Origin of the sequence: Sphingobacterium alkalisoli (assembly GCF_005049105.1) — a bacterium.
GTDB lineage: Bacteria > Bacteroidota > Bacteroidia > Sphingobacteriales > Sphingobacteriaceae > Sphingobacterium > Sphingobacterium alkalisoli.
In genome coordinates this window covers 859,065-915,984 of record NZ_SUKA01000002.1, presented here as the reverse complement: position 1 = coordinate 915,984, position 56,920 = coordinate 859,065, and the positions used below count along the sequence as shown (strand labels likewise).

Below are 56,920 nucleotides of genomic sequence, written 5' to 3'. Positions count from 1 at the left end.
GACATGTAGCTCAATATCTACATCTGATCCCCACATCAAGATTACACCGGCGTGTACAAATAGCCCGTGTACGAAAATTACCGGTACACTTGCCAGCAAAACATATAACATGGTGCGTATGTATATTCTAGAAAGCCACTCATTTTTCCACGCAGATTCAAGGGTGACATTATACATCCAGTTCACCCACAACGCGTAACCAAAAATTAAAATTATCGTGACGTGGTAAACAGGCCAAAATGAGCTTGCCCCCATCCGCTCGGCCGGTTCAAATATCAAATGAGTTAGATTGATGACATATGCCACCATCAAAAGCGAAAAAATAATTATAAAGCACTTTGCAATATATTTAATAATCATAGGCTGTCTTGTCTTACAGATAAAGATCTATTTAGTAGATCGGGAATACAGTTTATGACGAAAATACAAATTATAATTACAATCTCCAATTAAATTTCAAACACAATTGAAAATCAACACTTAAGCCAGGAGAAGGATCAAAAAAAATCTTCGCTTTAGTCGCTTTTGCGATGTACAAAAAATGTACATCAGCAAAAAAAGCCCTAAAAATGATGTACAAAAAATGTACATCGCCCTTTATACCCCTTTAAACCGTTGTTTTTGCAGTCGTTACTTTTTTATTTGCTGGTTCACAAAAAAAATAAAAATATGAAATCAAATTTCGACAACGTGGGATTTTCCCAAGAACAGACAAGAATCTTAAGCCTTCCATTCGCAGAACGGGTAAAAGAAACGGATTTTATCCGACGTGATCCTGTTGACTGGATGGATGATACGTTCGATTTGACAGCGACCCAGTACGACCAATTGGTGGGCATGGATTCAAATCTTCTCAACGAGATCGCTACAGCTGTGGCGGATACCTGGGACAAGGGCAATCTTGTTAGCTTTAATAAAGCAGCGCGTCCAGATTCAGACCAAAGTGCAAAAGATCTGCTTTTCTCCAGGCAAAGTCAACAGCAGTTTACGTTCAGTGAGGAACCCCAGCAAGCACTGGAACAAGTGTCCATCTGGATACGATATCGCTAAGCATATCGTGATCGCATAACCCATTTACCGTCATGAGCCGAAACCCATGACGGTAATCGTTCAAAAAATCCTTACTCTTTTAAGGCGTAGCGTGCTACGCCTTTATTACCCGATATCTATGAATCAATTTATAAGCTATATCAAACCCTTTTTTAATGACAACCCACAATCTTTAGACATACTGTTGGAACATACCGTTGTCCATACCTACCGCCGGGATATCGTTTACTGTCGTGAAGATGAGGAGCGCCCATACTGGTGTTACGTCATCGATGGATTAGTAGGGGCTTACCAGCTCGATGCAAAAAAGCCTTATCTGCATTGGGTAGCCGGCGATGGCCATTATTTTACAGGTACCAAACACGAGTACAGTTTCAACAGCCAATCGCTCCGCATCAGCTTTCTTAAAAAAAGTAAGCTAGCCAGTATTCCATTGCCCATTATACAAATGCTGCAAGATCAAGACCCGACCATTCGACGGTTTGTGAGTATACTGCGGCAGCGTAAATCAACATTTTTTGATCTTAAGGCGCTTGTTGCCTATGATCCGACCATGCGCTATGCCAAACTTTGCGAACACCTGCCCCGTATTACCGATCAACTAAACAACATACAACTAAGTGCATTTCTAGCGATTGATCGAAAAACACTTTACGAAAGCAAAAGGGAAGCCTTGTTTGGACGACCGTAAATAAATGAAAATAGTCCCGTGAGACCCCATTTTAGAAAAAACAGACTATAGATATTTGTGATGTACAAGATCATTAAGAAAGAAAAAGATATGGCAGCGTACCGGAGGTGGAAACCATCATCTCTATGGTTTACGTCCCCGACAAGGTAGACGACGGCAGTGAGGCCAGCTACTGATATCCGCCGGTACGCCTAGGGTTGGATCCGGATGCTGGGGACATGGAGACGCGGGTACAGCGATAAAGTGCAAAACAAACCAGTGGGCAGGTCGTGCCAAGGCAGCGCCGCTGAATGAGGAAAAGGGCAGTAAAAAAGAAACAACATGAAAGCGAATAGGACAGCAACATACACGATAACAGACTTCTTCCAGCAGGTGAAGAAGCTGTCCCTGTCTATACAGACCAAGCTGCATGCGTTATTCATTGCTTGTTTTGGGTCTAAAGGCTGTGTGGCAGTTATCTACTGCGCGACCAGCTGCCCGATTACCTCCGCCCAAAAGAGAATTGGCAACCGAATGAGGTATCCGCGCAAATTTGCCCTGTTCCGGCGTAGTCAGCCGAGATATATGACACTGGTCAACCGCATTCCGGGGAGAAATGCCTGACCGATACGGATCCCTCGATCGCATTCCTGTGAGGTAAAACCGAAATGCAAAAACGAATTACATTTTTTTTAACTAAAGTTCGCACTCATCTTCAAGTGCATAATATTGCCTATGGCAACTTCAATAAATAAAGGGCTACGCGCCCTAACATTCGGCCTATTTATGTTAGGTCTGGTATTTACTTCGCAGGCAGGTGAAATTGATCCGCCGAAGAAGGAGAAGAAAGCTGCAACAGTAGTAAAAAGCGTTGCGGAATTAGATTATGTTCATTGGGATTTCACGGGAACAGATCCGCTTAATCCTGAACATTATGAAAGAGCAGATCAACCCGCAAATTGTCAATTGGGAAGTCAAATCTGTCAGGTACAAGCACCAGAAGATACAGATGATCCGACAGGCAATACGCCGGATTTCTCTGCAGATGCTCCGGGGATGTCAGGTACCTCGGTACTTTCCCGAATAAACGCAGCAGTAAGTGGCAGTCCGAATGAAACTGCCACTAAAAAAGACTAATTTGAGACCTCTTTAAGTCGTAAAGTTTCAATTTGTCGATCTTGAACCGCTAGCTTAATACCTAGCGGTTCAAGTTTTTTATTGAGCACCGAAACTTCTCCTCCTGAAGAAATCAGATTCAATATCTCCTGTGTGATCATACGCATACTCCTAATCTGGACATATTTTTCAATTTCATTAACAACTGGCATGCATGTATGCAGTCTTTCCAGTAGAAGTACCATTTCAGAAAGTTTCAAGTTTGTTGTATCTGTTCCAATAGAAACAAAAGTACCTTCGTTATTTTTTGACGTTCTTGATAAGACCAGACACGGTCGAATCATAGTATCAAAGTTAGATTCCAGAGAAAAAGCCTGATCTAGAAAGGCAAGGAACTGTTCATTTGCTTCTTCGCCAATACCAGGAGAAACAAATTCAACGCAAAATCTGTTCTCCTTGTTCCACTTCTCCAAATCTACTGCTGGGTTGATCGGGTAAAATTTCAAACTATCATTAGATATGATAATTTCTTTGGGATTCGGACCAGAACTGTCCCACCATTTCCCTAAAGCTAGCTTGTATAGTTCCAAAATCGGCTGATTTACAGCAATAAATCGAGTCTGCTGTCTCACCGTATCTACATCCTTATAAAATCCCGGGAAAAAGCGAGGCACATAAGCTGTCAATAGAGAAAATGGAGAAGAATCTCTGACAGCAAGCACGTTAACATCCTGGACAACATCAGACAGCGGCGTTGCAAAGTCAAAGTACTCATCTGTCTTCTTATCGAAATTCAATACCACGCCTTCCAAGAAGGCATCCATGTTATCTGCAGTAATTTTGTGTCCATTTGTTACATATCGCTGTTCACGGTTGCGATCAAACCAAATAAGATGCGGCTCGGCCTGATGAGGAAAAACGCGTCTAAAATATCCTTCATCGAGTAGGATAGTTATGCCGCTAACGTTCTTCCATTTCTTTTGTTGCTTCCATTTAAGCAGTGATTCTTCCTTCTGGTTCGTAATAAAAAAAACGTGCAGTTTATCTGCATAATGCTCCTGCAATTCAATGAATTTATTTAAAGATTCCAGACATGGCGGACAATAGGTTGTACCGAAATCAAGCAAGATAGCCTTACCCTCCAGCGATTGCCATAGTACATCATCCGCAATATGCTTTTGAAATTGTTTCCAGAAATCAGCGGGTAAGCTGGCTTTTTCCATGTGCTGGGCATCTACCCGAGTTGCCACCAAAAAATGCAAAGCGACAAGTATAAACGTTATTTGCTGTTTCATTATCTTGGATTTTGTTGCATACCTGTTCGATCGATTACTTCTTGTGGAATTGGATAAACGTATTTAGAACTTTCGGGCGCCAATATAAATTCTTCTATCACGTCTATATCCTTGATTCGGTGTACGACTTCTGTCCTAAACTGTGGATCCCTGTTGAGCCTTCGGAGATCGGACCAACGCAGTCCCCTAAAAACAAGTTCTTTCCTCCGCTCATTCAACACGTCTGACAGTGTCAGATTCTCGAGAGACTGTCCATAAGGTTTGTAGTTCTCGGCATATCTATTTTCCAATAAGGGCTTTAACGCTTCCCGGGCTTGTACGGATTTTCCTAATCTTTGCGCGCATTCACTTTTCAGCAACATTACCTCCGATACAGTGATCCCTGTGAAAACTGCGCTATTGACGGTCCCAAGGTAATTTCCCTTGAAGGAATAAGCATCCCCTGCTTTTTGCCGAAAGAATATGTCCTTTCGCAGATCTTCTGCTTGGTAAAGAGCCAATAGATCATCTGCAATATCTGCATTAGCGGAATTCAATATATTCCCACCTAAAGCTGATGCACAAAAAATGGTTTCTTTATTCAATATCTCAAAAGGAGCATCATTTGTGCTATCGATATCTTTATAATCTATAAGCTGACTGTTGTGCTGTAATACAGAATCTGCATATAGAAATGCTTGATCATAATTACTTTGGAGCAACGATACCCTCGCCAACATCGCCCATGCCGCCAATCTGGTCGGTCGAACAGCAAATTCTTCATTCAATGGGAGAAGCATCGCGGCTTTTTTCAGATCCATCGTTATCTGTTGATACGTGCCGTGGACAGATGATCGTACGGATTTTTCGTTAAAGTCTGAAGATAACCGTAATGGGATTCCCAGGCCGTCTCCCGAATTATTACTTTCGTACGGTGGTGCGAATATCTGCGTGGTCTGATAAAAAGCAAAAGCTCTAAAAAACAATGCCGTTCCCATAATTTTATCCCTTTCCCCGGGATCGGGATTTTTAATCTCATCGATATAATCCAGTACTGTATTAGCAACGAATACTGGGCGGTAGCCTGCACTCCAATACTCATACAATTCAACTTTACTGTAATCGGAATTTGGAGAAAACATATATGCCTGCCGTTCAAATTCGTTTATACTATTGAATGCCGATCTGCTCATTTGGTAGTCATCCGTACCAAACTCCAAAAAACCGGAATATACTGCAAAATTTGTGTGGCTCGTGTTGTCCAGCATAGCACGAAGATGTTGGAGCGAATTCGGGATCACGACCTTCATTTCCTGCTTTTCATCCAAGAAATCGGAACAGGACGTATTAAACAGTATAAATAAGGTTACACCCACAATGCGGAAAATCCTATCTAAAATTAATTTTTTCGTTTTCATAAATATTACTCCTTTCCTATAATTGAAATCTAACTACTGCGGTATACTGACGGCGGGCAGGCATCCCAAGATAATCCGGATCCAGACCGGAGCCCGAACGGCTCCATATGATCCCCAGATTGCGGCAAGCTATCCCGATCTTAAGCTGCGACAGCTTGGATGACTTTGATAGAGGCAGACTAAAATCTATCCCCAAATCCTGTATCCGGATATGATCCCCCCGTTCGATATTGTGTTCAGAATTCGCATAAAATATATCTCTGTTTTCTGATGCGGGGTAAGGTGTAGATGGAATCGTGGTATGCAGTTCATCACCTGGATTTTGCCATCGATCTGCAAAATCAGCATGTCCTACCCAGTTGTTGAATAATTCGTTATAACGAATAGTTTCCTTTCGAAAATAATATCCCATCTTGAAAAGAAATGATCCATAAAGCGAAAAGGATTGCCATTCTACGGTATGGCGGTAGAAACCGTAAAACCTTGGTAATGCTGAACCATGAAAATTAAAGTTATCCAATGAGTCATTTAACATTTTGGTATAGTTAGTGGAAATCTCGTCTTCGAAATAGCCCCGTGGCGATCCGTCCTGTGGATCCAATCCCGCACTCTTATAGCTGAATACAGGGTACACCATTTTTTCTTTAATTGGATTGATGGTCTGTCCTCCGCTGCTCACATAGACATTGGATGTAAGCATATTTCCGGTAAACTGTTTAACCTTCGTATCCACACCACTTATAGCCAATGTCTGCCTCCATTTTACCTTTTTATCCAGTGTCAGCACATTGAGCTGCACATCAAATCCATTGGTCGATATTTTACCGACATTACGGAAAGTCTGATTAAAACCAACCGTTGGATCAACGGGGTCTTCAACGATAAGATCTGTGGCATTTTTCCGGTAATATTCCAATGTACCTGAGAGCCTATTTCTAAATAAAGCGAAATCGACACCGATGTTGGTGGTAGCTACATCCTCCCATTTCAGATTCGGATTTGGCGGATAATTAATATAAGAAAACGGATAATTTGTTAAGGCGGCATTACTGCTGCTATACAACAGCAACGGGTACGGTGCCGCCCGAATAGTACTGTTGCCGCCGTGTCCATAGGTGAGCCGGATTTTCAATGAATTGATGAATTCCGCCTGCTGAAGCCACTCCTCTCCGGAAAGTGTCCAAAACGTACCTACGGACCAAAGCGGATTCCACCGGTCGTTGGATTTAACACCAAACACATTGGATGCATCTTTTCGGGCCGAAAAAGACAGCCCGTACCGGCCGAGGTAAGTATACCCCATGTTGGCAAAGGTAGATACGGTCCGATTGGTGTTACCGTTTAACGACTGTCCAGACGGGATTCTGGCGTTTGATGCCAATCGGTCATAGATCGGATAGGGATTTACATAATCCAAATCTGCACTGGACAGGATCTCACTATCAAAACCATAGACACGTATTCCACGACTGGTATAGCCCCTATGGTTTACCTCTCCCCCTGCCAATACATCCAACATATGATAGCCTGCATCATCGGTCCAATTGAACGCGCCGAGCAGACGCCCTCTATGCCCGGTCAATGCACTACTGCCCACATCTTTTATATCCGCGTTGGGTATGATGAGTTTTAAATCGTTCCCCTGTATCTGCGTAAAGCGGTTAACCAGATTACGTGTAAAAAAGGACTCTTTTTCATACAGTGATCCGCTTTCCGATAGCTGCCTTTCGAAATTGTAGCTTACCTCCAGTCGAAAACCTTTCCAAGGTTTATAATTGGTTAGCACACCGAAAAGCAGGTGATCGCTATTATTCTTTTCCTGTTGATAGCGCCAATCCGACAACGGCCTAAATTTCCAGTCCTGCAATTTTGTGCCCGAAAGACCATCAATATAGTCTAAATTGTATACCATCGGAATGGCTTCCGGATTGCCGTTTTCATCCAACAGGCTAGCGTAGGGATAAAGGTTACGCCTTCCGCCACCCGGATTTATGGGATAGGTGCTCGCCTTAGAATTGACATCCTTCGCTCCGGTATAGAGCAGGGAGGCCTGCATGGAAACTGTCTTCAGCGGTCGAAAGTCGACGACAGATCGGGTTGTAAAACGGCTGTTTCCCATGCCTTCTAGCCAACTACTGTTTCTATCGTATCCGGCGGATAGGTAATAGGAGATATTCTCTTCTCCGCCTTCAATTGCAACAGAATTTTGTAAATATATGGCCGGACGATAATGGTATTGAACGAGATCATCGCGATAATCCTGTTTAGACCACGATTCAACCTGTTGTGCTACGTCATCTAGATCGACACCTCCAGCCTTATGCTTTTCCAGTAATTCAATATACGGACTGTGTACATAGAATTTCTTTGTTGTTGGGAGTAGCTGCCTGTCATAATGCCCTTTGTCGTACAGGAACTTTTCCACGCTGAGGAAATCGGAACTTGATATCGGCCGCTGATAGCCAAGATCGGGTTTGCTCTGAATTGACGAATTACTGGTAAAGGACAATCTAGTCCCTTTTCCCCTACCTTTTTTCAGGTTAATGACGATCACGCCGTTACCCGCCTTTGCGCCCCATATAGAAGCTGCTGCTGCATCTTTCAATAAAGTAACGGATTCCACATCGTTGGGGTTAATGCTTTCCAGTGATCCTTCGAACGGGAAGTTGTCGACAACAATCAGCGGAGATACCCCTGATTCCGAAAATGTGCTAATGCCCCTTATATTGGAGATGGGCCTACCTCTACGGTTATCAAACTGCAGTCCAGGCGCCACACCATCCAATTGTTGCATAATATCGGTGCCTACCCGCCTATTCAACAGTTCCTTATCGATCTGCACAAACGAACCGGTGGCGCGTTCTTTCGGAATAGTTTGATACCCCGTACTTACGACCTCTACCTCTTCAATCTGTTGTTCAGTAGGATGGAGCTGTAAATCCAATAATGTAGTTGTTTCATCATAAGCAACGCTTTGCTCTTTAAATCCAATATGATTAATCTTTAATGTTCCTTTGGGATCATCGATGGTGATACTGAACCTCCCCTCTTTGTCGGTTAAGGTATATTTATTACCCGCCTGTACGGATACCCCTTCGATAGTCTGCCCGTCAACAGCCGAGCGTACCACCCCTCCGAGTGTACGACCCGACTGCGCCTGGGCATCACTAAACAACACACATATAATACTTAATACAAAGCTGAACAGCGCCCGGCTTCGGTTATTTTTTGATCTGAAAAGATGGGATAGCCGCTTTAAATAGCACAGTCCTCTCCCACCCTTGTAAAAATTCTTCATTTTCAAGGTTAATGGTGTGACCTGTACTTTGTGCGTTAGTTAGATTTTAACAGCGCTATTCATCTCTACCCAAGCCTACAACTCAGGCCACATATAAATAAATTGATTGATGATCCATCGGAATGCCTTTCTACTTATCATAATTGGTAAAACGGTTTTCATTTAAGCATTCACCGATTTTAGGAATGTCCGTAAACTCAGACAAGCCCAGCCGAGATTATTCGGGGGCGGTTTTTAGATTTTTGTAAAGTTGTTTTTTAGAACTTTTCATAACTCACAATGTTTAGTTTATCATTTGTGAGTCTCGCGGTATAAGAAACTATAGCTGGGCTCCTATCAACCGTACCGCAAGGTTCCGACGCCTATCAGAAACGGTTCACGATAGGGCCCTTAGTGCTATAGCGGTACAAAAGTACACAAAATATCACCGTGGGCATCTCCTATCGTCTCGCTCTGATTACAAACTGTCGGAATTTGCGGTCGAGACTCTTCTAGTCAATGCCAGGATTAATTACTTAATCTTTCATAAATCAAAGATAAGTAAATATATACGTAAATACAAATTTATTTCCATCCATACAGATAGACCGCAAATTCCGAGATTTCGAATCTATGAGACTACCGATAAAAATATCATCTATTGACCTTTATATAATAAATACTGTTCGAGCAATTCGAAAAGAATTAAAACTAACTCAGAGAGATGTCTCAAAAGTTTTAAATCCCTTAACGGATAATAACATTCTGGGACCTATTGAAAGTAGATATAATAAGGAAACTTATAATGATGAGCAACTTAATAAGGTTGCCCATCTTTTTACCAAAAAGGGGAACAAAGAATATACCCTAAAGGATTTTTATCCTAATAAATCATTAACCGAAGAATTCGTTGAGAAGATAATTATATAGCATCTTTCCATTATCTTTGCTTTGATAAATGAAAAAGCAAAAATTACATCAATTATCACTTCCTGCATATTCTGTTGAAAAAAGTCATGATTTTCTGCGATATCGAAAAGAGGTAGGATACTCTGCGTACGAATGCTCTTTTTTATTAGGAAAACATGATTTCTTTATCCGAAATATAGAAAACCTGTTGCACAAGTCTAGTTTCTCAACAATCGACACTAATTATATATCCTTAATTTTCCGAGAAATATTCGGGGATATTTTTCCGGCGATAGCCTTTAATGGTAATTACGCAATAAGGATAGAACACACAACAGGACTTAAAAGAAAACCACTTTACGAAATTAAAATTGAAGAAGTCCCAGGTGTGAAAACGAGCACTAGTTACAGTGTTCAAGAGGAAGACAAGCATATAGAATTGCAAACTAAACTAGAACTTAAGGATGAACAGACTTTAAAAGATTTCATCTTCTCCCTCTGCAACAACGGTTTCTTTAATCATGCGCGAACAGCATTGGAAATCTTTGATGAGTGCCGTAAGGAAGAAAATTTCGGAGCCAATTTTCATCCCCGAAATATGATTAAAGCGCTAAACCATTACACCAACAGTAAATCTGGCGAGCCTATTCTGGACAACAGCAGGACCAATCTATTTTCAAGGCGCTTATTCTTCAGACCAATTGATTTTGCCTTTGATCATGCCAGCGGCACAATTTCCAAAGAATTTGGAAATATTGGTCTGAGCTCATTTCGAAAAGCAGCTGAATGGGTCAGCAATCAACCTTACCGACGCAATTCTGATAAAGATAGTCCGTTATGCTTATTTGAAGAAAATGCTGGAACCTGTAGCACGAAACATGCTGTATTGAAAAGATTGGCCGACGAAAATGGAAATACGGAACTAAAACTTATATTGGGAATATTCTCCATGAACGGTAAGAACACACCAGCAATAAAAGGTATCCTCAAAAAGTACAACCTAAAATACATTCCAGAAGCACATAACTACTTTAGAGCACATAAGTATATTCTCGATTTCACAGGTATCGGTATCAATGAAACCAAACTTGAATTAGATCTACTCGAAGAAATCGAGATCCAAGCCAACCAAACTACGGGTTTTAAAATATCGTACCATAGGGATTACCTCGCCAAATGGATGGAAGAAAACAAGATCTCCCACTCCCCAGAGGAACTATGGAAGGTACGAGAAGAATGTATACGTGCCATTACCCTTGCCCGACTTGAGCAAAAAACAGAGAGGCTGTTGCTTCGCCCTTTTAAAAAAGAAGATGGTGCTATAATGTACGCGCTGAACGATGACAAGGACGTGTTGCAATACACTGGCGATGTACAGTTTGCCGACGTATCCACTGCGGAAGAATTTTTCGACAAATACGATCAGTATGAAAAATATAGTGTTGGTCGTATGGTGGTTATCCTGAAAGAAACCGGTGAGGTGTTGGGCTGGTGCGGATTAAAGTATGATTCCGCATCGGAAGAATATGACATAGGCTATCGATTCTTCAAGAAGTACTGGAACAACGGCTATGCCACTGAAAGTGCCAAAGCTATTCTAGAAGAAGGTTTTGGACGGTTAGCGATAAAACGCGTCGTCGGCAGAGCCCGCATCGAAAACACCGCCTCCATTCGTGTTTTTGAGAAATTAGAAATGACGTTCGTAAAGAAGTTTTTGGAAGATGGAGAAAATTGGGTGTTGTATGAGGTTACGCCCAACACACCGGAAGAACCGTCATCTCTATAAAGAGGATGTGTAAAAACGTTATATGCTATTTTTGGACAACCCGACAATGAAAGTAAATTTTGACATAATAGACAATCACGCATTAAGTATTGAAGGAAGACTCATCGACCTGCATAACAATTTTGATTTTGTAAATTTTGACTACAACGTAGCGGAAAGAGAAATTAAACTACATTGGAAAAAATCAAATGGCGACTGGGTTGACGAAAATGAACTTTCAAGTCTCATTCTGACACATAGCGCTGTGACTTTTTTGAAAGTAATAGAGCAGGACGAAAAAAGCACCTATGCCGATGACAGCTGTGTAGGAGAAATTACATTTTTCCCGTCAACAGCAAGAGAAATAAATGACAGCATTGTGCCGCAATCAAAGCCAAATCATGGAGACGACATTCTATATCTTTTTGAAAACGGACTAGTAATACGGATCCACTGTGAGGAAATTGAACTAGTTGCTAGGTCTGATTAATGTGATGCGAATGTACCTCCGAGGCTGGACACAAAAAGGATGGAAATGCGCGGTTTGATTATGGTATGGAGTAAAAAAATAACAGATGAATATAAAGAGAATCATACTTACAAACTTATGTTGCACCTTATCTGGACTCCTGTTCATCTACTTGATCAAATGGGATTGGTCATTTTTCATCCCTCCTGTATCTATGGCATTAAGTGTATCCCTCACAAACTATGATCTTGTATCAATACGCAAGAAATGGCTAGGATTCCTTTTGCATTTGTCACTATCTATCGTGTTATTCTTCATCTCAATCGGCGTGACTTTTGGGATGTCCACAACAATCGACAACTACTTTGCCGTTTTTTGTTTAGGTTGTGCCTTTACTGCCCTAATATTTGCATTAATTACAAATATTATCCTGCCTTTATCGGCATCCATTACAAAAAGTTATAAAGCTTTTTGAACTATATCATATTACAACATTTTACTATATTTACAATACTTTTTTACGTAATGCGGATATAGAGATTGTTTGGCGAAGGGCGTTACAGTAAAAAAGTAGTTAGCGGCAATGTTAGACGACTCTACACGACCAATAGACCTAACAATTATAATAACATTTTGAATGAATAAAATCATAAACAATCTAATAAATCATTTATCAGAAAAACCAAAGACGCTTTTCCTTACAGACAGTTTAGGAGCAATTTTGACAGCATTTTTCCTGTTTGTAATAATGCGACTGTTTAACGAATATTTTGGAATGCCTAAAACAGTATTGACTTACCTTTCTGTAATAGCAATTTGGTTTTGTATTTATTCCTCCGCTTGTTTTTTATTTTTAAAAGGGCGTTGGACACCATTCATTAGACTCATTGGTATTGCAAACTTGGTTTATTGCGTGCTGACAGTCGGACTACTAATTAAGCACTACCCGTTACTGACAATAATTGGGACAACATATTTTTTGATTGAAATAGTAATTATTTGCGGACTTAGCTATGTTGAACTTAATGTGGCAACCAAAATAAAAAGAAGGGCTGTCTCTCCCGTTCTACTTTCGTCTACACTTCCTAAGACAATTTCGTGATTATGAGACAAATTGAAATTAGCAGATCTTTTGACGCTGTCCGCTTAGTTTTCAGTCTTACCTGCCCAATACATCACTGAGCTTTTTTAAAAGAGTTGTATGTTTTTCAGGTTTTTCCCCCTTCAGATCTAACAATAGCCGAACCTTTCTTTTATATATTTTCTCCATTGTCCATTAGTTCTTTTGGTACGGTGATATCATATTTTTGTACATAGGACCCTTTTTTTACCAAACTTCTGGTTCCCGAGCCAAGGTCGATTACCTCCAAGTTTAGATATTTTAGCCATGCATGCCCAGCTTTTTCGTCCATAAAAAGGAACAGGCGCTTCACCTTTACCGAACTGCAGTTCTCCAGTAGCGACTGTACAAGTTTTGGTCTAAGTCCGCCCATGCCTTCCAGCAGTTCATAACATTCGACAAGGTCGTGGCCATCTGAAACATATAGACATTCCAGTAGTGCCCAGGCAAGTCCCGATATTTTTATCGTGAAATTTCCTTTGGAAAAATCTCCATTCCCATATCCCTCGGCAAAAAGCCCGATGCACGGTAATCGATCTTTACTCCCCAATCAAACTCGCTGAACCACTTTGGAAGCTTCTCATCCTGCATCCCGAATAATATCAACTCGCTGATACCCATCTGTAGATAGTGCGACCTTCCCAAAAGTGCGATTGCTGACTTTCCCCCGATGTGTACCGATAGTCCTAGCTGGTTTTGCAGCGTATAGACTGGACCTTCTACCGACACTTGATCGCCAATACGTTTGACGGCTCCATTACCTACCGACTCCAGCCACCCGTTTTCCCGATAGCGTTGCTGTAGCGCATAGCTATATCCGTGACGTATGAGCCATACGCTGGTGAAGATAGTCCCATAAGGCTGTGAATGCAGAAGTAAATTTATTTTTGACGAATTTTTAATACTCACAGTATCAAAAACACGAAAAATATAAAGAAAAACAATATGATATTTAAAAAACATTAAATAACTATACTGTAAGTATATGAAAGTACAAAATTTTAAAATTACAAATTCGTAAGGGAAATCATTTTGGTAGGGTTATAACAACTTTCGGTAATTGCATTTACATCGTTCTTTTTCCCCGTGCTGTCGCCGGTATATCCAAATCGCTGGCGCGTGGACTTTGTCCCGTGCCTATTTAATATAGAAGGCGTCGCGATTGAGTGATGGGAATTAACAAAAACAGCCATCTGAAAATATCCAGATGGCTGCAATAGACTTATAAATAATGTCTAACCAATTATTTAACTTTTCGATTTTACTTCGCAGAGTCCTTCGGAGTTCCTCTATAGATACTCCAGTGCCTTCGGCTATATCCGCTATAGGAGTACCCATTTTTTTAAAACTCAATGCTATTTCAATAGCTTTTTTACGTCCACCTTTGGCAATGCCAAAGGCAAAAGCGTCCTCACGAGCCTCCTTCTTTGCATAGGCTATCGTGTTGACTGCTGACACCCAGCTTATCCTTGAAATACTGGATCTCATAGTTTTCAGAACCGCTTACTTTGTTTCGGTCGCTTTTTCCGTTTTTTTCTTTGTTATCAGCCATAGCGTTGTATTTTAACGTTTAATTCCACATAGGCCAGTGCCTATTAAGTATACAGCAAGTGGTAAATGAAAAAGTTTTCAATTAGGGAATAAAATGGGATAGGATTCCATTATTTCTCCCAATCTATATTTGTGAGGTTTTTTGCTTCAAGATAGGAATTCATTGTATTTTTTTATTTATAATTCAAGTAACCAATTAAACACATTCAGGTGCTTTACACCGTTACGATCTTGTGTAAATGAATCGGTGGTTAGTAAATATTTCGGATAGTTGTCATTGATTTTCTCCAATGAACCAAATTCACGTTCTACAGTCTTTTCACTGGATATTTCCCAAGCTACCTGATAATATTCTATATCGCCTGTTCGGGTTTTGCAAACAAAATCTACTTCGGCATTACGGGCTGTGCCTGTCCAGATTTTATTTCCTCTACGTAACAGCTCTAGATAAACGATGTTTTCTAAAATATGTCCTCTGTCGGTCGTACGTTCTTTGCCTGTCAAAACATTGAGCAAACCTGCATCAACTAAATAGTATTTTTCTTGTGTGGCTAATTGTTTCTTTCCTTTCAGGTCGAAACGGTTTACTTTATAAAACACAAAACTTGCTGTTAGGTATTCCAGATACTTTTCCACAGTGCTGTGGTGTGTGCTTTGTCCGTCCTGTTTCAAAGTCTTTGCGATATTACCAGGCGAAAGCGGATTTCCGATATTGGAAGCCACGAATTTAACAATGTTCCCGAAAGCTCGTTTGTCGTTAATCTGATGACGTTGGGTAATATCTTTTTCAACAATGGTGGTGTAAATGGCTTCTAAATATTCGTAAATTTTGTCAAAGCCTTCTTCACGTAATTCAACCCCTTTAGGTAAAGATGTTTCATTGATATAATCAAAACAAAAGGCTTCGTAATTGAGGTATTTATTGGATATATCAATATCTCTTGCCGTTAAGTATTCTTTGAACGAAAAGGGTAAAATAGAAATTTCTATATAGCGACCACTCAACAAAGTAGCTAATTCGCTCGAAAGCAAAAATGCATTTGATCCTGTGATGTAAACATCAACATTTTCGGTTACAAAAAGTCCGTCCACCAATTTTTCAAAAAGCGGAATGTTTTGCACTTCGTCTAAAAATACATAGTTGGGTTTGTCGGCTTGCAGTTTGTTTTTGATTCCGAAATAAATGTCGTCCCAATTTTTGTTCAAATAATTTTCGGGCAATTCAAAATTGTAGAATTGAACTTGACGTTTACCAACACCAAGTTTGAATAACTGCTCACGGTATAATTCCAAAAGAGTAGATTTTCCCGACCTACGCAAACCGCTCACTACTTTTATGAGATCTTTGTCTTTGTACGACAGCAATTTGTCTATATATTGCTTTCTGTTGGTGTATCTTGCCATAAGGCAAAGATATAAAGTAAATTATCAAAACCTGCATAAGTTACAGGTTTTGATAATTTTTAAAGAAGTTATAAAAACAGAAACCAACGGAAATAATTATCACAATTTACATAAAATACAAGTTTTGATGATTAATTGATATACTGATCAACTATGGAACAACTCCTGGAGGATTATATAGGTCTATTTCTACATTAAAAACTGGTGGTCGTCAGGGTGCTTCTCTGGTAAGTGGTGCTGGGGTTTAGCAGTAACATCTTCCCGTTACATTCCTGTTGAAATAGAGATAAGATAATGCCCCGCTCTCTTTACGCGTAAAATCCATCAAGCAAAACGGTGTAATCCGCCTCAGAGAATATAGATGAATTTCACCCTAATACAAGGAAAAACAGGAATTAATTTCAATGGCAGTGATATAATTGTTGTATCGTTATTCTCTTTACCTTCGTTATATTGATATTAAGAGCTTTGCATTTTAGCTGAACAACTTGTCATCCTCACCTTTGATAAACCTTGGTTGACAATTAAAAACAATATATTATGACATACAAAATAAATAAGTTCCTTCCGATTTTGGTGCTATTTGGATTGCTGTCCTGTGAAAAGGAAAAAATTCCCTCCGACATCAAATTCACGCAAAAATGTGACTTGTACGACCGAACAAAAATCTTAAAAAACATGCATGGAACGCTCCATTTTACGGACTCACTACCGACAGGACCGTTACCTGAGCCTATTTTTATCATATTCACAACATCAGAAGGACTTTTTCCAATCACGGTATTGTAACATGCCACGTGAACTCCAGATGTCAGAGGAAGAGTCAAAAGATATTACGTTCGGCGGTCGCATGGTGGTTTACCCTGACAACGTTGACGCCACTTCTGCGCCAATGGAATTGGATTATTTGAAATTTGAATAACGCCTTAAATTAAATAATTCCGACTAACATGTTAAATCACGGACTAATACGCAGATCTGGAAGGATCTACTTACAAAAGAAAAGGAAGCCTTGGCAATTCGATAAGCCAAGGCTTTTTTATGCTTCGGCTTCGAGGTCCTGGTCGAGATCAGCAATAGTATTGCACTTTACACTACCCGTAACTGCTGTTTTTTACCAATGTTTTCGTTTTTCTGTAATCAGTACAAAATGCTCTTTGTCGCTATTTTTTTTAATATAAGAAACGGCACTCATAATCATTCCATACCGATTCATAGTATTTACTCTCTTGCTTTCTTGAATCCATTGTTCATATTCCAGGTCAAGTTCCTCAACAGTAATGCAGGATTTTCTAAACTTGGTTAAGTCATAAACGTATCTGTCACCATTTGAAACTAATTCAGTTAAACTGATTGATTGTTTAAAAACTAGCGTCAACATTTGAATGAGGTCTTCTTGATTTTCTGCATATCCCGATTCAAAACCTTGTCCGCTAATATCAGTAACAAACGCTGCAATAAACTTTTCTTCATCTAACAAGATGTTTGCATCAATTGAGTTAGTTGCTACAAAATAAACATCCATAAACATATCAGCCAAGTTATCAAGAAGTGTTACGGAAACGGTCTCTACTTCTTGACTATTTGGTATTTCTGCACCTTCAATATTGTTGTCAGTTGCCCATTGTCGACCTAAAAAACGGCCTAACTCTTGGATAACTTCATCTAATTTTTCACCATTGTCCAGCCTTTTTGTTAAATCTTGTATTAATGGCGTAGTCCGTTTATTGAAGTCCAGAAGATATGTTGGCTGTCCGTTTTCATAAATAATCCATTCGTCACTAGAAAGTTCATAAAAAGGATTTGCTCTAAATTCGCCGTTAGAGTTTTGAAATAAGTATGATTCGGTCTTTAAGATAACGGTCTCCATAACATTGTGCCTAACTACCTTTTTATCGCATTAGTGTATCCGCCAATCATTCTGTATATCCGAATGGCGTAAAAGGTTCATGTAAAAATAGCATAATTCTGTTTTATAACATGATATATCTTCTAGTAGTCGATAGAACCCCAAATCAAACCGTGATATCCAGCTACCAAACGACTAAAAAAACTTAGTTATTAGCGGGTCATTGTTGTTACCATCCCTGCGGTTGATTTTTGTCTGCCCACCAGGAAAATCCCGTTATCCCTTTTGCTTTTAAGCGCTCAATGATTTGCGCTGTGTGATGTTGGATATGCCTTATGTTATTTATATGAAGCTCCAATCGGGTATATGGATACCATTCAAAGCCTGATTTATCGTTAAGAGGAAGTGCTTCAATAGTAGTCTGCAAATTGTTTGTCACCTTGTCGACAAAAGATAATACTTCTCCTTTTGTATGAAATCCCTCAACTTTTATACCTTCATTAACATTTTCCCAGTCCTGCAAACCGCCAAGGCTTTCTGCTCCTTCAATAGCATTCTCGAAGGGAACATAACTTTCGTTGTTTGCTCCCAAATAGTATTTTGTTGCCCACAAAACGTGATAGGTAATTTGCCAGTTTGGATTGTTGTATTCATCATTATTCCATTTTTCGTCAGGAACTTTTCCCACCGCTTGTCGAAGCATACCAAGACTTGCCTTATACTGTGAAGCCAGAATTTCTGTAATTGTTTTGTTGTCCATTTTTTCGCATTTTTATATAATCCAACAAAAATAAAATGGTGTTGTGACAACTGTGTGTCATAAGTATAGTATACCCGGAATTACGCCAAAGGCCATGGCCAAGGAATTGAAGGATTTGGAGCAACATAAGCTCATTCAGCGGATTGTGACCAATGATTATCCGGTAAAAATCACTTACAGATGGACACCTTATGCAAATACGTTGATACCTATCATTGATGCACTAAAAGAGTGGGAAATAAAACATCGGCAGGAGGTGTTAAAAAAGTAAACATTTCAACAGATGTGAAAGACTACCTAATGTAAATCTGATCACCGCTTGCGATTTTAATATCGCTAATGTAACTTGCTTGCTCGAAATATGTATAATAAACATTGCAATGACAAAAAACTCATCCAGACGTTCCTTTCTGCGTTCGGCGGCTATAGCTGCAGTCGCTGGCGGCCTACCACTTCAAATAGCTAAATCATCGGACGTTAAAGATGCGACCTGTTTAGAGAAACAGGCAAAGGGCATGACCATTTTATTTCAAGGAGACTCGATCACCGACGGGAAGCGCGGAAGAAATGCCGATCCTAATCATATCATGGGTCACGGATATGCATTTTCGATTTCAAGTCGCTGGGGCGCAGATTTTCCGTCAAGTGATTTGCTATTTTACAACAGAGGAATCAGCGGCAACACGATTACTCAATTGCAAAGCCGCTGGCAAACAGATTGCCTTGACCTGCATCCTGACGTACTAAGTATTTTAATTGGTATAAATGATGCAGCCAAGTTCGTAGAGAACCCTCCTGCAGAAGCAAAAGAAATTTACGTTCAGGCATTTGAGGATTGCTACCGTAATTTGTTAGAGCAAGTGCGTAAACACGATCCCAATACCCTAATTGTACTAGGCTTACCATTTTTAGCGCCAGTTGGAAAGATCAAGGAACATTGGAATTCTTATCAGCCCATGGTCGCCAAACTAAGTGACAGGGTGCGAAATCTCGCCGTAGAATTTGATGCTGTAGTTATCGATTTTCAGCGGGTGTTTGAAGAGGCAAGAAAAAAAGCACCAGATGCGTACTGGATATGGGACGGTATCCATCCTACAGTGCCCGGGCATGAATTAATGGCCAGAGAGTGGATTACACAAGTAAGTAAACGCCTGAAATTTCTAAAAATATACAGCTAGTCGGACAAGACCCTTCGTGCGGGCAGACTGCTCACTTCATTATCAATCCTGTCAAGCAGTCCCAATTGAACCCACTTCAGTTCGAGCGACACATTAGGGTCGGACGACAATCTCCGCTGTTGTCGCCGGTATAATGCTAATCGCTGGCGCGTGGACTTTGTCCCGTGCGAATTAATATATAAGGCTAGACCTATACATATCTATTTTGGTAAAAAAAAAGCGTCCTGAAAATCAGAACGCTTGCTATATCTATCTAAATTGGAAAGCTCTACACCAAGCTATCAATTTCCTCAATGGATAGGCCTGTTCCTTTAGCTATATCAGCTATAGACACCCCCATTTTTTTGAATTCTAAAGCTATCGTACGTTTCTCGGCTTCAGCCTTGGCTCGTTCTTGCTCTAACAGCTTCTCAGCTTTTGCACGCTCTTGATTTTTAGCCTTTTCCAATAAGTATTCTCGTGTTCCCATTGTAGTATTCCTTCCGGTTTTTACTTCTACCTCTTTCTCAAAGATAGTAAACATTGTTTGATTTTTAAAACTCACATAACGTGCCAAGAAGTCGTATATCCCCTGCCGCGTGTCCTTATCCATCTCACGCTTGATCATCTCTGCATAGAGATCATGCTTGATCTCTTTCAGCTGTTCATCGGTAACATTACGGTGCAGTATAGCGAGCAGCGCCGTGAGTACAACTACCGCAAAGGGATTGTCATTTGCCCGAAGTACGGCTTCGTCCTGATCCAATATCTTGTAACTATTGAATCTATAGGTAAGGCTTGTACCCATAAACTCCTGAACGTAAATAGCCGGACGGTAATTTCTATTTCCATCGGCCAGGATCGCGATGGCGGTAACAGGTACTTTGTATTTATCGGATATTCGGTAAAACCCTTCATGATGCCATCATGAAGGCTCTTGATGGCCTTTGAAAACAAACAATTCCAGAAAAACTATTCAAACATCCGCTGGGCGAGGTCGCCTTTTCCCTTGCTCGACTGTACCTCTACATGGCAGAGCACAAACTGCTCGCTCCCATCCCGGAGATAAACTTTTACGAGCTTATCCACATAACGCACCCCCTTGTTATTGGGTTCGGGTGGAAATAGACTCTCAAACTCCTTGTCCAGGTATTCAAACTCCCGGCCAAAGTCAAAGATTTCCCTCGCATCGGAAAAAAAGAAATTTAGAAAATGTCCAAATGTTTGCTCTATGATGGATTTCCATATCGGGTCGTCTATACGTCTTGATGATCGGCTCATACTTTTAGTTTATCGGTTTAATAGGTTAAAAATAACAATTAAAAATGATAAAAACTAACATTTTTAGCAAAAAAAACAACACAGACTCAAAACAGATCACTAATTTAAAAGAACAATAGATCAGATGGTTTCCACTTTTTTACTATTTTTACTATGTTTGGAACGGAGTTGTGATCAGACAAGGTTCTCGGCCTGCCGAAAGTAATATGCAAAGCGACAACAACGAATACCAGTAAAAACATAAATCTGACCAACGTAAAAATCAGACAGGAAAAAGAAAGAGATGATAATCCTGAAACTTGGTTTGAGAATTGGCACTTACATTTTGACTGGAATGGTTATGGTAATAACTGTTTTAAAAGACGAAAACCACATCTCGACAAGTTGTTTAGACACTTTGATATACTTGTTGACAAGACAAAAAGGCTGAAAACAGACTTTCAGCTATATTCAATTTTACTCGACTTTGCCAGTTGTAATGATGCATTATTCCTAAATACACCAAATCCGAATAACAGTCAATTTCCATTTACAATTGCAGACTTACAATCAACCACAACATTAACAAATAGACGGCTGGATGATTATATCAATAAGTTAGACGGCTATGGAAAGCTTTACGGACAAGCCGACGAAGCCTTCTGCCTAATATACAAGAAAAATGTAGAACAACCTTTTTGACAGAAGAAGAACTATTTTGGATTTCGTATATTAACAACGATTAATGTTTAATAGCATGTATATGCCGAAACTAAAAACTTGGATTATTCTTTTGTTCTTCCTTTGCATCACATGGTGGGTGTGCCGCAGTTGTTCCGCAGATACTCGAAATTTCAGAAAAGTATCATTTAGTGAAATTAAGCAACTTGAACGTGGCAAAATAACATCTTGGTCGAATGCAGACAGTTCAGTGATTTTGAAATATCTCTTTGAAGACTTGAATTTTTTAGCAGACTATATCATGTATGCGATGATAGAGGTGCGCAGCGGTGCAGATACACATTATTATCTCCGTCAAGTATCTACTCATACTAATGATGTAGTTTATTCTGATTCCCTTTTTGTATTTCCCAAACATAATGACGGCATTACTGGCTGGTACCATATCCATGCGAACGGCAGTTATAGCATGGATTACGATAGTACAAAGTGGCAAACAGTTTTGCTTGAAAGAGAAGATATTGCAGAACAGAACAAATCGGTAAATGGATTGCCCTATGGTACGTATAAACTTGAAGATAATAGTTTAGTGAGATTGAAAGATGGTGAAAATCCGTTTGTCAATAGAGATTCGGAAATTTACGGAATATTCTATGTTACTCCACCGGGAACAGGGCCAGTAGATATCTTCAATTTGGATTCTTTGAGTAAAATATTACTAAGTGATAATCATCCTGAAGTAATTAAACCACTCCGTGTCGCTGATTAACATCAAATTATGAATGCTATACGATGTCAGTAAAATCTTAAGGCTCCAAAAAACCAACATAACAATATGTTTTAAAATTCCTATTTTTACTATAGCCCATTTCGCCATTCGAACATAATAGATATTTGACGAACTGAACGAAATTAGCTCTTATAAAGAAAACGGAATTGTGGCACATAGTTACCCAGCACTCTTATCAAACACGTTACCAATGACAATTAAAAAATATAATATATTTCTTGACGACAAATTAATAGGAACGACCGAACTACTGCGTCCAACCACTAAAGGTAGTAAGCATAATATCCGGTATATGACTATCTTAGAATCAAAAAACCAGGATGATACGTATGTACTAGAAACCGATAGCACAGGTCAGGCTATAGATATCTTTGAAATCTCCTCCAAAATTATGGTGGACATTGTATGTTTTCGTATTTACTTTCCGATACAATTTTTTGTGAACACTGAGATTGCTGATTGACACTCCCCACAACCACGCACTCAACCGAATAAAAAAAAGCCATCTGAAAAAATCCAGATGGCTGCACTAACTTATAAATGTCTAACCTATTCTTTTAACTTCTCGATGTCTTCAATGGAAAGCTTTGTAAACTTCGCAATCTGCTCGATAGGGAGACCATCTTTTTTCATTTCAAGTGCTGATTCTAATTTTTCAGCATAGGCTTTTGACTCGGCTTCAACAAGCGCCTCCTCTAATGCTTGCTGCTTCTCCAATAACGCCCGGCGATCTTCTTCGTGTGCTCTTCGCTCTTCTTCGTGTGCTTTTCGCTCTTCTTCCTGAGCCTGTCGAACGGCTTCCGCGTCCCATTTGCGCTTTAAACTGATATCATACATATATCGCTCCTCCTTTGTCAATTTTGCGTAGCTCGCCAGCTGGAAAAATCGCTGGAAAACGCCCGAATTCAGTATCCGGGGCAACTTTTTTAACGTGGACATATTCTTGAGCATAAAGAATACCTTGTCCAGCTCGCTCTCCAACTCTGCTTCGCCTTTTACAAAGTTAATGAGTTCCATGTAAATAAATCCTAATCCTTCGTAAAATATTTCCCCCGAGTCTCTATCGCACAGGCAGATATCATGTAAATGATCCCTACTGCTGCTATCGGGCATATGGAAGCCATCCATCAGTACAATGGTGTACACTTCGGGAAGGGAGTATGCCCAGCCTCTACGGTTACCATGGGGAGCTTTGTCCGAAATAACCTTGCTCGCATAATATAGCATCCGCTTCTTGAGATTCGAATGCCGGCTGGTCTGCATTTCGATAATGATCTCCTGCCCCGTACTGGTCTCGACCATCAGATCGAAGATAACCGTACCGATATCCTCTGCTGCCCCGACCCGCTCGGTATCACGGTAGGTAAGGTCGACAATGACCTTGCGGCCCCGGAAGATGATGTTGAGAAAATTGATAAGATTAATCTTATCGCCAAATAACCGTTTGAACCCCTCATCAGTAGTAGGATCAATGAATACGGGATTTTCTAATTCTTTCATAATTAAATAGTGTTTACGTTAACATAAATAAATTGATTAAGCAAACATCTAAAAAACTAAAAATATTAGCCGTACTATAAACGCTTATAGTCGTTTATAAGCGTTTGAAAACGGCTATAACATCTGCGGATTTAAAGCGTGTAATGCTAAGTATAAGTTAAGATCAGCGTGCAATACCCTGTTTACCGCGCAGGTCTACCTGCTACTGGGCACTGTGGAGTTGGGCTACCACTTCCCTACCCTTACCATCCATAAGATGGCCAAGCTGCCCTTTATCCCCGCCCCGCGCTATGCACACGATAAGAAGCATGCCTTTGATGTACACCGGCAGATCCGAGAGGATGTAAGCATGACGCAGCGGGCGCCCTACCCCCAGGAGCATGAGCTATCTACTAAGATGGATTATAATTTACAACGCTTTCTTGAATGCGCAAAACCAGATGTACATGAAGGCTTTGTCTATAGCGTTGGGTTTCATAAACATATTCATTGCACCTGAGCTTCCGCAACTAAGCTCAGCAACATTTTCCCTCGTTTTTACTTTCGGTTTCCTATTTCTGATTGGAGTCTTGATAAGAAAAGGATTTGATTGGATGAAATATGTATTGTTGGCGATGATGGTTTTTGGCATGTTAGCGTCCTGAATCAGAACGCTTGCTATATCTATTTAAATTGGAAGTTTTAGACCAAGCTATCGAGTTCTTCTGCAGAGAGTCCTGTAAAACGGATTATCTGCTCTAGTGGAAGCCCTTCATTCTTCATTTTTCGTGCAGATTCTATAGCCTTTTTACGCTCACCTTCGGCCAAGACCTTCAGAAAGCGCTTCCTTTTGAGCTTGGACTAAATTAGACGCATGCGCCTCTTCTAATTCCTGCTGCTTTTGCTCTAACGCCTCCTGCTTCGCCAATAATGGTTCTTTTTAATACCAATTATACATGCTTACTTCTTTTGGAGTCGTCAAATACATTGATGGAAGGTAAAATATATGAAGACTTGGAGTTTACTGAAGAATTCTCAGTGGAGGATTGGAATGCCCTAATTGACTTAAAGTTTGGTAAATACTTTACCCACAAATCCATTTTTGAAAAAAACAAAGAACTTCTCAGGACAGAGATTATTTATTATATAAGATTTTGCACTAAGCCTGAATGCTGACGGGTAGTCTTTTTTATTGTCACAATTTGCCGATGTAAAAATGACTTTAAATGAAGCAATTTTAAAACACCAGGACAGACTTAATTCCATTACCATTAATGCGCTAATGTGATTGGAAGACCGGTGGGAACTGTGAAGATGACATACCCCTCACTCAATAAATGTCCTTAAGTCTGAAAAGTAACCGTCTAATACCAGAAAGTATAGCGGACACTTTGTTGCACATTCTGGCGTCTTCAAATATAGAATAGACCATTTGACCTTTAAAACTATATGGCCATGCCAATCAATTGAATATCTTTGTGCTATGTCAAATCAGCTTCCCATAAACGGTATAATACGATTGAACATAGTGGTCAGTTTCTTGTTTTCAGCATTACTCACTATATTTTTATTGGTGCTTAAATTTGATAATGTAATCTATCGATTTATTCAAGCCTTCGTTTTTACAAATTTGGTAAGCTTCGGTAACATGTGGCTATTATCTAGTTGGAATTCAAAAATTAGAGCTAAGAAAAAGAAATCGCCAAAGTTCAGCTTTTACGTCTATAGTTATATTGGGGCAATATTGGCCTGGTTTCTTGTTATAAGTCTTTATTCAGTTATTTTAGGAAGTGAGTGGGAAGGAAAAGGTGGGGCTTTAGAAGCAGCATATTTACTGGCAATATTAGCGATCTCGTTTTTTAATACGATAATATTACTTATTCAGTACCTTTTTATTTTTCAATATCGAAATGCAAAAAATGAAATTGAAAAGTTACAGTTGAAAGCCAATGTTAGTGATACGACCAATTTGCTATTAAGGCAGCAGATACAGCCCCATTTTCTTTTCAATGCTTTAACTACTGTAAAATCACTGTACAAACAGGACAGCAAACTTGGGGAACAGTATCTTGTACACCTTGCCAATTTTCTGCGAGTATCTGTCTCAGACCCCAAAGAACACAAAGCATTGGTTAAAGATGAGATCTCTTTTTGTCTGAATTACCTAAAGATGCAAAAGATTCGCTTTGGTAGTGCCATTGAATACGATATACAGCTAAATGATACAATATCAAGTAAAGGGTATCTTCCCTATTTCTCCCTACAGCCTTTGATAGAAAATGCCCTAAAACATAATGAACTGACCGAAGAAAAACCTATAAAAATAAACATTTATGAAGAGAATGGTTTTGTTGTTATATGTAACAACCTGCAGGAAAATACGCATAAGGAAGAATCAGCAGGAAACGGACTGTTCAACCTCAGGGAAAGGTACCAGTTGCTCGGCGAAGATGAAATAAGGATTACCTCAGATGAAAGCTTTTTTAAGGTTTATCTAAAAATATTGAAAATATGAAAATAATAATCATAGAAGATGAGAGAATAACTGCTGCTGATTTGCAGCAGACATTGAAACAGATAGATCCTTCGATTGAAGTTACTTCTATTATACATTCTGTAAGAGAAGGATTAGCATATTTCAGCGAAAACAAAAAACCAGATCTTATCTTTAGTGATATCCGTCTTGGTGACGGCTTAAGTTTTGAGATCATTAATGTGTTACAGGTGCCGGTCATCTTTTGTACAGCTTATGACGAATATGCTCTAAATGCCTTTAATGCTAACGGCATTGCTTACATATTAAAACCATTTACTGAAGATTCGGTCAGGGAAGCAATAGTAAAGTATAGAAATCTTGTCGGAACCGGGCAGCAAGAAATAATAGCCAAACAGTATGAAGCATTAACAAATATGTTTCCGCTCTTTTCTAAGCCCAAGATCTCTTCCTTATTGGTACATCATAAGGATATAGTGCTTCCGATACGGATGATAGATGTCGCTATGGTATACCTGAAAAACAACTTGGTATACCTATGTACATTCGATGAAAGGACCTATTATCCAAATAAAGGCCTGGACGAGCTGGAGCAATTGATGGGAGAACAATTCTTCCGTGTAAACCGTCAGTATCTTGTGAATAGAAAAGCAGTTACCCACGCATCCAGTTTACTCTCACGCAAGATGTCGCTTGCTGTTTCTGTTCCTCATGATGAGATTATTACCATCAGCAGGGAAAAATCGCCTCAATTTCTTAAGTGGTTGCAGGAAAGTGAATGATCTCTTAAATGCTGCTTTATTTTTATGGAGGCGGTTTCAATTATGTTTTTGAACGCCTCACGAACAAACCATAACAGATTACTTTTTCAGGATTATAAATTTGCTTCATCAATTCATTATTTATGTTAAGGATTTAAGAGTGGAATATATCTAAGTAAAATTTATAAAGATAAAAAATATGCAAAAATTAGGTTTGATTATTCTTTTGGTTATGGTATCTATCAGCTCAAATGCACAAGATATTTCTCTAACAGACCAACAAAGCACAGCAGATTCCATAAGAGCTGCTAATGTAGAGCAAGCAGCGCTTATATATCCCCGCATCCGACAATTTTCGATTACCTATGAAGAAAACAGTTTTGGAAAGATAACTTCCAAGTCACATGGAAATGGTATGTTCGAAGGAAATTTCCGTAGCTCCAGAGCCAAAATTAATTTCAATATGCCTGTTTTGCAACGTGAAAGTAATACGTTGGTTGGAAGTTTAGGCGTAATCCATCAGTTTTTCGAGTTGAGCGATTTAAAAAGTACGGAATCACAAAATCAGGTATATGACGATAATATTTACATTCCTATGGTATCAACTGGACTTACCTACATCAGAACACAGACTCTTTTCGAAAAATCGGTGACTTTGGTTGCTTCAGGTTCAGGTATCTTTAACCCCTCTATGGACAGAAGCCAGTTTACTTTTACTGGAATGGCTACTGTTCCTCTTATCAAGCGACAAAACACTCGTTTGACTGCAGGTGCAGTGGTATTAATAGATCCAGCCTCTCCTGTACCTGTGTTCCTCGTCGTTAATTATTTTCACAAGTTTAAAGAATGGAGCATGGACTTAATGATAGACTTGCCATATAGACTTGCCTTACGTAAAGAAATGACCCCGAAAACATCCCTTACATTTTTTAATGAATTGGAGGGCAGCAACTCCTTTTTCGATTTTGATACCGCTATCCCCCCTCTTCCTACTCAGAAACTTACATTGTCCTCACTTGAAATAAAGTCAGGTCTGATGGCGGAATACAGACTTACAAAAAAGGCCGTAATCAGTTTAAGTGCCGGAGCAAACTATATGGTGAATTCCAAAATTCGGCAGGGAAATTCTAAACCAAATGATTACTTCTTAGAGAACAAACATACACCGGTACCTTTTCTACAAGTAGGTTTCTCCTTGCTTCCTTTTTGGAAAGGACTCAATTTATAAGAGAGACATTTCGGCTAATCTTTTTAAAAGTGAACATTATCTTTCTCCGGCTGTATTCAGTGTTTTTCTTTGTTATTAATTATTGTAACATGCTATAAACTTATACTGATAAGTGACAATCTTGTTATCAATTGTTTAATAAATTTCTTATTTTAGGACGATGATTTTTTCCCCTCTATTTTAAATTGGGCATGACCTGCATCTTCTATGGCTTGTAGCACTCCTGATAATTTGTTGTTTCTAGACATCCAACCTCCCGATTCCATTTCCTCTGGCACAGAGGTATCGTAAACTACTTCCACATTATACCAGCGAGCGATTTTTCGCATCGCCGTTCTGAAGTCAACACGGTTCCCTTCAACCAACGTTTTAGCAGTCGTAGGTTCATCCCGATAACTATTCACGTTAAATTGGGTGCCCAATACTTCAATCTGCTGACCGTTACTCTTTACGATAAAAGGATGATCTTTATCTTTCGAAACTTCAAAATAGGCTTCACCATCTAAAATTATTTCACGAGTCTTCTTGATGAATTGTAGCGCAAAAGAGATCTTTGAATCCGCATTTAGCCAAACTTTAGTACCATCGGGCAAAGTGAACATATAGGTCTATCCTTTGGTTGTACTCGCAGTAAGTGTTTCATTTTGAATAGCGCTTTTAGCTTGATCATTAACTATACTTCCATCAACATAGGAAATCTGGTCACTTCCGATCACTAATCTAATGTGCAGACCGCTCAATTTTATAATAATACCGTTAGCTAGTGATATGGTGGCACCGTTTTTACCTGGTGTTAGGCTGTTCTTTACGATGGCTTCATGATGAGGAATCGAGGCAGTGCTTATAATAGTAGTTTACATATCGGGATATCGTTGTCGGCAACGATTTTGTAATGGTGCTTACTGCAAACCATTTATGTCGATGGCCACGACCGCTTTTTGATTATTGACGATATGGAACTTTTCCATATAGGAGTATCACTGAAAGATTTGGGCAAAAAGTTGCTATCAATTTTATTTTCCTTTTACTATTCTTGGTTATATTCGCCCCCCACCATTTACAATTATTTGTTGACCGTTTACCCAAGCACCTTCAGGACTTGCTAGGAATGCCACCACACCAGCAACATCCTCAGGTTCCCCCATTCTTCCTAAAAACATAGCTTGACCTATTCGTTCCAATTCTTCATTTGAAACTTCTTTTTGCATTAAGGGTGTTCTTGTAGGACCAGGGAAAACACTGTTCACTGAGATTTGACGAGAACCTAATTCTTGTGCCAATATTTCTGTAATTACTTTACCTGCGGCTTTACTTGGAGCATAAATACCAAGTCCCGCAGCAGGGTATAATGAACTTGTTGATGATATTTGAATGATTCGTCCTCCATTTCTAACATGTTTGGCGGCTTGCTGTAAAATGAAAAACGTTCCTTTATAATTTACGGAATTAATGCGGTCGAAATCGGATTCTACTACATCAATGATTGGGATTCCCATCATTCCTATACCAGCATTGGCCACCACAATATCAATACCGCCAAATTCGTCTATTACATCGTTAAATAGCTTGATGATATCAGGTACTACACTTACATCTGCCGGAAATCCTTTTGCTGTTCCTCCGGCTTCTTTAATTTCATTTACTACCGCATCGGCTTGATTTGAATCTCCCACATAATTTACGGCTATTGCGATTCCATCTTTAGCTAAACGGATGGCAAATGCACGTCCCATTCCTGTTGCTGCTCCTGTGATTAGTGCTACTCTTTTTGCTGCTGTTGTCATACTTATATTTTTTTAAATTTATTTTTTAAATGCTAAATAGATTGGATTACACGGATGTAATCAGCCATCGCTTTCTTAGATATTTTGGCATCCGGTGCGATGAATTCAAAGCCATGTGGTGCTCTTGGATGTAAATGAAACTCAGTTGGAACACCTGCTTTTGCAAGTCTTGTTGCATATTCTATATTTTCGCTGCGAAAGATATCCAAGTCTCCAACTGAAATAAAAGCTGGTGCCAAATCTTCAAACTGAAGAAGACGACTAGGTGCAGCTACGGCAGTAACATTATTTTTATCATATTCTTTACCGAGTGCCGCATTCCATCCCGTGTAATTGTTGTCATACGTCCAAACAGCAAAAGGCAATAATTGCTCATCGGAAACAAGATTACGATCATCCAACATAGGATAAATCAGAATTTGATGCGACAGTTGAACCTCACGGTCACGTGCAAGAATTGCGACAGACGCCGCAATACCACCACCAGCACTGTCTCCCATAACGGCAATTCGGCTTTTATCAATTTCCAAATCATCAGCTTGTTCTTTTAACCAATTTAAGGCACTGAATACTTCTTCTACTTGCTGTTCAGCATTCAACTCTGGGGAGAGATGATAATCTACAGAAAGAAAAGGAACACCTGAGAGGTAGGCAAAGCGAGAAACAATTTGGTCATATAGTTCTAATGAACCTGAAACCCTTCCACCTCCATGAACGTAAAGTATGGCTGAACCAGATTCAACTTTTGTTGGTGGAATATACCAACGTAATTTAATTTCTGTTCCTATACTGGCTTTGATAAAAAAATCTTTGGTAACAACCTCTGGATTAACAGGGAACTGCTTACCGAGATTGCTATAGAATTGATTCAGATTTTCTCGTAGCACTTGCCAATCGCCTCTTTCCGGAAATTGACCAGAAGGATGCTGTGCCATAAAATTAGCCATTGCTTGTCCAATTTCAGGATCCAAACTATATCGTTCCTTTATTGGTGTTGCAGTTTCTTTGTTTAATTGATTATTTTCCATCTTAGTTTAGTATTTTGTGGGCTATTTTTTCTGCAACAGCAATCACAGTTATATTTGTGGCTGCCGAAATAATATCTGGAAAAATAGAAGCATCGACTACACGAAGTCCTTCTACGTGATGCACTTTGCCTTCCAAATCAACCACTGCTTCTTTAGAATTTAGGCTTCCCATTGGAGCACTGCTTGTGGGGTGGGCATAACTCGCTATGCTTTGTTTGATGGCTACTTCCAGTTCTTCATCCGTTTGCACTGAAATACCCGGAGCAATTTCGGAATGAATAAAGTCAGAAAACGGAGCAGTTGCGGCAATCTGCCTTGCTATTTTAGCTCCTTCAATCATTCGTTCCGTATCTCCTTTATCATTAAGAAAGTTGAGATCAACCTTTGGGTTACTATTTGGGTCTTTAGTTTCTATCCACACTTTTCCTTTTGAAGTTGGCGTGGTTACCGCTACTCCTAAAACAAATCCCATTTGTGTAGGGCTGTATTCATCAGGAAAAAGATGCGTAGCCGTGATGTGAAGGTCTAATTCTCCTTCTTTGGCCTTGGAGGTTGAAGTCCATAACTTGGCAGCGATTGGTGGCGACTTGCTTTCGACCATTTCCTTGTGTAAAGCAAAAGCCGCATAATGGAAAGGATGGTCTTTTATATTTTTACCAACTGGAAGATCGGCAATGACTGGTATAGAAAGTTGTTCCAAGTCTTTTTTGTCTCCAATTCCAGATCTTAGTAATATGGCAGCACTTCCGTAAGTACCACCAGAAAGGATAATTTCGTTAGCAAAAAACTCTTCGCCATTTGCCAATACAATACCAATCGCTTTTTTATCTTCAAATAGAACTCGGTCAACAATGGCTTGTGATACAATTGTCAAATTTTCACGTTCCCGCTCTTCATTTGAAAGGTATGCCATTCCGGTATTGACCCGTACACCATTTACCACGTTCATTCTGTAAGGGCCAACTCCATTGGCTTCGGCACTATCAAAATCTTCGACAAGTTTGTAGCCAACATTTACCGTTGCATCAACAAATGCCCTTTGAACCGATGTCAAATCGTTGCGTAATAGTTGGCGAACAGGTAGTGGTCCATCAAATCCGTGGAGCTCTTTATCTCCGGAATCGCTTTTTTCCAACTTTTTAAAATAAGGAAGCATTTCTTCGAAAGACCATCCGGGAAGATTCCAGTTTTCAAAATCTTCAGGACGAGCTCGTAGTGCAACAGCACCATTGATAGCAGAGCTACCGCCCAACACTTTTCCTCTTGGCAAATCGATTTTGTTACCATAAGTAGTTGGTTCCGATTGAAACCCCCAGTTGTGTTCTGCATCACCTCCAGGGTTGTTGGCACTTGAAATGGCACTTGGATACCCCCAAGAAGGGTAGGCGTTGCCACCTTCAATTAATAAAACATGTTGATTATTTTTTTCGCTCAAACGTGACGCCATTACAGCTCCTGCTGAACCGCCACCTACTATGATAAAATCATATTGTTTTCTGTCTGAATTTTGTGTTGCTGACATTTTTTTGATTTTTAATGATTTGTTAGTTCAAAATTACATTCAACAGGGTGTTGATAAAGATGACAAACAATAAAAAAAACTGTTGACATTTATCAATAATTTTGCAACTACCGTTTTTTTATTTAATGGACTTTAATCTAAAACACTTAATTTTTCTAAAGCCACTTGCATTGCATTGTCTTTAAGTGCGGAAACCGAAACTCCTTCGATACGGAATGCGGTAATATCGGTCATTCCGAAAAAACCTAAAGAGGTTCTTAAGTAAGGTTCGATAAAATCAAATGCCTTATAATCACCTTCACTGTAAACACCACCTGATCCAATGGCAAGGAATACTTTTTTACCCTGAATTAAGCCCACAGGGCCATCAGCCGTATAAGTAAAGGCTACTCCAGCTCTTGCCAAATAGTCTATCCAGCTTTTTAGTACCGCAGGAATTCCGAAATTATACATAGGAGCTCCAATGACGATGATATCAGCATCCAGCACTTCTGCAATTAATATGTCTGAAAGTTTAATTAATTCTAACTGCTCTGCTGAACGGTTTTCCGGTGGGGTATTAAAAGATTGAATATGAGTGCCAATAAGATAAGGTACTATTTCTGTGGTAATATCTCGTGTGATGATAGAGGCTTTTTCATTTTTTGCTACTAGTTTTTTAACGATGGAGTTACCCAATTGTATGGTTTGAGAAGCTTCTCCTCTTGGACTTGATATGATATGTAAAATTTTCATTTTTCCGTTTATAAAGTTGGATAATCTGTGTAACCTTTTTCATTTCCGCCATAAAACGTAGCACGATCCGGCTCGTTTAATGTTGCGTTTTGCTCAAAACGTTTCGGTAAATCAGGGTTGGCGATAAAAGGCACACCGAATGAAATGATTTGGGCAATTCCTTTTTCTAATTCTTGTTCGCCTGTTTCGCGAGTGTATCCTGCATTGGCAATTATTAGATGTTTGGTTAGTGTTCCTAATGTTCCCATCACATCTCTAGGATATTGTTCCAGACCCTCCTCTGGAAGAAACAACGCATTCATCAGGTGGATATATGCTAGAGGCAAGTGGTTTAATTCTTTAATCAAATAAGAGTAAGTCGCAATTGGGTCGCTATCGAGAATACTATTAAACGGTATGCTTGGAGACAGTTTGATGCCTACTTTGTCTTCTCCGATAGCTGCTGCCATTTCCTGCATTACCTCTAGAATGAATCGACTTCGATTTTCTATGTTTCCACCATATTCATCGGTTCTTTGATTTGCACTTTCCGCTAAGAATTGATTAGGGAGATAGCCTGTAGCAGCATGCAATTCTACTCCATCAAAACCTGCCTTAATAGCATTTATAGCAGCATGCTTATAGTCTTGAACTATATGTTTGACTTCATTTGTTTCCAAAGCTCTTGGTACTTCGTATGCTTTCATACCTTGTGAAGTAAAATGTTGTTGTCCCTCAATAGCAAGTGCTGATGGTGCAACAGCTAATACACCATTTCTATCAATGGAATGTCCCACACGACCTGTATGCCAAAGTTGGGCGAAAATTTTGCCTCCATTTTGGTGTACGGCATCGGTTACTTTTTGCCAGCTTTCAATCTGGGCTTCCATAAATATTCCTGGCGTAAACGGACTCCCTTTTGCTTGTTCTGAAATGTTGATTCCTTCTGTAATTATCAAACCAGCACTTGCTCGTTGTGTATAGTACAATACGTTTAAATCGTTTACCGTTCCATTATTTTCTGACCTGGCTCTTGTCATTGGAGCCATTGCCATACTGTTGGACAAGATTAAATTTCCTATTTTTTTTGGTTCTAATAATTTCATTTTAAGCACTTTTTTTAATTGATTTAATTTGACCATATTTACCTGCATAAAAATCTCTGTAAGCATCCGCTATTTCTCCTAATGAATTCATTACAAAAGGCCCTTCGGCAACCATTGGTTCTGTGTATTCTTCTCCACCAAATAAGATAATGTCAATGGCTTTTTCGGTCGTGTTTTTTATTTCAATTTCTCCTGCTTTTCTGCCAAACTCTACAAATTCACCTGCTTGAAATTCAGTATCGTTAAGAAGTGCATTTTTTGTTGGTAAGAAAGCTGCAACTTCTATTTTATCTTTTATGCTAATTGAAAACTGTTTATCAGCTTCCAAATGAATATGGTATAAAAACTGCTCGGAATAATTAGGTATTTTTGAATTTAATTCTTCATAATTCCCTATTATAACTTTTATCCAACCCTTTTGATTTTGCAGTACTTTTTGTGGTACTTCATTGGCTTGAATGGCCATGTGTTCAGGGTTTTCGGCTTTGTTTTTTGCAGGCAGATTGATCCAAAATTGAAAGCCTTCGATAAATTTGCTATCTGTTTGGGAATCATAATTAAAGTTTTCATCATGTATAATCCCATTTCCGGCTTTCATCCATTGTGCACCGCCTGAATAAATCTTACCTCCGTTACCAGCACTGTCAAAATGTTCTACCTCGCCTTGAAGTATGTATGTTAAGGTGGCAATACCTCGATGTGGATGAGCACCCATACCATTTTTAGTGATTGTTTCTTTAATTGCCGGTGCTACATAATCAAGAAACACAAACGGGCCTACTTTATTGGCGTACCGATTGGGTAACATTCGATTGATACTTAGAGGACCTAAATTAGCTCTGTTTCCTTTTGTTGAAAAACTCGTTTCCTTTTTCATATCTTCACGTATTATTTTTTCGCGGTAACAAATGCTATTACCTTTTTGATTTTAAGTATTTTCACTTTGTAAACTCTGTTTTTATGGCGATTTTATAGTTTTATTTGGTTACTTTTAATTTGTTCTGAAAGTAAAAGGATACACCTAAAATCACTAAAAATGTGATTGGTGTGGCTGATACAGATGCCGGATCTCCACTAGCAAAATGAGCTATAAAAGCAGAAACAAATGTTAATGCAAACCCGAAATAAGCAAATGATTTAATTTTATTTGGAACCTGTGGAATGATTAATGTTAGTGCTCCAAAAACTTTCAGAACCCCAAGTTCAATTCTGAAATAATCTGGAAATCCTAAATGTACGAATGCTGCTTTCATGTCTGGATTTGAAAAATAGCCATAAGCACTAAATATCATCATAGCACTAATAATTCCCGTTGTTGCCCAATAAATAATTTTGTTTGTCTTCATTTTTTCTAATTTTTAGATGATTAATTTTGTTGATTTTTTGTAATGTAAAATTCAGGCAGAAACACTCCTTAAAACGATGCGATATGATAAAAAAAAACGTTGACAAATGTCAACGCTTTTTAATTTACCAGGTTCGGTTTTCTCCCCATTTGAACCTTGCTTTATCCTCTCCAGTATAGTCGGGATCAAGATAAATGTGGACACTAGCAATCAGATTATCCCGAAATTTGAAAACGTTGCAAAAACGTCCGCCAGGTGTTTTGCCTCCTTGCCAATCTTTACCCGAAAGTTTTCCTTTTGAGGTTCCTTCAACAATTACAAAATCGCCTGATGGCATAAACTTCAGTTGATCATAATCGTGTTGGATAAATTCAAGACTTCCATCGAATCCTTTTATCATTTCAAAAAAGGATTCTTTTCCAAATCCAAATCCAAATTTTGGAAAATATAGTTCAACATCTTCATGAAATAAGTCAAGGACTTCCGGACTACCATTATCTACTCTGACGAAATATTCACCAGCAACTCTAATTTTTTCTTGGTCTGTCATAATTTTAGTTTATTATTAATTATTTAAATCTTGGAAATAATTCTAGTGCATTGCCACTAAAAATTTTTTGTTTCTCCACTTTTGAAAGGTTGAAGCTATTTTCTAATGCTACTTTCCCTTTCAAGGCTATATCATTGCGTACATAAGGAAAATCTGTTCCGAATAGTACCTTATCTAAGTCCGCTACATGCTTAAGGTTATTAATGACAGGATCAGACCATGCTAATGCTGTATCCCAGTACAGTCGGCGAAAAGTTTCCGCGAAAGTCCCTGTAATCGAACTGTCTCCCATGATCTGCATTTCATCCACTATGGCAAATCGTCCAGCCAAGTAGGGTGCAGTGCCACCGGCATGTGAAAAGATATATTTTACATCCGGCGTTTCCGCAAAAGTTCCGCCATAGTGCATCTGTGCAATTGCTCTTGTGGTATCACTAGGGAAATCAATGAGATTATCTGTAATACCAAGCGTATGTGCTATGGGATCTGGAGATGCATTTGGATGAATAAAGACGGTTGCTTTACGACGGTGTAATTCTTTAAACAACGGTTTCATCCTTTTGTCTCCAAGGTAAATGCCTTGTGAGTTAGTGAAAAGCACCACTCCGTCAAGTTTAAGCACATCAAGGGCATAGCAGATTTCTTCAATAGCATCATCTAAGTTAGGCATCGGAACACTTGCCAATGCTCCAAAACGTTTTGGATGCTGTTGAATTAGTGAGGCTGCAAAATCATTGCATTCTCTTGCTAATCTCTTTGAAGCTTTTGAATCGAATAGTTGGATTCCGGGTGTGCTGATGGATGTAATGGCGATATCAATTCCCATTTCATCCATAAAAGCCAAGGATTTTTCAGTAGTCCAAACCTGTGGCTTTGAGCCTCCAACAGGATTTTCTTTATCATTTGTTGCCTCGTAGAAGAAATTCGGCAACATGTGATGGTGTGTATCAATAGTCAAACTCATAATTGTCAGTTTAAAATCAAGTACAAAATGCTAATTACAGCACTTTGCACTTGAAAATATTCAATTTATTAAAATGGATATTGTTGAGGTGTGCTACGGGAATTGATCCAAATCATTTCTGTAAAATCTTCCAAACTATGAGGACCAGTACGACCCCAGCCACTATTTTTAACTCCACCCATAGGAGCATGAGTTTCTTCATTTACTGTAGGAGAATTTACATTAACCACACCATGTAGTATTCTTGGAGCCAACTCAAACCCTTTATAAGTATCATTGGTAAAAATGGATGAAACCAAGCCATAATCAGTGCGATTTGCAATTGCAATTGCTTCCTCAACAGTATCCACTGCTTCAACAATTACTAAAGGACCAAAAGTCTCCTCGTTAGATGCAATAGCATCATAAGGGACATCTGTTAGGATAGTAGGATGGTAAACAAGGCCTTCGTTAAAACCTCCTGCTTGGACTTTAGCACCTTTGCTTACAGCATCCTTAATACGTTCGCTTACAGTATCAACAGCAGCCTGATTGATTAGCGGACCTATTATAGTTGTGGGGTTTTCAGGATCTCCAAATGGTAATGCATTGGTTCTGGCAATAAATTTTTCAAGGAATTCATCATAAATCTTACGTTGAATGATAATTTTTCTAGTATTCATACATATTTGACCCTGATGAAAGAAAGAACCAAATGTAGCTGCCTTTACAGCATCATCAACGTTTACATCATTTAAGATGATCATTGGGTTGTATCCTCCCAATTCAAATACTGTTCTTTTCAACGTTTTACCAGCACGTTCTCCTAAGTATTTTGCCGTTTTAATACCTCCAATCAGATTGATTACTCTTACGTTTGAATCCTCGAATATAGCATCAGACAATTCACCAGCTTCCCCTGGAGCATGTGTAACCACGTTTATGACACCGGGAGGAAATCCTGCTTCTTCAGCAATTTCGGCAATCATCAGACCTGCTGAAATGGGAGCATATTCAGATGGCTTAACAACAACGGTGTTTCCTGCAATTATAGGGGAAATTACAGTACGCCAAGAAAGTATGCTAGCACCGTTCCAAGGTGTAAAGCTAGCTACAACGCCTAAAGGCCTGCGAACACCTATCGAGAAGGAACCGGGTACATTGGTTTGCAATACTTCTCCTTTATTTTCATAAGCCCACCCAGCACCTAATTCTAAGCTTTGGGCAAGTAAATCTTGCTGAAATGTGGCAAATGAAATAGTACTACCTGTCTCCTTTGCAAGGATTTCAGCCATTTCAGAACGTCTTCTTTTGATGATTGCAGCTGCTTTAAATAGCAGTTCTGATCTTTGAGCAGGAGTTGTAGCTGCCCAAGCAGGGTAAGCTTTTGCTGCTGCATCAATCGCGATTTGCATATCCTTTTTGCTGGCTGCTGCAATTTTGGCAAAGACCTTACCGCTATAAGGTTCTAGGTCATCAAATGTCCGACCGTTTTCTGCATCTCGCCAGACGCCGCCAGCATAATACTTATACTTTTTAACTTCCATGATTTTTAAATTTTAGAGTTATTTTTAAATAAATTTTATCCTGTAAAATTGCGACAGGAACTTGCCTTAAAACGATGCGATATGATAAAAAAATCCGTTGATATTTATCAATAGCAAGCACTTTCCTTCAAATGAAAAAAAATTATGCAAAAAAAAGCTGCCTCAGTTTTTTGAGACAGCTTTACTATTGGATGCTAGGTTAGCTTTACAGAAATATTACTCAGCTGCAAAACTTCCACCGCTCATTGCTTTTTGAAAGGCTTGTGGATTCCAATATTCACGATAGTTTACAATAAGTCCATCACGGAAGGTAACGAAAGTGGCATAGCTCATTTCATACGGATTACCATTTCCTATTACTACACCTGATGCACTCCATTCTGCGATGGCTACATTTTCGTCATCCGTTCCATATATTTTTAATGTTGGAAGTGATTTTACGTCGATATAACTTGGGTAATCTTTTAGGTAAGCATAAAGTGCTTCGCGACCTTCAAATCGTGCTTGTGAACCTTCCGGTGCAAAAGGGAATTCGGCTACGACATCTTCAGCACAAAGCTCTGACCAGCCTTTCATATCTTTGGCAAGAAAGGTGTCTAAACTCTTACGAAGAAGTTGAGTAGCTGGTGTGTTTTTTGAATTTTCCATTTGAATTAAATTTTAATGTTATTTTTTTAATTGATTTTGATAGGGCAAAGTTGCATCAAAGGGAAGCTTCATAACAATGAGATATGATAAAAAAAACCGTTGATATTTATCAACGGTTTTATAAAATTATATTTATCTGAGGCTTTGTTTTCTAATCCTGCTAAGTGTTTCTTTAGTAATCCCTAGAAAGGAGGCAATGAGGTGTTGCGGAAACCGTTGTATAAATTGAGGATGGTGTTCAGCAAATTCTTCATAACGTTTTTCAGCCGTATTACTGATAGTAGAGTTCAGTCTTCGTTGGTTGGCAATGGCATTTCTTTCATCCATTTGTCTTATCATTTCTACCAAAGCAGGTATTTTCTCCATCAGATCTAACATATCAGCTCTAGTAATAATGAGTAATTCTGTATCTTCCCAAGCATCAATATTATACTTTGAAGGAGTAAGCATAATCATGCTTTCTCTGTCACTTGCCCAGTAGTTTTCTATGTAGAGATGCACAATATGTTCAACTCCTTTATCATCCACACTGTATTGTCTCATAGCACCTTTCACAATAAAACTGGTGTGCTTACATACATCGCCTTCTTGTAAAAAATATTGTTTTTTTCTTAGTTTTTTAGGTTGAAAAGAAGCTGTAATTAAGGCTTCCTCCTCGATAGTTAGTGGTGCTTTACTGTGATTATTGATGTAGGTGATTAATCTTTCGTGCATTTGATTTAGTAATTACTTTAAAAGAATGCAAGATATGAAAAAAACAACTTTTATTTCATAGCATCAATTATCGGCTGGCTATCTACAAACTGTTCAAAACTTATAATTTTACTTTCCTTCAATTTCCAAACGTGGGCAACTCTGGCCGTAAATGATTTTCCAGAGATTTTATATATTCCAGTATAGGTGCCGTAAGCTACCACTTTATCATCACTGGCGACATAATCTTCGGGAGTAAATTTGTACTCAATCCACTCGCTTCCTAATCTGCTGAAAACATTTTTGGTTACGTTTTCTAAACCGATATAAGTTCCTGCGTATGGAAAACCTTTGGCTTCTGTCCAGGAAATATCATCAGCTACATATTTAGCCAAATTTTTACCGTTTTCTTCCGAAGTTTTTCCTTCGTAAGTACTTTTTACAATGTCAAGATCTGTCATTTTTTCTTTATTTAAAGAACAGCTTGACAATACCAAAAGCATTGCCAAGCTGTAGAAGATTGATTTTACCATTTCATTTCGCCGGTGTTTACTTTTGCTCCAATTTGTAATGCTGTTTCAAAGGTTAATGTTGGATATTTTACTTTTAAAGCTTTGATTAAAGCTTCAGAAGTTTTGTTTGTTTTCAAAGCTTCTTCGTAGAATTGAATATAGCTTTTCGTATGATTTACGGCCGTTAAATCAAATGGAGAATTTGAATTTGCGTGAGCCGGAATTACGATTTCAGGATTCAAATCCATGATTTTATCTAAAACACCAATCCAGTTTTTGCGAGCTCCCGGAGTTTGGGCATCTGCCATCCAAAGGTTGAACGTTGTTCCAAAAACATTGATTCCGCCTACAGCAGTTTTTATGGAAGGAATCCACACAAATGTTTTATTTGGAAATTCTTCCAAACCAACGATTTCTAATTGCTTACCTTCCAATTCAATACTGTTTCCTTTTAAAACCTGAGGTAAAATTGCATTTGATGTAATGTTTTTGCCCAATCTTTCACCCCAAACTTCTAATTTCTTTTGAGCCGTAGCCTTGATATGTTCTACTGTTGCAGGAGAAGCATAAGCGGTAACTTCCGGAAAATATCTTTTGAAAACTTCCAGTCCGAAGTAAAAATCAGGATCTCCGTGAGAAACAAAAATAGTAGTTAGTTTTTTGCCATTTGCTTTAATTTCCTGTGCTACTTTTTCGGCATCCGCCAAAGTAAACTGAGCATCTATCAAGACAGCTTCATTTTTTCCAGATATAATTACTGATGCGACACCAAAACTGTTTTCGGATGCGTTGTAAACCTGAAGCTTTAAATTTTTAGTTTCTATGGTTTTGAAACTTTGTGCCTGTGTTTCCATATTGAATAAAATTAAGATGGTTAATACTGCTGTTGAAATAATCTTCGATTTCATTTTTATATTTTTTAAAATTGATATTACAAAGATGCGACCTTCGCCCCTTCAAAAACATTAAACTAGTTTAATAAACCAAACATTGAAAATTTATTTTTTGTAGGCAATTTTCCTTCGAATATTACTCAGAAACACATTAGTAATTCCCAAATAGGCAGCTATTTGAATGTTGGAAAGACGTTGAATTAGTTGCGGATATTTTTCAACAAATTCGATGTAACGAAGTTCTGCTGTTTTACTTAAATTATCAATCATTCTGCGTTGAAGAGCCACATGCGTTTTTTGAGTCATTACCCTGAATAATTTTTCTATTTTAGGTAAATTTTCATAGGCAAACTCCTTGTCTTTTTTAGAAATTAAAAGCACCTCACTATCTTCAAGAGCTTCTATAAAAAGTTGCGATGACCTTTCATTGGTAAAGCTGTCGATGTCGGTTATCCACCAATTTTCTATGGCGAAATAAAGTACTTGTTCGAATCCATTTTGATCAATGTGATACACTCGGAAAAGCCCTTTGACAACAAAACCCTCAAATTTGCAAACTTCGCCTTCTCGTAGCAAAAAACTTTTTTTCTTGATGGTTTTGTATTGAAACAAATTGTAGAATGCTTCTGTTTCAGTGTCTGAAAGGGAAATGTGTGCTGTGATATTCTGTTTAAGAAGTTCGATCATTATTGGATATTTTACAAATGGTTTTATATCAAAGATAAGTAAGCTTTTATTCGAAGTTTATTGCATCCATTATTTAGATTTTTTAAAAAAAAGTAAAAAACTATTTTGAAAAAAATCTAAATAATTTTTAACGCATTGCTCATCTGCTTTTTGACCAGATGTTTAGTGATGTTTAGCTTTTCTGCAATTTCACTGTACGATAATTCATCAATCCTGCTTAGTTCGAACACTTCACGCATTTTTGGAGGAAGCTTGGCCAATCCTTCTTCTATACGCATGGCAAGCTCTTTTTCTTCGATATATAAATCAACGCTGTCTGCTCCATTTTTGGACAATCCACTCAGTGTAGCCAAATACGAATCAACAACCTTATTGTGCCGAAATTGCTTTAGTATTCTTAAACCGTACGCTGGAATACAGAAAAGCTTTCAATGAGTGCTGTAATTCGAGCTCATCTTTTTTTTTCCTATTAACATTTGAAACACATCCTGTAGAACATCTTCAGCTTGATATCTGTCACGCAGCATTTTATAGGCGTGGCGGTACAAAAGTCCAAAATAACGCTCATAGATTTGCGTAAACGCCTCGAAGCGCCCACTTTTTTAAAGTGTAAAAAGTTCCTGATCAGTATATGTTCTGTAATCAACCATTGAATTAATTACTTACAAAAGTATTAATTATCTCAACAAGGGTATAAAGTAATTCGATAATACCTATTAAGGAGCGCAGATGAATATTAGAGCTGCTACCTTTGAGTGGAGACATTTTATTTTTAAATTTGACTATTTGAAACTGACAGTATTTGGTGAGGAGCTTTTTGCTTTCCGATCACCAGTATCTAAGGGAGCTATATTAGCCAAGGAACTTGGTCAAATATCCGTTTATGTAAAACTCACTAGTAGTAACAGAATCGTGTCTTATCGTGTTCAAAAGTCAACTATTAAAAGAATTTGTGTATACTTGAACTACCATGAAACACTTGCGTAATACTGTAACGATAAATTTTAGTTATTATCAGGGTCAAACCAAGATACGGAAGCGCCGAGACCAACGAACTTTAGCTGCATCAAAATCTCTCCGCTACCTTGGTGATACAAACAGCTGACGCTAGATTTTTACCACGTGTGCCGTAAGGAAGACTGACGTGCATAGCTAAACTAAAAATAAATAAGAAAAGCCCCCTATCGCACAGATAAACACGTATATTCGAGCAATCAACAACTAAACAATTACGATAGCGTTAAATGATCACCTGTATAATAGCAATGGCTGCTATTGAGGAAACTTTCGACAATGGAAAATTTGATAAATTATTTACTTCAATTTGGACAACTTAATCAGTACCAAATTGACTTGATAAAAAGCAAGGCGAAATTAATAGAACTAAAAAAAAATGACTATTTTTCAGAGGCAGGAAAAATTGCTCGACAAGTTGCTTTCGTGGACAATGGAATTTTAAGAGTTTGCTACTACAATAATAAGGGTGAAGAAATTACACGGTATTTTATAGACGAAAATAATTTTGCTGTTGACCTCAATAGTTTTACTTACCAAATTCCATCTGCCGAGTATGTGCAGGCAGTTACAGACTGCAAACTTTTAATCTTCTCGGCAGACGAACTAAAAGACTTGTCAACTACAATCATTGCTTGGAATGGCATAATTAACCAAATTACAGCAAAGTCATTGATTGAAAAAGTAAATCGAATCAGTCCAATGCTTGCAGAAGATGCTAAGGCCCGTTACATAAGTTTCCTTGACAAATTTCCGCAGCTTGCCAACAGAATACCGCTTTCATTATTGGCTTCTTACTTAGGAATAACGCAATCGTCGCTAAGCAGAATTAGAAAAAATATCCGCTAGTTCAGTTTTTGCCATTTGGCAAATGTTGTCAAAAGTTAGCTTGCGATATTTGTAGTCTAATTTAAAAATACAATGACAAAAATTTTAATGACAAGCGGATCAACAATCGGCATAGCAGGAATTGCCCTTGCTCAAAACAGCAAAAAGTATCCACAGACAAAAATCGTAATGACAATTAATGCACCCATCGACGCTGCTTTTAACTACATTGTTCCTGTGGACTTATCACACATCTTCAAAAGACACAAAAATCTACCAGCCATCATAAAGACTGATGAAACAGAAAAATGGATAAAAGCGGGTATGACAAGAACTGTTTATTTTGAAGATGGTTCAACATCAAAAGAAAAACTTTTGACAGTTGTTCCTCATACTTCATTTTCATACCAAATTGAAGACTTTACCTCTCAACTTAGGTTTTTAGCAAAAAGAATCGAAGGCGATTGGATATTTACAGACCTTAGCAACGGACAAACCAAAATTGAATGGACTTATAAAATAGTTCCGAAAAACATTTTTGCACGTGGACTTATTAATTTGGTCGTACTCAAAAATATCAAAGGTTTATTGACAAACGCATTGACAACATTAAAAGCAGATTTGGAAGCAACAAACAGAATAAAGGGCAGCAGGTAACAGCGGGCATTGGAACCTAGACGATAGCAATGACATTAAAAATTACCGTGAATAAGAGTTAATCACTTTATATGGAACGCTTACCTAAAAGTAAACGCCTTCTTTATTATTTTTTTCCTAATTTTAACTGGCCCAGAATCACCGAAATAGACAACTAAGCTAAAAGAGAATCAAAAACAAATATTTACAAATGGTTATAAACGGTAAACTTTCGCATAAAACAAAAATTTTAAAATAATATATATGATTGCTCATTTTGAAAATCTCATTAAAAAGGCCTATCCAGCTTTTAATTCAAGAGACATTGACACGGCACTTTCAACATTTCACACAGACATCCAATGGCCAAAAGCCTTTGAAGGTGGTTATGTGAGTGGGCATGAAGAAATAAGAATTTATTGGACAAGACAATGGTCAGAAATTAATCCAACTGTTGAACCAATCAGATTTAATCAAAGACCAAATGGGACATTAGAAGTAACTGTTCACCAAATTGTTAAAGACTTGCAAGGGAATATAATGTTTGACGGTGAAGTAAAACATATCTACACATTGGAAGATAACTTATTACGAAGAATGGATATTGAAACAGAATAGCAGAAATGATACTAATTTAAACTTGGCAAAAGCCCCAGACGGTTAGCGGGCATTATATTGCCGACTGAATAAAAAGGAAACCAATCTACATCTACAATGGAAAACAGCAACCCTGATTATATCAATTATCGAATAGCCATTCCAGAAGGATATGAAGAGGTATTTACTCACTTTTATTTTGCGAAGAATAACACAAGTGAAACAATCACAAAAAAGTTAATCCCATCCTACCAAACCATATTAATCTTCAGTTTTGGAGAAAAACCATATTTTAAATCAAAACAAAATCCGTATTTAGAAGTAGACAAGTACTTGATGCTAGGCCCAATAAAGCATGTAATTGAATACTCTTTGCCCCCCAATGCAGAAATGCTATTAGTTAATTTTAAAGATGATGCTTTTTTTCGTTTTTTCGGAAATGCAACTATTGCCCAGGATTTACCTATCGTGCCCGATGGATTAGCTGACGCAGATTCTTTTATGATTTTGTGGCATGAACTAAATAACATAATCAATGTTCAAGAAAGGGTAACTCAGATTCTAAAGTTTAGTTTACCTTATTTTGAAAGCCAAAGTAAAATTGCCGAACAAATAGTAAACTTTAAAGATAAAACATTAAATCAAATTAAATCCATTGCCAGTCAAAATAATCAAACAGAACGCAACACCCAACTAAATCATCAAAAACACTTTGGGTATTCTGCCAAAGAATATAATCGCTACACAAGATTTATAAAAGCAATAGCATATATAGACCAAATCGCTTACACCAATTCTAAAGTAAATTGGTTTGAAGTCATTGCCGAATGTGGATACTATGACCAGAGTCAACTTATCAATGACTTTAAGCACTTCATCAATCTTAGCCCAACTAAATACCTTAAGTTCCAGATGGACATTTGCAATCCAAAATCCTGATTTCGTTTTCTTACAATTTTAGCTTATAGCGGTAAGCTACATTTGTACTATCAAATCAATAGTTAATAACATTTTAAAAAAATAAAATCATGAAACAAACAATTTTAGGTGCAGGTGGAGCAATTGGTATTGAACTTGCAAAAGCATTATCTGAGTACACAACAGACATAAGGTTAGTGAGCAGAAATCCAAGAAAGGTAAATCAAACAGATACATTGTATCCTGCCGACCTTACCAAAAAAGAAGACGTGTTCAAGGCTGTAGAGGGATCATATATAACTTATGTTGCCATCGGATTCGCCTATAAAACAAGTGCATGGAAAGAAAATTGGATACCATTTATTCAAAACGTAGTTGACGCTTGCATCAAGCATAATTCCAAGCTTGTATTTTTCGACAATGTATATGCCATTGGTGGCAATAACGTGAACCACATTACAGAAAACTCTCCAATAAGCCCAACAAGCAAAAAGGGTGAAATCAGAGCAGAAGTTGATAGAATTATTTTGAAGAATGTAGAGACCAATAATTTGCAGGCTATTATAGCAAGATCACCGGATTTCTTTGGTGGTACCGCAAGGCAGTCTAGTGTTATTATGAATCTTGTTTATGACAATCTCATAAAAGATAAAAAAGCTCAATGGTTTTGTAATGCCAAACTTGTTCACAGTATGGGCTATGTTCCTGAACTTGCCAAAGGGACAGCAATGCTTGGAAATACGCCAGAGGCATACAATCAAATTTGGAACTTACCAACAGATCCTGAGCGAATAACAGGTGAAGAATGGATTAATCTTTTTGCTAAGGAATTAGGTAAAGAAAATAAATTCACAGTTTTGCCTAATTGGATGGTTAAAGGATTAGGGTTAATTGTACCTGTTATGAAAGAATTGGCCGAGATGAATTATCAATACGATAGAGAATATTACTTTGATAGTTCGAAATTTAATGATTACTTCAAATTCACTCCGATAACACATGCCGTTGCTGTAAAACAGGCAGTATTACAAATGAATGACAATAACGAAAAAACAACGACCCGCTAACATATGTTTTGCAAAACGGCAGGTCAAGTGCTTCTAATTTCGCTAAGCGCCAAACCGTTTTATACAATTTGAAGCAGTTTATACCTAAGGAGATACCATGTGAAAGGAACATAACAAAAACTCCGTAAAACGGGAGGCAGCTCGCTGCCTTCCCTATTTTAAGTCCCTCCCATCCCACCCGCTGGATCTGCATGATCCACAATAGAGATGCCCGTGAATTCGCTGATTTTTCGTTTCAAGCTTCCGGCTCCGTAGCCGGTCCAGGTCGCTTTAATCTTGCCGTCGGGTGCAATCAATACATAATGTGGAATCCCGTTGATACCATATTTGGCGTATATACCACGGTTTTCTTTTCCGTCACTGAGATTTAGCCAGGTCATACCGAAAACCTTGGATGCTTCTTCCCACATCTTCCTATTGTCGCTGCTTAGGCTTACTATAGTAAGACTATCACTATACTTCTCGTGCAATTCTTTCATTTCAGGAACGGATGCATGGCAGGGACCACAACCATAGCTCCAAAAATCCAATAGGATATACCGACCTTTAAAATCTGCTAGGTGATAAACACGATCGGTAAGATCGTGGAGAGCTGCATCATATAGCGGGTCTCCTATTTGCGGAGCTTGGGGAGGGTATAATGCCAGCGCTATCTCTTCGCCATAACGGCTTTCCTTCATTTCAGTATTAAGTCGGCCATATAGTTCCTCGACGGCGGGTCTAAATTCTTCGCGTTTATCCCATTTAATGGCCTGTGCAATGCCTTTCAGGACACCTAACCTAACTTCTGTCATCTTGCCTTCTTTTTGCAATAGTGCCAGGTTGGATTTATCTATTTCATAATTATATAAGGAAGCGAGCCTATCGAGGGAATCCATCTGCGTTTTGAGTACTTTACGTTCTTCTTTGCTAACATTGTCGTCATAATATGTATTGATTAGCGTAGACCGTTGCGCGACAAGCTTTTGGTACTCTTCCCATGATTCCTTATTCGCTTTGATAAAATAGGACCACTCAGCTTGCTGAGGTATCGAACTTTCCACATCCCAAGAGTAGATTAATTTATCTTTACCTTCTATGGTAATGTGATTTCCGGCCTTGCTCCAAAGCCTCAGACTCATGGAGGGAAAACCTTCTCCCGTTCCCATCAAAGAGTACTCTCCCAGATCTTGGGTATCGGGCGAGTAACTGATACTAAAACGACCATTGACAATACTGTCCTTGGCGACGGAAATGCCAACATTCCCTTCCGTCTTCATGAGTGTTATCATTGTGCCCTCTTCTACGCCCTTTAGCCTTCCTTCAATAATAATTGGGCTCTGTGCGAATAAACTATCGAGCAGGAAAAAGGCACAGATAAAAGCGAAATAATATTTCATAACTGATTGTATTTTAGATTTAAAAGATCCTCAACGAGGATCGATAGGTAAATATAATAGTTTTTGAGAGAAATCGAGGTAAAGTAAAATGCGTTGTAATATTTTTCTTTATTTTCCATAATTATATTTTTTTAACAGCTATCATCATATGTGGACTAAACGATAGAAGATAAGGGTCATTTTCAGTAACTTGAATAAGTTCTATCAATGTCTCTCGCCTTTTGCAAATCTGCATATTGGCAAAAAAATCTTTATCCAACCATGCCATACCTTCAACTGCATACGTGTTTAGATAGGCTAATTCTTGATTTATAAATTCATCCCTTAACTGTTCGGGTTTGTGATAAAATGCTTCCGCTAAAAGCCAAGGGAAATCATCAGGTGGGTTGTGCATCCCGGTTGCCAATTCTGTTTTGCACATTTCAAAAAATGACGGTTTGTGAATTAATCCACTTAGAAGACCGACCAGAGTTGATGCGGTATAATTAATAGCAAAACCCAGTATAATTCCACCATTCTTCAAAACCCGTTTAGCTTCACAAATGGTTGACTCTCTATCTTCTTTGCGCTGAAGATGATAAAGAGGGCCATGCAGTATTATCAGGTCTGCATAATTATTTGCAAACTCCAGTTTCCGAGACTCTCCTATATGCACAGAGAATTTATTCTTTAGTTTTTTTGATCGGCTTTGGGCTATTTTTATATGTTTTAAAACGGGCTCAACCAAATGAACCGTATGCCCTTTTTTAGCAAGCCATTCCGAATACTTACCCGTACCACCACCAATATCTATTATTTTTGAAGGCGACGAGAAAATGTATTTTTCTATGAGGGATTTAATTCTTTCGAATTCAAATATGCCCATTCCTTTGTCAAGTCGGGTTTCTTCGGATGCTTTATTATAAAATATCTCAATATCTCTACTAATTAGCTGTCTATTACTCATTACGGTCTTTGTGTAGCCATCATCACTTCGAAATACGCAGAACATTACAAAATGTTAGGGCAATCGATTAGATATGCAATTCTTTGTTTAAAATTTAATAAAATAAGTGGATACGGTTATCTGTGCATTAAAAACCAAAAGATTCCCATGCATTAAATACTCTTTCGAGTTCGTCTTTTAAGCAAGACGCAGATAATATGTTAGATATAGTAGAACAGACTACAAAAATAGAAATTTTGGTTTAATTTTTTAAAACTTATCACTTTTAATTGTATACATTCTCTTAACCTTGACGAGTGACATCCTATGAACGATGGCAAAATAACCCAAAAGTACGTTGACCTATTAACGGAAAATATCAAGGATACGGATGGCTATGTTTTGCAAAATAAACTAACCCGATTTTGCCCCCCTGACATAGGGCTGTCATACGGCCATTATACATTTGCAATGTCAACAATGACAAATAGTTTAAAAATAAATAAAATGCAAAAGACACCATTCGACCCTTTGGCGTCGGGGAAAAACACAAATTCGGTATGGAGAAAAAAGAAATAGAAATATTTTATCCAAAAAGCCTCACCGCTTGGAGAAAATGGTTAGAAAAAAATCATGTTTCAAAACAGGCTGTGTGGCTTGTTTTTTATAATAAGAAATCAGCGTTAAAATCAATCACTTGGAGTGAAGCTGTAAATATTGCTTTGTGCTTCGGTTGGATAGACAGTAAGAAAGTAAAAATAGACGAAGAAAAGGCACATCAGTTTTTCAGCAAACGAAAACCGATAAGCACTTGGTCGAAAATCAATAAAGAAAAAGTAAGAAAACTGATAGAACAAGGCTTGATGACTGAAGCAGGATTAAGAAGCATTGAAACTGCAAAACAAAATGGCTCTTGGACAATCCTGGATGAAGTTGAAGAGTTAATTATTCCAACAGACTTGGATGTAGCATTTGCTGACAAACCTAATGCAAAAGACTTCTTTTTGAGTTTAAGCAAGTCGGTAAGAAAGATAATTTTGACCTGGCTTGTGTTTGCCAAAACAACAGCAACAAGACAAAAACGTATTACTGAAATAATAGAGAGTGCTGAACAAAATCTTAGACCGAAACATTTGCGATAGAAAAATAGAAAAGGCACATACTTATCGATACAATGCAAATTATACTCTCGTCGTAGACTCAGGCTACGATAATTGGGTACAAAAAAAGCGTCCTGATTCAGAACGCTTATATAATTTTAAAGGACATAGCTAGCTCAGCAGCGGATTTCCCCGAGACACTTAAAAACTATTTTAAGTTCCCGACCTCCTCGATAGTAAGGCCCAGAAGATCACAAATTTCCTGTCTGTCATAGCCTTTGCTTAACATTATTCGTGCCGATTCAATAGCCTTTTTTCGCTCGCCTTCAGAAAGTGCTTCCCTGTGAGCTTGGGCTAAATTATATGCATGCGCCTCCTCTAATGCCTGCTGCTTTTGCTGTAATGCTTGCTTACTCTGCTCTAAGACTTGCTTATTCTGCTCTAGGACTTGCTTACTCTCCTCTAGAACTTGCTTACTCTGCTCTAATGCCTGTCGTTCCGCCTCTAAAGCTTGCCTTTGCGCCTCCAGTGCCTGCTGCTTCGCCAATAACTCCTGCCTGTCTTCCTCTTGTGCCTGTCGGACGGCTTCCGCGTCCCATTTGCGCTTTAAACTGATATCATACATATATCGTTCCTCCTTTGTCAATTTTGCGTAGCTCGCCAGCTGGAAAAACCGCTGGAAAACGCCCGAATTCAGTATCCTGGGCAGTTTCTTTAACCTGGACATATTCTTGAGCATAAAGAATACCTTGTCCAGCTCGCTCTCCAACTCTGCTTCGCCTTTTACAAAGTTAATGAGTTCCATGTAAATAAACCCTAATCCTTCGTAAAAAACTTTACCCGAGTCTCTATCGCACAGGCAGATATCATGTAAATGTCCCCTACTGCTGCTATCGGGCATATGGAAGCCATCCATCAGTACAATGGTGTACACTTCGGGAAGGGAGTATGCCCAGCCTCTACGGTCACCATGGGGCGCTTTGTCCGAAATAACTTTGCTCGCATAGTATAGCATCCGCTTCTTGAGATTCGAATGCCGGCTGGTCTGCATTTCGATAATGATCTCCTGCCCCGTACTGGTCTCGACCATCAGATCGAAGATAACCGTACCGATATCCTCTGCTGCCCCGACCCGCTCGGTATCACGGTAGGTAAGGTCGACAATGACCTTGCGGCCCCGGAAGATGATGTTGAGAAAATTGATAAGATTAATCTTATCGCCAAATAACCGTTTGAACCCCTCATCAGTAGTAGGATCAATGAATACGGGATTTTCTAATTCTTTCATAATTAAATAGTGTTTACGTTAACATAAATAAATTGATTAAGCAAACATCTAAAAAACTAAAAATATTAGCCGTACTATAAACGCTTATAGTCGTTTATAAGCGTTTGAAAACGGCTATAACATCTGCGGATTTAAAGCGTGTAATGCTAAGTATAAGTTAAGATCAGCGTGCAATACCCTGTTTACCGCGTAAGTCTACCTAACCAAAAGCTGTCGAACTTATCTACAACGATTGGTAACAGAAAGCCCATATCGTAGAGCTTGCTTCATCATCAGCTCCTGTACACAGGTAAGGGTCCGGCAGAATACTGCCGAGCCCTTACCTGATGCGATTTGTATCGTTATTTTCTTCATCACTAGTCCTTATTCATTCTAACAATACGTGGATAAAATTTACCATGGATGTCGATCAACTCATGTTGTGCGGTGATAACTTGTTCAATATCTTTATACGCTAATGGGTTCTCTTCGACCGACCCGCCGATTAAGGTCACACCTGCATTGACAAGCAGCTTCTTCATTGCTGATGAGGTCATGCTTTCCTTAGCTTTTTGTCTGCTCATAGCCCGCCCTGCACCATGCGACGCCGAATATAATGCTTGGTCGCTTCCTTTGCCCGAAACCAAATAGGCTGGCGCTGTCATACTGCCCGGTATGATGCCGAGCTCTCCGCTATGCGCGGGGGTAGCACCTTTCCGATGTATGATCACCTCTTGGCCATCGGCCAACTTGTCTTTCCAAGCATAATTATGATGGTTTTCTACGACGCAGATGGCTTTTAGGCCCAGCGCATTTAACAGGTTGGAATGGATACGATCGTGGCAAGCTTTGGCATAGTCACCCGCCAACGTCATAGCGAGCCAATACTCCTGCCCGGCTTCGGTATTCATATCTAACCAAGCCAGTTGCTGTGCTTGCCGTGGTAACTTGCAACTGTCTGTTGCAAGCTTGGTATAGTGCTGCGCAATAGCAGAGCCAAGGCCTCGACTTCCGGAATGTGCCAGCAACGCGGTATACTTTTTGGCGGGTAACCCTAACGCATTTCCTGCCAACAATTCTAGTTCGCCAAACTCGACAAAGTGATTGCCCTTGCCTGATGTGCCCAATTGCCGCACGGCTTTACCTCTTAACGGTTTTAAAAAGGGGATCTCATTGAATACGGCACTGTCTAACACTTCATGTTCCTGCCTGATATCCAAACCGCCTTCCATGCCGAAGTGCGTATAGTTTTTCAACGCCTGTTTAATCTGATAGGCAAAGCGTTGGATGTAACTATCACTTTCATCAATAATGGAAAGCGACATCCGACATCCGATATCCATCCCTACTGCATAGGGGATCACGGCATTATCCGTGGCCAGCACCCCGCCGATGGGTAAACCAAAGCCCATGTGTGCATCTGCCATGAGCGCACCTTGTACGCTGATCGGCAAGAGAGTGGCAAGTTCCATCTGCTTTTTTGCAGAGTGTTCAATCCACTTACCACCGTAGGTTTTACAGAAGACCGGCTCGTCGCGCAGTGCATGTGTTTGAAACAATGGATTTCCCGATTTGCCTATGATTTTTTCAGCAATTTTACCCGTGACCTCGTCTGCTAAAAATGACGCCGGATCGGCCATGATTTGGTGCAACATTTCAAATAGTTGTTGCTTACTATGGTGTTTGAAATGTTTGGAAATTATGTTAATGACCAAACTACGTAATTGATCATTTTGATAGCCGATTTTACTTAAATCTTTTGTTCTTAAATTGCCCATATGGGTTCTTATTTATCTAAACTCGGGAAAGCGTTAAAGCTGTCGCCGAGTATGTTATTAAAATTTGTTGAATTTGTTGTCTGATGCGATCACCCTTGTGGAAGGATATACCCTTTTATAGGTGCTCAGAAAATACCAAGAATTTGAAGGCAGCAAAAAACGACCAGCATAATTATGTATGCAACTGCTTAATCAATAAAAAAACAGGTGTTTGACTGCCTTGTTAGGCAATGAGCGAAAGGGGCGATATGTAAATTTGCGCTGTCATGATTCTTTGATGCTTAAAAGATTAATAAATCAAGAATTGAGGCAAAGTTAACCAATAGGCTGATTTTTTCAAAAAAAAGATTGAACTGAAGAGAGTTAGATTTAATATATATTTAGCTATCCTTGATTTGCATACATCTTTCAGGGCTTTGCATACACCTATGAAAATGTTCTTAGCGAACTTTGACCTATCAAAATTTAATAGTATGGTAATGAAGAAAATAAATTTAGGAAGCGAGGGTTTTGCTGTACCTAGTATAGGATTGGGCTGCATGGGTATGACAGGTTTTGAGGGAGGAAACATGTATGGCGAGGCTGATGAGAAAGAAGCTATTGCCACGATTCAACGGTCGCTCGAATTAGGCGGCAATTTTTTAGATACTGCGGATTTATACGGCCCTTTCAAAAATGAGCAGTTGATTGCTAAAGCAATAGATGGTAATAGGAATAAATATATTATCGCGACAAAATTTGGCTGGGAGATAGATGACAGCGACAAAGTGACCTGGGCCATAAATGGTAAAAAAGAATATGTTAAAAAAGCGGTGGAGCGTTCGCTAAAAAACCTCAACACTGACTATATCGATCTGTACTACATGCACCGACTTGATAAAAACACCCCCATCGAAGAAACCATCGAGGCGATGAGTGAGCTGGTAAAGGAAGGAAAGGTGGGTTATCTCGGACTATCAGAAGTATCTTCAGAAACTATAAAAAGAGCGCACGCGGTTCACCCGATTACGGCGGTACAAAGTGAATATTCATTATTTGAGCGTACAGTAGAGGAACGTGGCATATTGAATACCTTACATGAACTTGGGATAGGGTTTGTGGCTTATTCCCCGTTAGGTCGCGGCTTTCTATCCGGCCAGATCCGAACCATAGATGACTTGCCGGAAAATGATTTTCGCCGCGCAATTCCACGTTTTCAGGAGCCTCATTTTTACAAGAATATTGAGCTGGTTAAAGCAATTGAGGCCATGGCCGAAGAGAAAGACATAACCACAACACAGTTGGCACTGGCTTGGATCATAAACAAAGGTATCTTACCCATACCTGGTACGAAACGAAGAAAATATCTAGAGCAAAACATAGCAGCCACCGAAATCGAATTAAACGAAGCTGATGTATCAAAACTCGAAAACATTGTACCATTGGGTACCGACACCGGCAACCCATACGATGATTTTAGTATGGGGCTCATCGATTAGCGTATTTTATGTAGCGTTGCATTTTAAAGATGCAACTGCTACTATGTACATTAAAATGTCTAAATTAGTACTATGAATGCTATCAGGTCAATATCAGAATTTCACCAATTACTCTCTCTGCCCGAGCCACGCCATCCATTGGTAAGCGTGATTAACCTCGCCGAAAGTATTTTCATGGAAGATGATGTATGGAAAGGCTTTGTAAATAGATTTTATTGTGTTGCCCTTAAAAGGGATGCAAAAGGTAAAATACGATATGGTCAGCAACATTATGATTATGATAAGGGGGTACTGAGCTTTACTGCACCTAACCAGGTGCAATACCTGGATCTGAACACTGTAGAATGCGGATCGGGCTATCTGCTAATTTTCCATCCCGACTTTTTGCTATCCCATCCGCTAGCACGCAATATCAGCGATTACAACTTCTTCTCTTACGCCGTAAATGAGGCGCTGCATCTTTCTGCTGACGAAGAGGATGATTTGATTACCATATTGAACAAGATCGATAAGGAATGCCTGCATATTGATAAATATACGCAGGAAATCATCTTATCGCAAATCGAGTTGTTGCTCAATTATTCGAATCGATTTTACGAGCGGCAGTTTATTACCCGGAAAAACCACAATAATCAACTGCTTGCCAAATTTGAACTTCTTATTGAGAAATATTTTGACGGCAGTACGACAACGCAACCCGAACTGTTAACGGTACAACGCATGGCCGAACTCATGAACCTGTCTCCTAACTATCTCAGCGATCTACTGCGCATGCATACCGGACAAAATACACAGCAGCATATACACCAGCGTGTGATTGAAAAGGCGAAGGAAAAACTGTCGACGACAAATTTATCTGTAAGCGAAATTGCTTATACATTTGGCTTTGAGCATGCGCAATCGTTTAGTACGCTATTTAAGAAGAAAACCAGTTTGTCACCTCTTGAATTCCGACAGGCATTTAATTGATAATGAAGAGACTACTTCCGCACTCACAGCCGAATCATAATTTAAATATCATAGCGACATGCTCCACATGATCCGTCGAGAATTCTGAAACAATGACGTCCGCTTACATTCAGTATTGGCTGTTTCATAATCTACTCGAGAAATATACATTGTTAACCCCATAAAATACGGTAGGACTTAAGATAAATACGGAATCTATAAAACAAAATACGTCAAATTCCGTTATATAGTATATTAGCATATTGTGCCATATTGAAATTCTTTATCAGGCCTATGAAAAGTAAGATTGAACGAATGCATACGCTAATTGACATTAATGAAGAGCTGGAAAATTATTTCAGCAATACTATTATTCCACAACTTTACGTGGATGCAAATCTGGTACTCCGGAAGTTTACAACGCCGGCTATGAAACATTTTTCGCTTAAACAGAATTTCGCCGGGCTTCCCCTAAAAAATATTGCAAATCATTTCAAATATCCCCCCATCATCAGTAATATCAAAGCAGT

At 38.8% G+C, this 56,920-nt stretch carries 62 protein-coding genes (1 of these 62 running past the window's edge); 26 read left to right on the top strand and 36 right to left on the bottom strand.

Features of this window, described 5'->3' with window-relative positions; genetic code table 11:
• Nucleotides 1-360, bottom strand: a 360-nt coding sequence (locus FAZ19_RS09625) for a hypothetical protein (RefSeq protein ID WP_136820480.1), incomplete at its 3' end; no start/stop codon positions are given.
• Nucleotides 361-669: 309 nt separating this feature from the next.
• On the opposite strand from FAZ19_RS09625, the gene FAZ19_RS09620 reads away from it, so the two are divergent.
• Together FAZ19_RS09620 and FAZ19_RS09615 are read left to right on the top strand one after the other, a co-directional pair.
• The gene (locus FAZ19_RS09620; RefSeq protein WP_136820479.1) at nt 670-1,050 is read left to right on the top strand and encodes a hypothetical protein; all 381 of its coding nucleotides are present in this window, start codon (nt 670-672) and stop codon (nt 1,048-1,050) included.
• A gap of 118 nt (nt 1,051-1,168) precedes the next feature.
• A complete protein-coding gene (locus FAZ19_RS09615) occupies nt 1,169-1,741 on the top strand; it encodes a cyclic nucleotide-binding domain-containing protein (protein WP_136820478.1) in 573 nt (190 codons plus the stop codon).
• Nucleotides 1,742-2,155: 414 nt separating this feature from the next.
• Here FAZ19_RS09615 and FAZ19_RS09610 read toward each other — a convergent pair whose 3' ends face one another.
• Nucleotides 2,156-2,368 carry a hypothetical protein gene (locus tag FAZ19_RS09610; RefSeq protein WP_136820477.1) on the bottom strand — a complete coding sequence of 71 codons (213 nt, stop codon included), beginning with the start codon at nt 2,366-2,368 and terminating at the stop codon, nt 2,156-2,158.
• A gap of 87 nt (nt 2,369-2,455) precedes the next feature.
• On the opposite strand from FAZ19_RS09610, the gene FAZ19_RS09605 reads away from it, so the two are divergent.
• Nucleotides 2,456-2,857, top strand: a complete 402-nt coding sequence (locus tag FAZ19_RS09605) for a hypothetical protein (RefSeq protein WP_136820476.1) — start codon at nt 2,456-2,458, stop codon at nt 2,855-2,857.
• On the opposite strand, the gene FAZ19_RS09600 is transcribed toward FAZ19_RS09605, so the two are convergent.
• From FAZ19_RS09600 to FAZ19_RS09590, 3 genes are read right to left on the bottom strand one after another with little or no spacing between them, the layout of a single operon-like run.
• A complete protein-coding gene (locus tag FAZ19_RS09600) occupies nt 2,854-4,131 on the bottom strand; it encodes a TlpA family protein disulfide reductase (protein ID WP_136820475.1) in 1,278 nt (425 codons plus the stop codon). The genes FAZ19_RS09605 and FAZ19_RS09600 overlap by 4 nt on opposite strands.
• The gene (locus tag FAZ19_RS09595) at nt 4,131-5,528 is read right to left on the bottom strand and encodes a RagB/SusD family nutrient uptake outer membrane protein (RefSeq protein ID WP_136820474.1); all 1,398 of its coding nucleotides are present in this window, start codon (nt 5,526-5,528) and stop codon (nt 4,131-4,133) included. The genes FAZ19_RS09600 and FAZ19_RS09595 overlap by 1 nt, the downstream gene beginning before the upstream one ends.
• Nucleotides 5,529-5,544: 16 nt before the next feature.
• Nucleotides 5,545-8,826, bottom strand: coding sequence for a SusC/RagA family TonB-linked outer membrane protein (locus FAZ19_RS09590; RefSeq protein WP_136820473.1), 3,282 nt, complete (start codon nt 8,824-8,826; stop codon nt 5,545-5,547).
• A 612-nt stretch (nt 8,827-9,438) separates the two neighbouring features.
• On the opposite strand from FAZ19_RS09590, the gene FAZ19_RS09585 reads away from it, so the two are divergent.
• From FAZ19_RS09585 to FAZ19_RS09570, 4 genes are all read left to right on the top strand, one after another.
• Nucleotides 9,439-9,735 (top strand): hypothetical protein, encoded by a 297-nt coding sequence (locus FAZ19_RS09585; RefSeq protein WP_136820472.1) that lies wholly within the window; start codon nt 9,439-9,441, stop codon nt 9,733-9,735.
• A gap of 28 nt (nt 9,736-9,763) precedes the next feature.
• Nucleotides 9,764-11,500: a GNAT family N-acetyltransferase gene (locus FAZ19_RS09580; protein ID WP_136820471.1), complete on the top strand. Its 1,737-nt coding sequence runs from the start codon at nt 9,764-9,766 to the stop codon at nt 11,498-11,500.
• Nucleotides 11,501-11,546: 46 nt separating this feature from the next.
• Nucleotides 11,547-11,969 (top strand): hypothetical protein, encoded by a 423-nt coding sequence (locus FAZ19_RS09575; RefSeq protein ID WP_136820470.1) that lies wholly within the window; start codon nt 11,547-11,549, stop codon nt 11,967-11,969.
• A 616-nt stretch (nt 11,970-12,585) separates the two neighbouring features.
• Nucleotides 12,586-13,050, top strand: coding sequence for a hypothetical protein (locus FAZ19_RS09570; protein ID WP_188876084.1), 465 nt, complete (start codon nt 12,586-12,588; stop codon nt 13,048-13,050).
• A gap of 151 nt (nt 13,051-13,201) precedes the next feature.
• On the opposite strand, the gene FAZ19_RS24235 is transcribed toward FAZ19_RS09570, so the two are convergent.
• The 4 genes from FAZ19_RS24235 to FAZ19_RS09550 form a co-directional block, all read right to left on the bottom strand.
• The gene (locus FAZ19_RS24235; protein WP_229707360.1) at nt 13,202-13,618 is read right to left on the bottom strand and encodes a type IV toxin-antitoxin system AbiEi family antitoxin domain-containing protein; all 417 of its coding nucleotides are present in this window, start codon (nt 13,616-13,618) and stop codon (nt 13,202-13,204) included.
• Nucleotides 13,531-13,977, bottom strand: coding sequence for an AbiEi antitoxin N-terminal domain-containing protein (locus FAZ19_RS24230; protein ID WP_229707362.1), 447 nt, complete (start codon nt 13,975-13,977; stop codon nt 13,531-13,533). The genes FAZ19_RS24235 and FAZ19_RS24230 overlap by 88 nt, the downstream gene beginning before the upstream one ends.
• Before the next feature lie 267 nt (nt 13,978-14,244).
• Nucleotides 14,245-14,556: a hypothetical protein gene (locus FAZ19_RS09560; protein ID WP_229707363.1), complete on the bottom strand. Its 312-nt coding sequence runs from the start codon at nt 14,554-14,556 to the stop codon at nt 14,245-14,247.
• A 240-nt stretch (nt 14,557-14,796) separates the two neighbouring features.
• On the bottom strand, nt 14,797-16,023 hold the full coding sequence (locus FAZ19_RS09550; RefSeq protein ID WP_136820467.1) for an ATP-binding protein: 1,227 nt from the start codon (nt 16,021-16,023) through the stop codon (nt 14,797-14,799).
• A 540-nt stretch (nt 16,024-16,563) separates the two neighbouring features.
• Between FAZ19_RS09550 and FAZ19_RS09545 the strand changes: the two genes are divergently transcribed.
• Together FAZ19_RS09545 and FAZ19_RS24335 are read left to right on the top strand one after the other, a co-directional pair.
• Nucleotides 16,564-16,812, top strand: a complete 249-nt coding sequence (locus tag FAZ19_RS09545) for a hypothetical protein (RefSeq protein ID WP_136820466.1) — start codon at nt 16,564-16,566, stop codon at nt 16,810-16,812.
• A gap of 1 nt (nt 16,813) precedes the next feature.
• Nucleotides 16,814-16,945, top strand: a complete 132-nt coding sequence (locus tag FAZ19_RS24335) for a hypothetical protein (protein ID WP_262709338.1) — start codon at nt 16,814-16,816, stop codon at nt 16,943-16,945.
• Nucleotides 16,946-17,137: 192 nt separating this feature from the next.
• Here FAZ19_RS24335 and FAZ19_RS09540 read toward each other — a convergent pair whose 3' ends face one another.
• Together FAZ19_RS09540 and FAZ19_RS09535 are read right to left on the bottom strand one after the other, a co-directional pair.
• The gene (locus tag FAZ19_RS09540; protein WP_136820465.1) at nt 17,138-17,893 is read right to left on the bottom strand and encodes a hypothetical protein; all 756 of its coding nucleotides are present in this window, start codon (nt 17,891-17,893) and stop codon (nt 17,138-17,140) included.
• Between the two features lie 208 nt (nt 17,894-18,101).
• Nucleotides 18,102-18,632 (bottom strand): DinB family protein, encoded by a 531-nt coding sequence (locus FAZ19_RS09535; protein WP_136820464.1) that lies wholly within the window; start codon nt 18,630-18,632, stop codon nt 18,102-18,104.
• A 43-nt stretch (nt 18,633-18,675) separates the two neighbouring features.
• On the opposite strand from FAZ19_RS09535, the gene FAZ19_RS09530 reads away from it, so the two are divergent.
• Together FAZ19_RS09530 and FAZ19_RS09525 are read left to right on the top strand one after the other, a co-directional pair.
• On the top strand, nt 18,676-18,903 hold the full coding sequence (locus FAZ19_RS09530; protein WP_211245470.1) for a winged helix-turn-helix transcriptional regulator: 228 nt from the start codon (nt 18,676-18,678) through the stop codon (nt 18,901-18,903).
• Nucleotides 18,904-19,012: 109 nt separating this feature from the next.
• Nucleotides 19,013-19,810, top strand: a complete 798-nt coding sequence (locus tag FAZ19_RS09525; RefSeq protein ID WP_136820463.1) for an SGNH/GDSL hydrolase family protein — start codon at nt 19,013-19,015, stop codon at nt 19,808-19,810.
• 268 nt (nt 19,811-20,078) lie between these two features.
• Here the strand turns inward: FAZ19_RS09525 and FAZ19_RS09520 are convergent, their stop codons facing one another.
• Together FAZ19_RS09520 and FAZ19_RS09515 are read right to left on the bottom strand one after the other, a co-directional pair.
• Nucleotides 20,079-20,597, bottom strand: a complete 519-nt coding sequence (locus FAZ19_RS09520) for an RpnC/YadD family protein (RefSeq protein ID WP_136820462.1) — start codon at nt 20,595-20,597, stop codon at nt 20,079-20,081.
• Between the two features lie 164 nt (nt 20,598-20,761).
• Nucleotides 20,762-21,070, bottom strand: a complete 309-nt coding sequence (locus FAZ19_RS09515; protein ID WP_136820461.1) for an RpnC/YadD family protein — start codon at nt 21,068-21,070, stop codon at nt 20,762-20,764.
• Between the two features lie 742 nt (nt 21,071-21,812).
• Here FAZ19_RS09515 and FAZ19_RS09505 point away from each other — a divergent pair.
• Together FAZ19_RS09505 and FAZ19_RS23860 are read left to right on the top strand one after the other, a co-directional pair.
• The gene (locus tag FAZ19_RS09505) at nt 21,813-22,499 is read left to right on the top strand and encodes a hypothetical protein (RefSeq protein WP_136820459.1); all 687 of its coding nucleotides are present in this window, start codon (nt 21,813-21,815) and stop codon (nt 22,497-22,499) included.
• A gap of 211 nt (nt 22,500-22,710) precedes the next feature.
• Nucleotides 22,711-22,983: a hypothetical protein gene (locus FAZ19_RS23860; protein ID WP_169305574.1), complete on the top strand. Its 273-nt coding sequence runs from the start codon at nt 22,711-22,713 to the stop codon at nt 22,981-22,983.
• 86 nt (nt 22,984-23,069) lie between these two features.
• Here the strand turns inward: FAZ19_RS23860 and FAZ19_RS09500 are convergent, their stop codons facing one another.
• Nucleotides 23,070-24,020, bottom strand: coding sequence for a PD-(D/E)XK nuclease family transposase (locus FAZ19_RS09500; RefSeq protein ID WP_136820458.1), 951 nt, complete (start codon nt 24,018-24,020; stop codon nt 23,070-23,072).
• 220 nt (nt 24,021-24,240) lie between these two features.
• Here FAZ19_RS09500 and FAZ19_RS09495 point away from each other — a divergent pair, with 220 nt between their 5' ends.
• The 4 genes from FAZ19_RS09495 (at nt 24,241) to FAZ19_RS09475 (ending at nt 28,482) form a co-directional block, all read left to right on the top strand.
• Nucleotides 24,241-24,519 (top strand): hypothetical protein, encoded by a 279-nt coding sequence (locus FAZ19_RS09495; RefSeq protein ID WP_136820457.1) that lies wholly within the window; start codon nt 24,241-24,243, stop codon nt 24,517-24,519.
• A gap of 963 nt (nt 24,520-25,482) precedes the next feature.
• On the top strand, nt 25,483-26,514 hold the full coding sequence (locus FAZ19_RS09485) for a sensor histidine kinase (protein WP_136820455.1): 1,032 nt from the start codon (nt 25,483-25,485) through the stop codon (nt 26,512-26,514).
• A complete protein-coding gene (locus FAZ19_RS09480) occupies nt 26,511-27,275 on the top strand; it encodes a LytR/AlgR family response regulator transcription factor (protein WP_136820454.1) in 765 nt (254 codons plus the stop codon). The genes FAZ19_RS09485 and FAZ19_RS09480 overlap by 4 nt, the downstream gene beginning before the upstream one ends.
• Before the next feature lie 178 nt (nt 27,276-27,453).
• Nucleotides 27,454-28,482 (top strand): DUF6268 family outer membrane beta-barrel protein, encoded by a 1,029-nt coding sequence (locus FAZ19_RS09475; protein ID WP_136820453.1) that lies wholly within the window; start codon nt 27,454-27,456, stop codon nt 28,480-28,482.
• 152 nt (nt 28,483-28,634) lie between these two features.
• Here FAZ19_RS09475 and FAZ19_RS09470 read toward each other — a convergent pair whose 3' ends face one another.
• The 18 genes from FAZ19_RS09470 to FAZ19_RS24465 all read right to left on the bottom strand — a co-directional run bounded on the left by FAZ19_RS09470 (nt 28,635) and on the right by FAZ19_RS24465 (nt 43,027).
• Complete coding sequence (locus tag FAZ19_RS09470; protein WP_136820452.1) at nt 28,635-29,084, bottom strand: FecR family protein; 450 nt, start codon at nt 29,082-29,084, stop codon at nt 28,635-28,637.
• A gap of 435 nt (nt 29,085-29,519) precedes the next feature.
• Nucleotides 29,520-30,266 (bottom strand): SDR family oxidoreductase, encoded by a 747-nt coding sequence (locus FAZ19_RS09460; protein ID WP_136820451.1) that lies wholly within the window; start codon nt 30,264-30,266, stop codon nt 29,520-29,522.
• Nucleotides 30,267-30,298: 32 nt separating this feature from the next.
• Nucleotides 30,299-31,294: an alpha/beta hydrolase gene (locus FAZ19_RS09455; RefSeq protein ID WP_211245469.1), complete on the bottom strand. Its 996-nt coding sequence runs from the start codon at nt 31,292-31,294 to the stop codon at nt 30,299-30,301.
• Between the two features lies 1 nt (nt 31,295).
• Nucleotides 31,296-32,816, bottom strand: coding sequence for a GMC family oxidoreductase (locus tag FAZ19_RS09450; protein ID WP_136820450.1), 1,521 nt, complete (start codon nt 32,814-32,816; stop codon nt 31,296-31,298).
• Nucleotides 32,817-32,948: 132 nt separating this feature from the next.
• Nucleotides 32,949-33,551, bottom strand: a complete 603-nt coding sequence (locus tag FAZ19_RS09445) for an FMN-dependent NADH-azoreductase (RefSeq protein ID WP_136820449.1) — start codon at nt 33,549-33,551, stop codon at nt 32,949-32,951.
• Nucleotides 33,552-33,559: 8 nt separating this feature from the next.
• The gene (locus FAZ19_RS09440; RefSeq protein ID WP_136820448.1) at nt 33,560-34,636 is read right to left on the bottom strand and encodes an alkene reductase; all 1,077 of its coding nucleotides are present in this window, start codon (nt 34,634-34,636) and stop codon (nt 33,560-33,562) included.
• Between the two features lies 1 nt (nt 34,637).
• Nucleotides 34,638-35,513, bottom strand: a complete 876-nt coding sequence (locus FAZ19_RS09435) for a pirin family protein (protein ID WP_136820447.1) — start codon at nt 35,511-35,513, stop codon at nt 34,638-34,640.
• A 100-nt stretch (nt 35,514-35,613) separates the two neighbouring features.
• A complete protein-coding gene (locus FAZ19_RS09430; RefSeq protein ID WP_136820446.1) occupies nt 35,614-35,982 on the bottom strand; it encodes a DoxX family protein in 369 nt (122 codons plus the stop codon).
• Nucleotides 35,983-36,106: 124 nt separating this feature from the next.
• Nucleotides 36,107-36,532, bottom strand: a complete 426-nt coding sequence (locus FAZ19_RS09425) for a nuclear transport factor 2 family protein (protein WP_136820445.1) — start codon at nt 36,530-36,532, stop codon at nt 36,107-36,109.
• Nucleotides 36,533-36,551: 19 nt separating this feature from the next.
• Nucleotides 36,552-37,496, bottom strand: a complete 945-nt coding sequence (locus FAZ19_RS09420) for an amidohydrolase family protein (RefSeq protein WP_136820444.1) — start codon at nt 37,494-37,496, stop codon at nt 36,552-36,554.
• 68 nt (nt 37,497-37,564) lie between these two features.
• Nucleotides 37,565-39,022: an aldehyde dehydrogenase family protein gene (locus FAZ19_RS09415; RefSeq protein ID WP_136820443.1), complete on the bottom strand. Its 1,458-nt coding sequence runs from the start codon at nt 39,020-39,022 to the stop codon at nt 37,565-37,567.
• 216 nt (nt 39,023-39,238) lie between these two features.
• A complete protein-coding gene (locus FAZ19_RS09410; protein ID WP_136820442.1) occupies nt 39,239-39,670 on the bottom strand; it encodes a nuclear transport factor 2 family protein in 432 nt (143 codons plus the stop codon).
• Between the two features lie 132 nt (nt 39,671-39,802).
• Nucleotides 39,803-40,384, bottom strand: a complete 582-nt coding sequence (locus tag FAZ19_RS09405) for a Crp/Fnr family transcriptional regulator (protein WP_136820441.1) — start codon at nt 40,382-40,384, stop codon at nt 39,803-39,805.
• 50 nt (nt 40,385-40,434) lie between these two features.
• Complete coding sequence (locus FAZ19_RS09400) at nt 40,435-40,896, bottom strand: nuclear transport factor 2 family protein (RefSeq protein ID WP_211245468.1); 462 nt, start codon at nt 40,894-40,896, stop codon at nt 40,435-40,437.
• Entirely contained in the window at nt 40,890-41,783 is an 894-nt protein-coding gene (locus FAZ19_RS09395) for an MBL fold metallo-hydrolase (protein WP_136820440.1), read from the bottom strand. The genes FAZ19_RS09400 and FAZ19_RS09395 overlap by 7 nt, the downstream gene beginning before the upstream one ends.
• Before the next feature lie 90 nt (nt 41,784-41,873).
• The gene (locus FAZ19_RS09390; protein WP_136820439.1) at nt 41,874-42,455 is read right to left on the bottom strand and encodes a Crp/Fnr family transcriptional regulator; all 582 of its coding nucleotides are present in this window, start codon (nt 42,453-42,455) and stop codon (nt 41,874-41,876) included.
• Between the two features lie 116 nt (nt 42,456-42,571).
• Nucleotides 42,572-42,808, bottom strand: a complete 237-nt coding sequence (locus FAZ19_RS09385) for a sigma-70 family RNA polymerase sigma factor (protein WP_136820438.1) — start codon at nt 42,806-42,808, stop codon at nt 42,572-42,574.
• Between the two features lie 75 nt (nt 42,809-42,883).
• On the bottom strand, nt 42,884-43,027 hold the full coding sequence (locus FAZ19_RS24465) for an RNA polymerase sigma factor (protein ID WP_136820525.1): 144 nt from the start codon (nt 43,025-43,027) through the stop codon (nt 42,884-42,886).
• Between the two features lie 721 nt (nt 43,028-43,748).
• On the opposite strand from FAZ19_RS24465, the gene FAZ19_RS09375 reads away from it, so the two are divergent.
• The 5 genes from FAZ19_RS09375 (at nt 43,749) to FAZ19_RS09355 (ending at nt 47,515) form a co-directional block, all read left to right on the top strand.
• Nucleotides 43,749-44,318 carry a Crp/Fnr family transcriptional regulator gene (locus FAZ19_RS09375; protein ID WP_136820437.1) on the top strand — a complete coding sequence of 190 codons (570 nt, stop codon included), beginning with the start codon at nt 43,749-43,751 and terminating at the stop codon, nt 44,316-44,318.
• A 72-nt stretch (nt 44,319-44,390) separates the two neighbouring features.
• Complete coding sequence (locus FAZ19_RS09370) at nt 44,391-44,954, top strand: SRPBCC family protein (protein WP_229707366.1); 564 nt, start codon at nt 44,391-44,393, stop codon at nt 44,952-44,954.
• A gap of 243 nt (nt 44,955-45,197) precedes the next feature.
• Nucleotides 45,198-45,551: a nuclear transport factor 2 family protein gene (locus FAZ19_RS09365; protein WP_136820436.1), complete on the top strand. Its 354-nt coding sequence runs from the start codon at nt 45,198-45,200 to the stop codon at nt 45,549-45,551.
• A gap of 96 nt (nt 45,552-45,647) precedes the next feature.
• A complete protein-coding gene (locus tag FAZ19_RS09360) occupies nt 45,648-46,469 on the top strand; it encodes a helix-turn-helix domain-containing protein (protein WP_136820435.1) in 822 nt (273 codons plus the stop codon).
• 89 nt (nt 46,470-46,558) lie between these two features.
• The gene (locus tag FAZ19_RS09355) at nt 46,559-47,515 is read left to right on the top strand and encodes an NAD-dependent epimerase/dehydratase family protein (protein WP_136820434.1); all 957 of its coding nucleotides are present in this window, start codon (nt 46,559-46,561) and stop codon (nt 47,513-47,515) included.
• Nucleotides 47,516-47,673: 158 nt separating this feature from the next.
• On the opposite strand, the gene FAZ19_RS09350 is transcribed toward FAZ19_RS09355, so the two are convergent.
• Together FAZ19_RS09350 and FAZ19_RS09345 are read right to left on the bottom strand one after the other, a co-directional pair.
• Nucleotides 47,674-48,894 (bottom strand): TlpA family protein disulfide reductase, encoded by a 1,221-nt coding sequence (locus FAZ19_RS09350; RefSeq protein ID WP_136820433.1) that lies wholly within the window; start codon nt 48,892-48,894, stop codon nt 47,674-47,676.
• Between the two features lie 121 nt (nt 48,895-49,015).
• Nucleotides 49,016-49,840, bottom strand: coding sequence for a class I SAM-dependent methyltransferase (locus FAZ19_RS09345; RefSeq protein WP_136820432.1), 825 nt, complete (start codon nt 49,838-49,840; stop codon nt 49,016-49,018).
• A 539-nt stretch (nt 49,841-50,379) separates the two neighbouring features.
• On the opposite strand from FAZ19_RS09345, the gene FAZ19_RS09340 reads away from it, so the two are divergent.
• Complete coding sequence (locus FAZ19_RS09340; protein WP_136820431.1) at nt 50,380-50,961, top strand: YdeI/OmpD-associated family protein; 582 nt, start codon at nt 50,380-50,382, stop codon at nt 50,959-50,961.
• Between the two features lie 166 nt (nt 50,962-51,127).
• Here the strand turns inward: FAZ19_RS09340 and FAZ19_RS09335 are convergent, their stop codons facing one another.
• Nucleotides 51,128-52,207: a PD-(D/E)XK nuclease family transposase gene (locus FAZ19_RS09335; RefSeq protein WP_136820430.1), complete on the bottom strand. Its 1,080-nt coding sequence runs from the start codon at nt 52,205-52,207 to the stop codon at nt 51,128-51,130.
• Between the two features lie 356 nt (nt 52,208-52,563).
• Nucleotides 52,564-53,964: an RtcB family protein gene (locus FAZ19_RS09330; RefSeq protein WP_136820429.1), complete on the bottom strand. Its 1,401-nt coding sequence runs from the start codon at nt 53,962-53,964 to the stop codon at nt 52,564-52,566.
• A gap of 479 nt (nt 53,965-54,443) precedes the next feature.
• On the opposite strand from FAZ19_RS09330, the gene FAZ19_RS09325 reads away from it, so the two are divergent.
• The 3 genes from FAZ19_RS09325 to FAZ19_RS09315 form a co-directional block, all read left to right on the top strand.
• The gene (locus FAZ19_RS09325; RefSeq protein ID WP_229707367.1) at nt 54,444-55,442 is read left to right on the top strand and encodes an aldo/keto reductase; all 999 of its coding nucleotides are present in this window, start codon (nt 54,444-54,446) and stop codon (nt 55,440-55,442) included.
• Nucleotides 55,443-55,514: 72 nt separating this feature from the next.
• Nucleotides 55,515-56,411: a helix-turn-helix domain-containing protein gene (locus tag FAZ19_RS09320; protein WP_136820427.1), complete on the top strand. Its 897-nt coding sequence runs from the start codon at nt 55,515-55,517 to the stop codon at nt 56,409-56,411.
• 273 nt (nt 56,412-56,684) lie between these two features.
• A protein-coding gene (locus tag FAZ19_RS09315) for a PAS domain-containing protein (RefSeq protein WP_136820426.1) crosses the window boundary here: on the top strand, nt 56,685-56,920 show its start. 358 nt of this gene lie beyond the right edge of the window; only the first 236 of its 594 coding nucleotides appear in the window; the start codon lies at nt 56,685-56,687; its stop codon lies beyond the right edge, outside the window.

Bases quoted from the DNA above. Each gene is read 5' to 3' on its own strand.
- FAZ19_RS09370 (WP_229707366.1), top strand. From the start codon at position 44,391: ATGACAAAAATTTTAATGACAAGCGGATCAACAATCGGCATAGCAGGA.
- FAZ19_RS09390 (WP_136820439.1), bottom strand. From the start codon at position 42,455: ATGATCGAACTTCTTAAACAGAATATCACAGCACACATTTCCCTTTCA.
- FAZ19_RS09550 (WP_136820467.1), bottom strand. From the start codon at position 16,023: ATGGCAAGATACACCAACAGAAAGCAATATATAGACAAATTGCTGTCG.
- FAZ19_RS09375 (WP_136820437.1), top strand. From the start codon at position 43,749: ATGGAAAATTTGATAAATTATTTACTTCAATTTGGACAACTTAATCAG.
- FAZ19_RS09395 (WP_136820440.1), bottom strand. From the start codon at position 41,783: ATGAAATCGAAGATTATTTCAACAGCAGTATTAACCATCTTAATTTTA.
- FAZ19_RS09320 (WP_136820427.1), top strand. From the start codon at position 55,515: ATGAATGCTATCAGGTCAATATCAGAATTTCACCAATTACTCTCTCTG.
- FAZ19_RS09475 (WP_136820453.1), top strand. From the start codon at position 27,454: ATGCAAAAATTAGGTTTGATTATTCTTTTGGTTATGGTATCTATCAGC.
- FAZ19_RS09410 (WP_136820442.1), bottom strand. From the start codon at position 39,670: ATGGAAAATTCAAAAAACACACCAGCTACTCAACTTCTTCGTAAGAGT.
- FAZ19_RS09505 (WP_136820459.1), top strand. From the start codon at position 21,813: ATGCCGAAACTAAAAACTTGGATTATTCTTTTGTTCTTCCTTTGCATC.
- FAZ19_RS09415 (WP_136820443.1), bottom strand. From the start codon at position 39,022: ATGGAAGTTAAAAAGTATAAGTATTATGCTGGCGGCGTCTGGCGAGAT.
- FAZ19_RS09455 (WP_211245469.1), bottom strand. From the start codon at position 31,294: ATGGAAAATAATCAATTAAACAAAGAAACTGCAACACCAATAAAGGAA.
- FAZ19_RS09525 (WP_136820463.1), top strand. From the start codon at position 19,013: ATGACAAAAAACTCATCCAGACGTTCCTTTCTGCGTTCGGCGGCTATA.
- FAZ19_RS09485 (WP_136820455.1), top strand. From the start codon at position 25,483: ATGTCAAATCAGCTTCCCATAAACGGTATAATACGATTGAACATAGTG.
- FAZ19_RS09405 (WP_136820441.1), bottom strand. From the start codon at position 40,384: ATGCACGAAAGATTAATCACCTACATCAATAATCACAGTAAAGCACCA.
- FAZ19_RS09535 (WP_136820464.1), bottom strand. From the start codon at position 18,632: ATGGACAACAAAACAATTACAGAAATTCTGGCTTCACAGTATAAGGCA.
- FAZ19_RS09330 (WP_136820429.1), bottom strand. From the start codon at position 53,964: ATGGGCAATTTAAGAACAAAAGATTTAAGTAAAATCGGCTATCAAAAT.
- FAZ19_RS09570 (WP_188876084.1), top strand. From the start codon at position 12,586: ATGAATAAAATCATAAACAATCTAATAAATCATTTATCAGAAAAACCA.
- FAZ19_RS09425 (WP_136820445.1), bottom strand. From the start codon at position 36,532: ATGACAGACCAAGAAAAAATTAGAGTTGCTGGTGAATATTTCGTCAGA.
- FAZ19_RS09610 (WP_136820477.1), bottom strand. From the start codon at position 2,368: ATGCGATCGAGGGATCCGTATCGGTCAGGCATTTCTCCCCGGAATGCG.
- FAZ19_RS09400 (WP_211245468.1), bottom strand. From the start codon at position 40,896: ATGGTAAAATCAATCTTCTACAGCTTGGCAATGCTTTTGGTATTGTCA.
- FAZ19_RS09450 (WP_136820450.1), bottom strand. From the start codon at position 32,816: ATGTCAGCAACACAAAATTCAGACAGAAAACAATATGATTTTATCATA.
- FAZ19_RS09575 (WP_136820470.1), top strand. From the start codon at position 11,547: ATGAAAGTAAATTTTGACATAATAGACAATCACGCATTAAGTATTGAA.
- FAZ19_RS09335 (WP_136820430.1), bottom strand. From the start codon at position 52,207: ATGAAAGAATTAGAAAATCCCGTATTCATTGATCCTACTACTGATGAG.
- FAZ19_RS09605 (WP_136820476.1), top strand. From the start codon at position 2,456: ATGGCAACTTCAATAAATAAAGGGCTACGCGCCCTAACATTCGGCCTA.
- FAZ19_RS09500 (WP_136820458.1), bottom strand. From the start codon at position 24,020: ATGAAAGAATTAGAAAATCCCGTATTCATTGATCCTACTACTGATGAG.
- FAZ19_RS09540 (WP_136820465.1), bottom strand. From the start codon at position 17,893: ATGGAGACCGTTATCTTAAAGACCGAATCATACTTATTTCAAAACTCT.
- FAZ19_RS09620 (WP_136820479.1), top strand. From the start codon at position 670: ATGAAATCAAATTTCGACAACGTGGGATTTTCCCAAGAACAGACAAGA.
- FAZ19_RS09345 (WP_136820432.1), bottom strand. From the start codon at position 49,840: ATGAGTAATAGACAGCTAATTAGTAGAGATATTGAGATATTTTATAAT.
- FAZ19_RS09585 (WP_136820472.1), top strand. From the start codon at position 9,439: ATGAGACTACCGATAAAAATATCATCTATTGACCTTTATATAATAAAT.
- FAZ19_RS09560 (WP_229707363.1), bottom strand. From the start codon at position 14,556: ATGAGATCCAGTATTTCAAGGATAAGCTGGGTGTCAGCAGTCAACACG.
- FAZ19_RS09435 (WP_136820447.1), bottom strand. From the start codon at position 35,513: ATGAAAAAGGAAACGAGTTTTTCAACAAAAGGAAACAGAGCTAATTTA.
- FAZ19_RS09545 (WP_136820466.1), top strand. From the start codon at position 16,564: ATGACATACAAAATAAATAAGTTCCTTCCGATTTTGGTGCTATTTGGA.
- FAZ19_RS09355 (WP_136820434.1), top strand. From the start codon at position 46,559: ATGAAACAAACAATTTTAGGTGCAGGTGGAGCAATTGGTATTGAACTT.
- FAZ19_RS09325 (WP_229707367.1), top strand. From the start codon at position 54,444: ATGAAGAAAATAAATTTAGGAAGCGAGGGTTTTGCTGTACCTAGTATA.
- FAZ19_RS09360 (WP_136820435.1), top strand. From the start codon at position 45,648: ATGGAAAACAGCAACCCTGATTATATCAATTATCGAATAGCCATTCCA.
- FAZ19_RS09445 (WP_136820449.1), bottom strand. From the start codon at position 33,551: ATGAAAATTTTACATATCATATCAAGTCCAAGAGGAGAAGCTTCTCAA.
- FAZ19_RS09515 (WP_136820461.1), bottom strand. From the start codon at position 21,070: ATGAGCCGATCATCAAGACGTATAGACGACCCGATATGGAAATCCATC.
- FAZ19_RS09365 (WP_136820436.1), top strand. From the start codon at position 45,198: ATGATTGCTCATTTTGAAAATCTCATTAAAAAGGCCTATCCAGCTTTT.
- FAZ19_RS09580 (WP_136820471.1), top strand. From the start codon at position 9,764: ATGAAAAAGCAAAAATTACATCAATTATCACTTCCTGCATATTCTGTT.
- FAZ19_RS09440 (WP_136820448.1), bottom strand. From the start codon at position 34,636: ATGAAATTATTAGAACCAAAAAAAATAGGAAATTTAATCTTGTCCAAC.
- FAZ19_RS09600 (WP_136820475.1), bottom strand. From the start codon at position 4,131: ATGAAACAGCAAATAACGTTTATACTTGTCGCTTTGCATTTTTTGGTG.
- FAZ19_RS09420 (WP_136820444.1), bottom strand. From the start codon at position 37,496: ATGAGTTTGACTATTGATACACACCATCACATGTTGCCGAATTTCTTC.
- FAZ19_RS09615 (WP_136820478.1), top strand. From the start codon at position 1,169: ATGAATCAATTTATAAGCTATATCAAACCCTTTTTTAATGACAACCCA.
- FAZ19_RS09460 (WP_136820451.1), bottom strand. From the start codon at position 30,266: ATGACAACAGCAGCAAAAAGAGTAGCACTAATCACAGGAGCAGCAACA.
- FAZ19_RS09590 (WP_136820473.1), bottom strand. From the start codon at position 8,826: ATGAAGAATTTTTACAAGGGTGGGAGAGGACTGTGCTATTTAAAGCGG.
- FAZ19_RS09350 (WP_136820433.1), bottom strand. From the start codon at position 48,894: ATGAAATATTATTTCGCTTTTATCTGTGCCTTTTTCCTGCTCGATAGT.
- FAZ19_RS09520 (WP_136820462.1), bottom strand. From the start codon at position 20,597: ATGGGTACAAGCCTTACCTATAGATTCAATAGTTACAAGATATTGGAT.
- FAZ19_RS09340 (WP_136820431.1), top strand. From the start codon at position 50,380: ATGGAGAAAAAAGAAATAGAAATATTTTATCCAAAAAGCCTCACCGCT.
- FAZ19_RS23860 (WP_169305574.1), top strand. From the start codon at position 22,711: ATGACAATTAAAAAATATAATATATTTCTTGACGACAAATTAATAGGA.
- FAZ19_RS24335 (WP_262709338.1), top strand. From the start codon at position 16,814: ATGCCACGTGAACTCCAGATGTCAGAGGAAGAGTCAAAAGATATTACG.
- FAZ19_RS09480 (WP_136820454.1), top strand. From the start codon at position 26,511: ATGAAAATAATAATCATAGAAGATGAGAGAATAACTGCTGCTGATTTG.
- FAZ19_RS09430 (WP_136820446.1), bottom strand. From the start codon at position 35,982: ATGAAGACAAACAAAATTATTTATTGGGCAACAACGGGAATTATTAGT.
- FAZ19_RS09595 (WP_136820474.1), bottom strand. From the start codon at position 5,528: ATGAAAACGAAAAAATTAATTTTAGATAGGATTTTCCGCATTGTGGGT.
- FAZ19_RS09470 (WP_136820452.1), bottom strand. From the start codon at position 29,084: ATGTTCACTTTGCCCGATGGTACTAAAGTTTGGCTAAATGCGGATTCA.